Genomic DNA, 56,662 nt, shown 5'->3' on the forward strand with positions numbered 1-56,662 from the left:
ACGCCCGCAGCGCCGAGGGCCATGGCCTGGCGGGCGTCCCCGGGGTGGGTGATGCCCTTGAGCAGCACAGGCAAGCGGGTGTGTGCGATCAGCCATGGCACATCGGCCCAGGTGGGGGCTTGCGCGGCCAGACCGGCGCACAAACCGCTGTCGCCAGCGCTGTGTGTGGCTGTTGGCCAGTGCGGTGTGTGGATGCCTTCGGGCCAAGCCGTGCCGTGGCGGCGTTCGCGGTCGCGCACACCATGCACCGGGGCATCCACGGTCAGCACCAGCGCTTCGTAGCCAGCCGCTTCCACCTGGCCGAGCAGATCAAGCAGGGCCCCCCGGTCACTCAGCCCATACAGCTGGAACCACAAAGGCCCGCGGTCTTTTTCGGCAACAACCAGACGGGCCACCTCGGACAAGTCGGTGCTGGTCTGGTGCGACAAGACCATGCCGCAGCCTTGCGCGGCCGCTGCCAGCGCCATGCCCGATTCGCCATCGGTATGCGCCCAGCACTGGGTGGCCATGGGCGCGACCAGCAAGGGCATGGGCCAGGTTTGGCCCAGCAGCTGGCAGCGGGTGTGGCCGCCACGCAGGTCTTGCAGCACGCGGGGTGCCAGGCCCAGGCTTTGCCAGGCCTGCACATTGCTGCGCAGCGTGATCTCGTCGGCAGCACCGCCGCTGAAATACGCCCAGGCAGCGTCCGACATGGCCGCTTGCGCGGCGCGTTCGTGGTCGTGCAGGTTGACGATGGGCGTGCTCATGCCGCTTGGGCTCAGGTGTTGGCCCATTGGCGCAAGAGGTTGTGATAAACCCCGGTCAGCGCGGTGGTCTCTTCGGTCTCGCCCAGCTGCGCACGCAGCTTGAGCAGGTTCATGTCCAGGTCAAACAGGATGCGCCGCTGCTCGTCGCTGCGCACCATGCTCTCGATCCAGAAGAAGCTGGCCAGGCGCACGCCGCGTGTGACCGGCGTCACCTGGTGCACGCTGGTGCCGGGGTAGAGCACCGCATCGCCTGCCGCCAGCTTGACACCACGGCCGCCGTAGGTGTCTTGCACCAGCAACTCGCCCCCTTCGTAGTCGGCCGGGTCCGACAGGAACACGGTGCACGAGACATCGGTGCGCACCCATTCCTGGCTGCTGGCTGAGCGCAGCACGGCCCCATCGACGTGCGGGCCATAGAAGTTGCTCTCGCCACCGTAGCGGTTGAACAAGGGGTTGTAGATCTTGCGCGGCAGTGCCGCTGAAAAGAACAAGGGGTCACGTTGCAAGGCCGTGAGGATCAAGGCCTGCAGGCTGTGCGCGGCAGCGCTGCTTTGCAACAGCTGTTGGTTGTTCTTTTTCGTCAAGGCTTGCGTGCCCGCGCTGCTGCGCCCGTCGATCCACGGGGCATCCTCACCCAGCAAGGACTGGGCGGTTTGGAGTTCTTGTGGGGTCAACAGGTTTTTCAGGGGCAGCAGCATGGGGCTTCCTCAGAACAGGGTCTTGAGACTCAGTTCCACACGCCGTGGGGTTCCGGGGATGTAGAAGGACGAATAGACCTGGTCGATGTAAAGCTTGTTGCTCAGGTTGGAGACGTTCAGCTTGAGCACGGTGTTGTCGGTCAAGGTGTGCTCGACCATGGCATCGACGTTGGTGAAGGCTTGCGTGGTGAGGGTGGCGTTGATCAGCGGGGTTTGCTTGCCGCGGTAGTTCAGGCCCGCGCCCACGCGCCACAGGGGGGCCACGCGGTAGGTGCTCCACAAGCTGGCGCTGTGCTCGGGTGTCAGGCCCGGGCGGTCGCCTTGTTTCATGTTGCCCGTCGCGCTGCTCACGTCGATGCGAGCGTTGGGAATCCATGTGTGGTTGTAGAACATCTCCCAGGCGGCCGAGAGGCGTCCTGCAAAGTTCAACTCCAGACCTGTGGCATGGCGTTTGCCGGACAACAGGAACTGGTTGGTTGCCGAGTCCACATCGGTGTTGCGCTCGTTGTATTTTTCGGAGTGAAAGAAAGCCAGGCCCAGCAGGGCCTTGCCTTCGAACAACTCCCACTTGCCTCCGACTTCAAAGTTGCGGCTTTTCTCGGGTGGCGTGTTGAGTGTGGTCAGGTTGGGATTGGGTACGGTGTTGCTGTTTTGGATCACCGTCGGACTCAATTGGGTGCCCACGCCGTACAGGTAGGTGTCACCCGAAGTGTTGTACGACGTGCCCCAAGATGCGTAGTAGGTGGTGCTGGTGTCGGGTTGCCACAGGACACCGATGCGCGGGCTGGCCAGTGTTTTTCCCAGCTCGACGCTGTAGCCTTGGGCATCTGTGTAGGCTGCAGTGAACCGCTCGACACGCAAACCTCCTTGCAATTGGATGTCATGGCCCAGTTGCAACGTGTCTTGCACATAGGCACCCCAATTTTCAGATTTGAAACTCATGGTGGGGTTCATGGCACGGTTGTCGTTGATCCCGATGCCATTGTGGGGTGTGCCAACAAGGGTGCTGACGTAGGGTGTCTGCAGGCCCAATGTGGCGCTGTTGTTGCGACGGGCTTTTTCGTGGCTGTAATCCACACCTGCAATCAAGTTGTGTTGAAGGCCGAGCGCTTGGAACTTGTTGGTGTAATCGCTTTGTGCCTGAAGCACGTCGCTGTCACCAAACCGAGCCTTCGGATTGCGGCTCAGCTCTGTGCTGTCCTTCAGGCCAAACAGTGAGGTCAAATTTTTGAATCCCACCTGCGTGCCCAACAGGTCGCGGCTGTAGTGGCCCATGCGTACCGTGGTTTTGAGTTCGCTGTCCTGGTCAAAGCGGTGCTTGTGCGCGAGGGTGCCATGGTTCGTCTCGGTGCGCAGGTGGTCGCTGGCCATGCCATAGAAGTTTTTCGCGTCCAGAACCGGCACCAGCGTACCGCTTGAATTGGCACCGCTGTTGCGAGGTCCGGCGTTGGTCGATGTGCCGTTGTCCACCATCCAGGGGTGGCTGTACAGCGGACGGCCATCGGTTTCCAGGTGGTACAAACTGGCTGTGAACTCATCACGCTCGCCAATGCCCCAGCGGTAGCTGGCCGCAGCGCCTTTTTTGTCCACTGCCGCGCCCCAGTTGTTGGCTTTGTGCACCATGGCGTTGATGCGCAAGGCAGAGTCTTCTCCGGTCTGCTTGTTGAAGTCACCCGTCAGTCGGCGCGCATTGCCGCTGCCCAGGGTGAGGTTGACTTCGTTCTGGTCCATCAAAAAGGGTTGCTTGTTGACCTGGTTGACCACGCCGCCGGTAGAGCCTTTGCCAAACAACATGGAAGCCGACCCCTTGAGCACTTCGACGCGGTCCTGGTTGAAGGTGTCCCGCTCAATCAGAGGGGCGTCACGCAAACCATCCACGTAGATGTCACCGGCCTGCTGCAGTGAAAAGCCGCGCATGCGTACGTCTTCTTCACCGGTTTCCCCAGCCAGAAAGGTCACGCCCGAGGTGGTCTTGAGGACTTCGCGCAAGTCGTCCAGGTTGCGGTCGTTCATGAGCTTCTCGGTCATGACGGTGACGGTCTGGGGAATGTCCTTCAAAGCCTGATCACCTTTGGCAATGCCGCTTTTCTTGACGAGCAAGCTCTCTTTGGCCTGGGTGGGTGACTCCTGTTTGTCACGCACGGTCACGGTTTTGAGGGTGCCTTCTGCTGGGCCCTCTTGTGCAGCAGCTGGCTGGGGACTGGTCAATGATCCGGCCAGCATCAGAGCTGCCAGGGGCAGCAATTTGGCCTGCGGTTGGACGTTTTGGGCGTGGTGGTGTCTTCGAGTCATGGTGATGCGAGGCATTGGTGTGGCGGAAAGGACAAACGGTGTTTGTCGCTGAGTTCAATGGCTGGCTATCACCACCCGCCTGGCGCGGTGTGAATGGCTTGCTGTCTATCTGGAAGCGGCCTGCTTCAACGTGTGAAGCAGGCTTGTCAAAGAGGCTTTATTTGAAGCCCACACGGTCGAGCATTTGCTGGACCTTGATCTGGTTCATCCCCACGGCGCTGATCGGAATCAACTCGCTCTTGAAGCTGCCGCCGGTCATGGCCTTGAGGGCAGGGTTATCAAAGCTCACCCCCTTGGCTGCAGGCCACTCGTTGTTGCCGTTGGCAAAGTGGTTCTGGGCTGCAGGGCTGGCCAGATACTCCAGAAAATGTATGGCGTTGTCTGTGTTCTTGGCATGGCGCGCGACAGCGCCACCGGCCACGTTGACGTGTGTGCCCCAGCTGGTTTGGTTGGGGAACACCACGCCGACCTTTTCGGCCACAGCCTTTTCTGCGGGCACGCTGGATCGCATCATGCGGGCCAGGTAGTAGGTGTTGGTCACGGCCACGCCGCATTCACCCGAGGCCACGCCTTTGATCTGGTCGCTGTCACCACCTTTGGGGCTTCGAGCCATGTTGTCGACCAGCCCTTTGAGCCAGACTTCTGTTTTCTGTGGGCCCAGGTGCTCGGTCATGGCACCAAACAGGCTCAGGTTGTAAGGGTGTGATCCCGAACGGATGCAAAGCTGGCCTTTGAATTTTGGATCGGCCAGCTTTTCATAGCTGTCAAAGTCGGCTTTGCTGTATTTGAGTTTGTCGAAGACCACCACCCGGGCCCGGGTAGACAAGCCGAACCAAGGTGTACCGCCGTTGTCAGCAGGCTTGGCGCGCAGATTGGCGGGGATCGCTGCTTCGAGTTTTGCGGATTTGACCGGCAGGAACAAGCCATCCACTTCCGCGCGCCACAGACGCGCGGCGTCCACCAGCAAAATCACATCGGCAGGGGAGGCGGCACCTTCGGCCTTCAGCCGGGCGAGAATACCGGCATCGTCGGCGTCAACGCGGTTGATCTTGATGCCGGTGGCTTTGGTGAAATCGCTGTAAAGCGCTTCATCGGTCGGGTAGTGCCGTGCCGAATAAATGTTCAGGACTTTGTCTTGCGCCATGCCCGACGCCGTAGCCAGCATACATGCGAGGCTCAAAAAGGATTTGGAAAGTGTCATGGTCATTGCTTGCTTGGGTTGTCGATGGGTGCAGTTTAATTCAAATGCGAATCATTATCAATAAGATTTGAAAGAAAAGATGAAATCAATGAAACAGAACGTGCAAGGTCGCGCATGGATGGGCTTGGGTGCGGTGTTCGTGGCGGTGGTTCTGGCGGGTTGTGGCAGCTTGTCCAAGGGGCCCATGGGAGAGTCGGGTGCCGTGCATCGCTCGCCGGAGCACCGTGAACTCAAGCTGGGTTTGGCCCTGGGTGGCGGTGCGGCCCGTGGCTTTGCCCATTTGGGTGTGATTCAGGTGCTGGAGGAGGCCGGGTATCGCCCCAGTCATGTGGTGGGCACTTCGGCGGGCAGTTTGGTGGCCGCTTTGTATGCCAGTGGCAAAAGCACGGCAGAGCTCAACCGCTTGGCCGAAACCATGCAAGAGGCTGACATCACCGACTGGATGCTGCCGATCCTGAACCGGGGAGCATTGCGCGGCGAGGCGCTTGCCAAATACGTGAACACCCAGGTGGGCGGGCGCAGCCTGGAGCAGATGAAAATCCCCCTGGGCATTGTGGCCACCGACCTGGCCAGCGGTGAGTCCATCACCTTCAGGCGCGGCAATACCGGCGCTGCAGTGCGGGCATCGAGCGCGGTCCCGGCTGTGTTTCAGCCTGTGCGCATCGGTGAGCGTGAGTATGTGGATGGCGGCTTGGTGGCGCCTGTGCCGGTTCGTCAGGCAAGGGACATGGGGGCCAATTTCGTGATCGCAGTCGACATTTCAAGCGACCCCGAAGGCAATCCCTCGGGTGACACCTTCCAGATCCTGATGCAGACCTTTGCCATCATGGGCAAGAGCATCAACACACTGGCCTTGAAAGATGCCGACTTTGTGGTTCGCCCCGCGTTGTCAGGGGTCAAAAGTGCCGATTTTGGTGCCCGCACGCGTTCCATAGAAGCGGGCCGAGTGGCCATGCGTGCTTTGTTGCCTGCCTTGAAGTCCCGGCTGGCGGATTTCGAATCGGGTCGCTGAACAGCGCCGAGCCTGCCCGTGGCGTGGCTCCACGCATAAAAAAAGGGCTGATCTTGCGATCAGCCCTTGAAGGGATCCCTGTTTCCCAGACGAAATTCAAAGAGATCCGAGGAGACAACTTGTCAATGAAACAGTCGCAAGCATCTCAGCCCGACTGTTTTAAAAATCACTTCTTCTTGCCAGCTTTGGGCGTGGCGTTTTGTGTCACGGCAGCCAGGTTGGACTCGGCCAGATCGGTGGCTTGCTTGACGGCTTTTTGCACGGATTCAAAAGCGCTGTTGGCAGCAGTCACGGCACCCTTCATCATGGCCACAGCTTGCTCGGAACCTGCGGGAGCGTTTTGAGCAGCGGTGTCCACCAAGTTGGCGAACTGCTTTTGAGCGGCAGCAGCTTGGGCTTCGAAAGCTTTGGTGAACTCGCCACCGGTGCCAGAAGCGATGTCGTACAGGTGACGGCTGTAAGCCGCTGTTTTTTCAGCCAAAGGCTGGAACAGGTTGGCTTGCATGGCCAGCAGGTCTTGTGCGTCTTTCACGCTCAGCACAGCTTGGGTGCTGTTGGCGGAATCGTCCAGGGCGGCTTTGGCGGCGCTCAGGTTCAACTCCACCAGCTTTTCCACGCCTTCGAAGGCTTTGGCGGTCAGGCCAAACAGGGTTTCAACGTTGGCCTTGTGCGAGGCGACGATTTGTTCAGCGGTCATCATGAGGATCTCCAGATCAAAAATTAAGAGGGGTTTCAAAAAGACTGCGCCGAAACTGGCCTGGGCCGTACAACATTGTTGCAGTGCAGCATGGTTTTGATTTTAGGGTTTCCATGGGGTATTGCAAGGGGATTGGACTGCGCCGTGCTCAGTTTAGAGAGGGTTTTCTAGAATCGAGGCCCCGACACACAGACCCATGCACGCCTATTACGCCGACCACTTTGTCTTGCCCTTGCCCGAAGGTCACCGCTTTCCCATGCGCAAGTACAGCCGTCTGCGGGATCGGCTGAGCGCAGAACTGTCGGCTGTGCAAATGCGCGAAGCACCCGCCGCCAGCGATGGCGAGCTGGCCTTGGTGCACACGCCCGCCTATATACAAGGCGTTGCCACGGGCACGCTCGAGGCGGCTTTGCAGCGCGAAATCGGCTTTCCGTGGAGCCCCGCCATGGCCGAGCGGGCCCGCCGTTCGGTGGGGGCTTCGGTGGCCGCAGCCCGCGATGCCTTGCAGCAGGGGGTGGCGGGTAACCTGGCCGGCGGCACGCACCATGCCTATGCGCACAAAGGCGGCGGTTTTTGTGTGTTCAATGACATAGCCGTCACCGCCCGATTGATGCAGGCCGAAGCCTGGCGGCATCACCGTCAAAAGATGAGCGTGGCCGTGATCGACCTCGATGTGCACCAAGGCAACGGCACAGCGCACATTTTTGCCAAAGACCCAAGTGTTTTCACCTTGTCCGTGCACGGCGAAAAGAACTTCCCGTTTCGCAAGGAAGCCAGCGATCTGGACGTCGGCCTGCCCGACGGGTGCACCGATGAACCTTACCTGGAGGCCTTGCATCAGGCGCTTCAAGCCCTGCAGGACCGCTTTGATCCCCATTTGGTGGTCTATCTGGCCGGGGCCGATCCGCACGAGGGCGACCGCCTTGGGCGGCTCAAACTCACTGCCGATGGCATGCAGGCGCGAGACCGGGTGGTGATGGACTGGGCTTGGCAGCGCCGTCTGCCGGTGGTCTTGTGCATGGGCGGGGGCTATGGTCACGACATCGAGACCACGGTCCAGGTGCAAATGCAGACCTGGCAAGTGGCTTTGGACTACTGGCAACGCTGGCACAATCTCAGCCGATGAACACCACTGCCAAACCTCAAGCCGATGCGCGCAGCAGCTACAAGGCGTTTCGCGCCATCAGCACCCGCTGGATGGACAACGACGTCTACGGCCATGTGAACAATGTGGTCTATTACAGCTGGTTCGACACCGCAGTGAACGCCACGCTGATCGAAAAAGGCGTGCTCGACATCCATTCCGGCGCCACCATCGGGCTGGTGGTCGAGACCCAATGCTTTTATTTTGCCCCGTTGGCATTCCCCCAAACCATTGACGCAGGCATCCGTGTGGCCAAGTTGGGCACTTCGAGCGTGCGCTACGAAGTGGGCCTTTTTGCACAGGGCGAAGAGATGACCGCCGCCAGAGGCCACTTTGTGCACGTGTATGTGGACCGTGAAACCCGCCGCCCCGTGCCGCTGCCTGCAACACTCAAAACATTTCTGGAGACTTTGACATGAGCATTTCCCCCATCGGCCCCCAAGTCAGCACCCGCGTGAACGATCCCGCCAGCGTGGACGCCGCCATTCTGAGCCGTTTTTCGGCCCGAGCCTATCTGCCCAAGGCCGTCGAGCGCGATGTGCTGCAGGACATTCTGGAAGTTTCGGCCCGCGCACCCAGTGGAACCAACACCCAGCCCTGGAAGGTCTATGTGCTGCAAGGTGCCAAACGCGATGAGCTGGTGGCCAAAACCTGCGCCGCGCACAATGCCATCAGCGCCAACCCGGCGTTGGCTTCTGAATATGCCGAGTCCTACGACTACTACCCCGAAAAATGGGTCAGCCCCTACATCGACCGCCGCCGCGAGTGCGGTTTTGGTTTGTACGGTGTGTTGGGCATCGGCAAGGGCGACAAAGACCGCATGCACGAGCAGCACCAGAAAAACTTCCGTTTTTTCGACGCACCGGTGGGCCTGATCTTCACCATCGACAAAGTCATGGGCCGGGGCAGCTTGCTCGACTACGGCATGTTTTTGCAGTCCATCATGTTGGCCGCCCGTGCACGCGGTCTGCACACCTGCCCGCAAGCGGCCTGGAACGGCTTCTCCAAAATCATCTTGCCCCATGTGGGCGCGGGTGAGAACGAGATGGTGGTCTGCGGCATGGCGCTGGGCTATGCCGACGAATCTGCGCTGGTCAACACCTTCCAGACCACCCGCGTGAAGGCGCAAGACTTCACCCACTGGGTCGAATGAGCTGGTTGATCTGAGAAGAAAGGAACAGGTTTGGGTTTCGATGGCTTGGCGCTGCAACTGCTCAACGGACTGAGCCACGCGACCACCTTGTTCCTGATGGCCTCCGGGCTGACGCTGATTTTTGGCGTCACCCGGATCGTCAACTTTGCGCACGGCAGTTTTTTCATGCTGGGCGCTTTGTGGGCCGCGCACGCCGTCACCCGTTGGTGGCCCGCTTGGGGCGAGTCGGCTTGGGGCTACGCCGCAGCCATGGTTTTGGGTGCGGGCTTGGCGGCTTTGCTGGGCGCTCTGGTCGAGGTGGTGTTGCTCAAACGCATGCGCCACGCGCCTCAGCTGTACCAACTGGTGGCCACCTTTGGCTTGACGCTGGCGCTGCACGACGCCATGCGCTGGTTCTTCGGGCCAGAAGAGGTCTTTGCCCCGCGCTTTCCGGGGCTCAAGGGGGCCATTGAGCTGGGCGAATCGTTTTTCCCGACCTGGCAATTGTTCACGCTGGTGCTGGGGCCTCTGGTTTGGTTGGGCCTGCACTTGTTGCTCACGCGCACCCTGTGGGGCCAGCGCGTGAAAGCCGCCACGCAAGACCGTGACATGCTCGACGCCTTGGGCGTGGACCCCGCGCCGCTCATGCTGGGCGTGGTCATGCTCGGCTGCGGCTTGGCGGGTTTGGCCGGGGCCTTGCAGCTGCCACGTGAGCCTGCCAACTTGCAGATGGACGTGAATGTGGTGGTCGAAACCTTTGTGGTGGTGGTCACAGGCGGCCTGGGCAGCATTGGCGGGGCCTTTGCTGCTGCGGTGCTCATTGGTGTGATCCACGCCCTGGGCGTGAGCTTTTTCCCGCAGGCCACCTTGGTGCTGGTGTTTTTGACCATGGCGGTGGTGCTGGTCTGGCGCCCCCAAGGCCTGGCCGGGTCTGCCGCGCACGATGATCAACGCGAAAGCGTGCCGGTGTTTTCGCTCTGGCCCGCAGGCTGGGTTGGGCGGGCGGTGTTGGTGGCCGCCTTTGTGGGCTTGACGCTGTTGGCTTGGGGGCAGGGCGACTATGGGCGCAGTCTGGCCGAAGACGTGATGGTGATGATGCTGTTTGGCCTGAGCCTGCAGTGGATGATGGCTTTGGGCGGGCTGGTCAGCTTTGGCCATGCGGCGTTCTTTGCGCTGGGAGCCTATGGCGCGGCGCTGGCGCACCTGCAAGGTGGCGCGGGTTTGTTTTTGGCTTTGGCGGCGGGCATGGCGCTGGCGCTGGTCGTGGCTTTGGTGTTTGGGGCGCTGGTGGTGCGCAGCACTGGCGTTTATCTGGCCATGTTGTCTTTGGCCTTGGCACAAATGGTCTGGGCAGGGGCCACGCAATGGGTGGCGGTGACCGGGGGGGACAACGGCCTGATTGGCCTGCGCCTCATCGCACCCGAGCTGCGCGGCGTGTGGGACACGGTGCTGTGCGCCTTCATGCTGTTGGCGCTGGTGGGCATGGCACGCGTGGCCACATCGAGCCGGGGCGCAGCTTTGCAGGCTGTGCGCGATGCGCCTTTGCGCGCGGCGGCCAGCGGCTTGCCGGTGCAGGCTTTGCGCTACCAGGTGTTTGTGGGCAGCGCCACCTTGGCAGGTCTGGCGGGGGGCTTGTGGGCGGCCTTCAAAGGCGCGGTTTTCCCCTCGGTGGCCTCGGTCGCCATGTCGGTCGATGCCTTGCTGGTCATCTTGTTGGGCGGCGTCCACCAGCTGTGGGGATCGGCCGTGGGCAGTGCGCTGCTGGTTTGGGGCGGGGCCGAATTGGGCCAGGGGCTCGACTACTGGCGTGGCGTTTTGGGCCTGGTGATCATGGCCGTCATGGTGCTGGCACCCAGCGGCGTGCTGGGGGCTGTGCAGCACGCGCTTGCCCGCCGCCATTCGCAGCCCACAAGGAGCCCGGCATGAGCACAGCCGCTTTGCAAGTGCGCGGTTTGGCCAAAAATTTTGGCGGCGTGCGCGCCCTGGACGGGGTCGACTTTGAAGTGTCTGCAGGCCAATGTGTGGCCTTGATCGGCCCCAATGGCGCGGGCAAATCAACGTGTTTTGCCTGCCTGGCCGGGCAGCAATCGCCCACTGCAGGCCAGGTGTTCTGGCAGGGGCAGTCGCTGCTGGGGCAAACACCTGCCGAGCGCCAGCGCTTGGGGGTGGCCCGCACGTTTCAGGTGGCCCAGACGTTCGAAGCCTTGACCGTGCTGCAAAACATCCAGTTGGTACTGCGCGATGCCCCTCCGCTGGCTTGGTGGGACCGGCTGGACTTGCGCCAGCCTGAGCGCGCCCTGCATTTGGCCGAACAAGCGGGCCTGCAAGCGCTGGCCCAAGCCACCGTGGCCGATTTGCCTTACGGTGCCAAAAAGCGCTTGGAGTTGGCCATGGCCTTGGCGGGCTTGTCGGCTAACGGCTCATCCTTGTTGTTGCTCGACGAGCCTGCCGCTGGGCTGGCCCTGGCCGAGCGCACCGACATGATGGCGTTGGTGCGGCAAGTGGCCTCGCAGGGCGTGACGGTGCTCTACACCGAGCACAACATGGATGCCGTTTTTGGCGTGGCCGATCGGGTGCTGGTGCTCATGCAAGGCCGCCTGGTGGCCGATGGCCTGCCCGAGCTTGTCGCGCAAGACCCGCATGTGCTGCAGCATTACCTGGGCATGGATTTCAAGACCCCAGCAGCCCAAGGGGGGAACCATGACTGATGCCCGGCTCGACGTGCAGCAGCTGAACGCCTGGTACGGCCAAGCGCAGGCCTTGTTTGATGTGTCGCTGACCGTGCATGCGGGCGAATTGGTGGTTTTGCAGGGCCTGAACGGCGCTGGCAAATCGACCTTGTTGCAGTCGCTGATCGGCATTGGCCCCCGGGTGTCGGGCCAGATATCGTGGGCGGGTCAGCGCATTGACGGCTGGCCAGCACATCGGCGGGCGCAAGCCGGTTTGGGCTTCGTGGCCGAAGACCGGCGGCTGTTCACGGGCCTGTCGGTGCGCGAAAACCTGTGGATTGCGGCGCGCGGTGCGTCCAAAGCCGCCATGGGCCAGCAGCTGGAGCGCGTGCTGAGCTTGTTCCCGGTGTTGGGCCAATTGATCAACCGACCTGCCAGCCAGATGAGTGGCGGCGAACAGCAAATGCTGGCCATCGCCCGTACCCTGATGACGGGCCCACGTTTGCTGTTGCTGGACGAACCCTGTGAGGGCATTGCCCCGGTGCTGGTGCAGGCCCTGCGTGAGGCGCTTTTGCAGCTGCGCCGCGAAGGCCTGAGCTTGCTGGTGGCCGAGCAAAACAACATTTTGGCGGCGCATGCCGACCGGGTGCTGGTCATGGTGAGCGGCCGCCTGGAAGTGGCGTCGTGAGCGTCTGCATGGCCATCACTTACACTGACCCGAAAATTCGGCAGCCCGACTGCCCTGAGACAAAAACGCCATGATCATCACCAGTCTGCTCGACACCGACCTGTACAAATTCACCATGATGCAGGTCGTGCTGCACCAGTTTCCGGGTGCGCAGGTCGAATACAAGTTCAAGTGCCGCAACCCGGGCGTCGCGCTGGCCCCGTTTGTCAACGAGATCCGCGAAGAAATTCGCTCTTTGTGCAGTCTGAGCTTCAAACAAGGCGAGTTGCAGTACCTGCGCTCACTTCGCTTCATTAAAAGCGACTTTGTCGACTTCCTGGATCTGTTCAAGCTGAATGAAAAGTACATCCAGGTCATGCCATTGCCCTCTGGTGAGATCGACATCACGATCCAGGGGCCTTGGTTGCACACCATCTTGTTCGAGATTCCGGTCTTGGCCATCGTCAACGAGGTGTACTTCCGCAACACTCAAAAAGTGCCTGATCTCATGGAGGGCCGCCGTCGTCTGGATCAGAAAATTGCCCAGCTTCAAGTCAAAGGTCTCGAAACCCTCAAGATTGCCGACTACGGCACACGCCGCCGCTTTTCTCGGGCCTGGCACGAAGAGGTGTTGCGCGTCTTGTCCGCCCGCTTGGGCACCGGCCCTACTGGGCAGTTTGCGGGCACCAGCAATGTTTATTACGCATACTTGCTCGGCCTGACCCCCTTGGGCACCATGGCGCACGAATATTTACAGGCTTGCCAAGCGCTGGGGCCTCGTTTGCGTGACAGTCAGATTTTTGCCTTCGAATCGTGGGCCAAAGAGTACCGGGGCGATCTGGGCATAGCGCTTTCCGATGTGTATGGCTTCAATGCTTTCTTGCGTGACTTTGACCTGTTCTTTTGCAAACTGTTTGACGGTGCCCGACACGACAGTGGCGATCCGTTCAGCTGGGGTGAGCGCATGATTGCCCACTACCAGCAAAACAGGGTCAACCCCAAGACCAAGACACTGATCTTCAGTGACAGCTTGACCGTTCCCCGCACGATCGAGTTGTTTGAACAGTTCCGTGGGCGATGCCAATTGGCCTTTGGTGTGGGCACCAACCTGACCAACGACTTGGGCTACGAGCCCTTGCAAATCGTGATCAAAATGACGCGTTGTAACGGTCAACCGGTGGCCAAATTGTCGGATACGCCGGGCAAAGGCATGTGCGATGACGAAAAATACCTGGCCTATTTGCGTCAAGTCTTCGAAATTACACCCACGGCCTGATATCGGCCTCAAGCGCCGGTAGGATGCGTTTTCATTTCAACAACAAGAGGCAAAAGATGCAACGATCACCATCACGGTGGGGTATTCAAGGGGGCTTGCTGGGTTTGATGGCGCTGCCCGGCATGGCCGCAGCGGCTGATTTTGATGGTGCGCAACTCTCGGCGGTCTGGGGCATTCCATTCGCAGGCATCTTGTTGTCGATTGCTCTTGCACCTTTGCTTTTGCCCCATTTTTGGCACCACCATTACGGCAAAGTCGCCGCGGCTTGGTCTTTGGCTTTCCTGGTGCCTTTTGCTGCGGTGTTTGGCGCGGGCGTGGCCGGTGGCAATCTGGTGCACGCCTTGTTGGCCGAATACATTCCATTCATCGTTTTGCTCACCGCGTTGTTCACCGTGTCGGGTGGCATTTACATTCGGGGCAATCTGCATGGCAGCCCCGGGTTGAACACCAGCATCCTCGCCATTGGCGCTGTGCTGGCCAGTTTCATGGGCACAACAGGCGCGTCCATGTTGATGATTCGCCCACTGATTCGAGCCAACGACAACCGCAAACACGTGGCCCATGTGGTGGTGTTTTTCATTTTCATCGTCTCCAACGCGGGCGGTTCACTTACCCCTTTGGGCGATCCTCCACTGTTCCTGGGCTTCCTGAAGGGCGTCGATTTCTTCTGGACCGTCAAACACATTTTTCCTGAAAGCCTGTTTCTCATCGGCTCTTTGCTGGCCATCTTTTTTGCGCTCGATTCCTGGTTCTACCACCGCAAAGAAGAGGTCTTGCCAGTTGACCCCACACCCGATTCCCGCCAGATCGGCTTCGACGGTGTGGTTAACTTTGTGTTGCTGGCTGCCGTCGTCGCGTTGGTCCTGATGAGCGGCATCTGGAAATCGCCCGTCTCGTTCCACGTGGCAGGTACCGAAATCGGTTTGCCCGGCTTGGTGCGTGATGCAGGGCTGGTGCTCATCACCTTGCTTTCCCTGAAGCTGACACCCGCCAATGTGCACCACGACAACCAGTTTGGCTGGGGTCCGATGATCGAGGTGGCCAAGTTGTTTGCGGGCATTTTCCTGACCATCATCCCGGTGATCGCCATGCTCAAGGCGGGTGTCAACGGGCCTTTTGGTGCGGTGGTCTCGGCTGTGACCAAGCCCGATGGCAGTCCCGATGTGATGATGTATTTCTGGATCACGGGCTTGCTCAGCTCATTCCTGGACAACGCGCCCACTTACCTGGTGTTCTTCAATACGGCGGGTGGTGACCCACAGGTCTTGATGACCACGCTGGCCCCTACATTGGCGGCCATCTCAGCGGGTGCGGTGTTCATGGGTGCCAACAGTTACATCGGCAATGCCCCCAACCTCATGGTCAAATCCATTGCCGAAGAGCGCGGCGTCAAAATGCCCAGCTTCTTTGGCTACATGCTCTGGTCGTGTGCTGTGCTGATCCCCTTGTTCGTTTTCATGACTCTTATTTGGTTTCGTTGATGTCAAAACCTTCCATTCTGGTGGCTCGGGCCATCTTCCCCGACGTCCTGCAATCCCTGTCGCAGGTGTTTGAAGTCGAAGATAACCAGGCCGACGAGGTCTGGTCTGCCGCCGAATTGACCCGCCGCATGCAGGGCAAAGTGGGCGCTTTGACCACCGGCAGCGAGCGCATCGACACCGCACTGCTGCAGGCCAACCCGCAGCTGCGCATCGTGGCCAACATGGCCGTGGGGTACAACAACTTTGACGTGCCTGCCATGACCGCTGCCGGTGTGCAGGCCAGCAACACGCCTGATGTGTTGACCGAGACCACCGCCGATTTCGGCTTTGCGCTCTTGATGGCCACCGCAAGGCGCATCACCGAAAGCGAGCATTACCTGCGTGCGGGCCAGTGGACCAAGTGGAGCTACGACATGTTTGCCGGGGCCGAGGTGCACGGCTCGACCATCGGCATCATCGGCATGGGCCGCATCGGGCAGGGCATTGCCCGCCGCGCCGCACACGGCTTTGGCATGAACGTGATTTACCACAACCGCTCGCGCCTGAGCCCCGAGCTGGAAGCCGAATGCAAAGCCCGTTATGTCGGTAAAGAAGAACTGCTCAGAACGGCTGACCATGTGGTGTTGGTGGTGCCTTACAGCGCCGAGTCGCACCACACCATCGGCGCAGCCGAGCTGGCTTTGATGAAACCCAGCGCCACGCTGGTCAACATTGCGCGCGGCGGCATTGTGGACGATGCGGCTTTGGCCAAGGCCTTGGCTGCAGGGCAGATCGCGGCGGCAGGGCTTGACGTGTTCGAGGGTGAGCCGCAGGTTCACCCCGATTTGCTGAAAGTGCCCAATGTGGTGCTGACCCCCCACATTGCCAGCGCCACCGTCAAGACCCGCCGCGCCATGGCCCAGTTGGCCGCTGACAACCTGGTTGCCTACCTGACCCGTGGCCAGGCCCTGACCCCGCTCAACACCTTGCCAGGCGCGGCGGCATGAGTGAAATTTTGTTGTTGGCCTTGGCGGCCTTGAGTGTGTTGTTGCTCCTGGTCTTGTTGTTCAAATCCAAGTCGGCACCCGACCGCAGCGCAGAGCAGCTTGCCCGGCAAGAACAATTGTTTGAAGCACTGCAAACGCAAACCCAACGTCTAGAGCGCGAGCTGCGCACCGAAATCAGCCAGTCCGGCGTCCAAGGGCGGCAAGAGGCCATGCAGACCCTCACGCTGTTCCAGCAGTCGCTTTTGCAGCAAAGCGCCGAGGCCACCCGCACCCAAAACCAGCAAATCGACGCGCTGGCCCAGCAACTGGCCTTGCTGCAAAAAAGCCTGACCGACAGCCTGGCGCAGCAGGTCAATGCGCTGTCTGAGGCCAATGCCCGGCGCCTGACCGAGATGCGCGGCACCATGGAAACCCAGTTGGCCCAGCTGCAGCAAAGCAACGCCGCCAAACTGGACGAAATGCGCCAGACCGTGGACGAAAAGCTTCAGGCCACGCTGCAAGCCCGCCTGGGCGAGAGCTTCAAGCAAGTGGCCGACCGGCTGGAGCAAGTGCACAAAGGTCTGGGCGAAATGCACAACCTGGCCCAGGGCGTGGGCGACCTCAAGCACCTGCTGACCAACGTGAAGACGCGCGGCATGTTTGGCGAGGCGCAGCTGGCGTCCTTGCTCGAACAGGTGCTGACCCCTGAACAATATGCTGTGCAGGTGGCCACCCGCCCCGGCGACAAAAACAGGGTGGACTTTGCCATCCGCTTGCCTGGCCGATCCGACAACGGCGACCCGGTCTGGTTGCCGATCGATGCGAAATTTCCCAATGAAGACTACGAGCGGCTGCTCGAAGCCCAAGGCCGAGCCGACCCGGTGCAGGCCGAGCTGTGTGCCAAGGCGCTGGAAAACCGCATCAAGCTCGAAGCCAAATCCATCGCCGAAAAATACCTGGAGCCGCCGCACACCACCGACTTTGCGGTGATGTTCTTGCCCACCGAAGGCCTGTACGCCGAGGTGCTGCGCCGCCCCGGTCTGATGGAGACCCTGCAACGCGACCACCGCGTCACGCTGGCAGGCCCGACCAACCTGATGGCCATGCTGAATGCCCTGCAAATGGGTTTCCGGACTTTGGCGCTGGAAAAGCGTTCCAGCGAAGTCTGGCAAGTGCTGGGGGCCGTCAAGACCGAGTTTGCCAAGTTTGGCGACGTGCTGGCCAAGGTCAAATCGCAGACCCAAACTGTGCTCAACACGCTTGACCAAGCCCAAACCCGCAGCAATGTGATGAGCCGGGCCCTGCGCCAGGTAGACGCTTTGCCAGAGCCCGAAGCCCAGGCGCTGCTGCCTGGCGGTGAGGGTTGAAGTCACGATGGGACAGGGCAGAAGTGGCGTGAAGCACCAGCTGCCCAGGCTCATTGCAGGGCAAATTTTCTTGCACGCCTGCATGGCAGGCATGCGCATGGCAATCCCTTTGCTCGCTTTGCAGCAGGGCTTCAGTGCCATGGCGGTCGGTGCGCTGTTGGCCTTGTTTGCCTTGACGCAAGTTTTCCTGGCCCTGCCTGCAGGGCGTTATGCCGACCGCAAAGGCTTGAAAAAACCATTGCTGATCAGCGTGGTGGTGTCAGCCACAGGGGCGGGTGTGTCGGTGATCTGGCCCATATTCCCGGTCATGTGCATCAGCGCACTGGCCACTGGCGGTGCCACCGGCATGGCGGTCATTTCCTTGCAGCGGCATGTGGGGCGCATGGCCAAAGACCCGGCAGAACTGAAAGAGGCCTTCAGTTGGTTGTCTATCGGTCCTGCGATCTCCAACTTTTTGGGGCCTGTGCTGGCGGGTTTGCTGATCGATTACGCCGGCCCTGAGCCCGCCCATGTCACCGGTTTTCGCTGGGCGTTTTTGCTGATGGCTTTGTTGCCATTTGTTACATGGTTTTGGGTGCGCAAGGCCCCCGAACTGCACATTCCCCCCGCGTTGGAAAACGCAGCGCCCCGCCGTGCACTGGATTTGCTGGCCGACCCGATGATGCGGCGCTTGTTGGGGGTCAACTGGTTGCTCTCATCGTGCTGGGACGTGCACACCTTTGTGGTCCCCGTGCTGGGGCATGAGCGGGGTTTCAGCGCTTCGGTGGTCGGCACCATCCTGGGCGCTTTTGCAATGGCCGCGGCCTTCATTCGGGTGTGTTTGCCCTGGGTTTCTCGTCATCTGCACGAACACCAGATCATCACGGGTGCCATGGTCTGCACGGCGCTGCTGTTTGGCATGTACCCCTTCATGCCCACACCCTGGAGCATGGGGCTTTGCTCGGTGCTGTTGGGCTTGGTGCTGGGCACGGTGCAGCCGATGATCATGAGCACCTTGCACCAGATCACGCCACAGCATCGTCAAGGCGAGGCGCTGGGTTTGCGCCTGATGAGCATCAACGCATCGAGTGTGCTCATGCCCATGCTGTTCGGTGCGGCGGGTGCCATTGCCGGTGTGGCACCGGTGTTTTGGGTGGTGGGCGGTGCCGTGGGCTGGGGGGCCCGTGCAGCTTGGCATCTGAGGCCTGACAAACGTCACTGAGTGTTATGGCGCGGTTGACACTTGCCAAACGATGTGCGGTGTTTCGCAGGCTAAAGCCGCTGCTGGCGAATCTCAACCGAAGGCCGCTCAAGCATTGGGCCGCAGGGGCGGCTTCTTACACCTTGGGAATGTTCAACTGGTAGAAGTCGCAAATGACCTGCCAGGCGTCTTCGGGCGTGTCCACATAGCGGAACAGTTTCAGGTCTTCCTTGGAAATCGTGCCTTCTTCAACCAGGACCTCCATGTTGATCAGCCGCTGCCAGTAATCGGAGCCAAACAGCAAGATCGGCACAGGCCGTGCCTTGCGCGTTTGCACCAAGGTCATCACTTCAAACAGCTCGTCCAGCGTGCCAAACCCGCCCGGAAAAGCCACCAAAGCCTTGGCGCGCATCATGAAATGCATTTTGCGCAGCGCAAAGTAATGGAACTTGAAGCTCAGATCCGGCGTCACATACGCGTTGGGGTGTTGTTCGTGGGGCAGGGCAATGTTGAGCGCCACCGAGGGCGCACCGGCTTCTTTTGCGCCCCGGTTGGCCGCTTCCATGATGCCGGGGCCTCCGCCTGTGCAAATGTAGAGTTTTTCGTCATCGGGCAGGCAAGAGCACGACTGGGCCACCCGCCTGGAAAACTCCCGGGCATTCTCGTAATGCTGCGCATTACGCACCTGGGTTTGGGCTTTGGCAATATCTTGTTCGGAACCATTGAGGGTGGCGGCCTGCAGCTGCGCCTGCGCAGTGACACGGTCTGAAAACCGCGCACTTCCAAACACCACCACGGTGTGCTCAATGCCGGCTTCGGTCTGTGCCAGGTCGGGCTTGAGCATTTCCAGCTGAAAGCGGATGCCGCGTGTTTCGCGGCGCAACAAAAACTCAGGGTCGGCAAAAGCCAAGCGGTTCGCTTGCGGCTCCAGCAAGCCAGCATCGTGAAATTCGGTTTGTGTTTCGGCCCAGGCGTGGGGCAAAGAAGGGGCGTGAAGGTCTTGTATCGATTGCATGCCGTCATTGTGCATCTGCACTGCGGCAGCTTCTTTTGTCCAGCAGGCAAAGCCCCATGAAAAAAGCCCCTTGCGGGGCTTTCATCAGGGGTCGATCCAAAGATCAGACGCGCTTGCGGTATTCGCCCGTGCGTGTGTCGATTTCGATCTTGTCGCCTTGGCTCACGAACAAAGGCACAGGCACTTCCATGCCGGTGGCGATCTTGGCGGGCTTGAGCACTTTGCCGGAGGTGTCGCCTTTGACAGCGGGCTCCGTCCAGGTGATCTCGCGCACCACGCTGGTGGGCAATTCAACAGAGATGGCTTTCTCGTTGTAGAACACCACTTCGAGTTCCATGCCGTCTTCGAGGTAGTTCAGGGCGTCGCCCATGTTGGTGGCTTCGACTTCGTACTGGTTGAAATCGGTGTCCATGCAAACATACATGGGGTCAGCGAAATAAGAGTAAGTGCAGTCTTTCTTGTCCAGAATGACCTGGTCCATCTTGTCGTCAGCGCGGAACACGACTTCGGTGCCGAAGTTGGCGATCAGGCTTTTGAGCTTCATGCGCACGGTGGACGAACCGCGGCCACCGCGTTGGTATTCGGTGCGCAGGACGACCATGGGGTCTTTGCCGTGCATGATGACGTTGCCGACGCGGATTTCTTGAGCGGTTTTCATAGGAATTGAGTCTGAAATGAAAGAGGGTGGCTTGAAGCCAAGCCCATTATTCTAACCTGTGGGACCTGCTTTTTAGCCAAAGGCCCATGGGGGCGTTCAGTCTCGCGCCGTCAAGCCGTGGGCCAAGCCGCCCAAGACAATGCCGCCCAAGGCCCAAAGGATGTCGGTGTTGCCCGTGCCCAAGGCCGCAATCGCGGGGCCGGGGCACACGCCGGACAATCCCCAACCCACGCCAAAAATTGCAGAGCCGATCACGGTTTGGCGATTCCAGCTGGCCGGTTGCGTCAGGAACTGCCCGCCCAGCAGGGGGCGACCGAACCAGCGCGGAAAACCTTTGTAAGCCAGCATGGCCAAGCCCGCTGCGCCGCCCATGACCAGCATCAAGCCCCAGTCCTGAAAGCGCAAAAAGCTCAAGACCACGTCAGGCTGCACCATGGTGGCCAGCGACAGGCCAAAGCCAAACAAGGCCCCGGCGACCAGGGTGACGAGCGCCTTGGGCAGGGACAGTGTGTGAGGATTCAGATGGTTCATGCGAGGCCTTTCGTGGTGATGGCCATCAGGTTGGCGGTCATGAAAGCGGTGGCCATGAAGGTCAGCACCGCGCCCAGCGAAGGCAGCTGCAACGAGCCCAGGCCACAAATGCCGTGACCGGACGTGCAGCCGTTGCCCAAACGCGCACCGTAGCCGACCAAAAAGCCGCCCACCAGCAGCTGCCAAGCGGGCACGCTGGTGTGCTGCGCTTCACCGCCCGCCAGCGTGAACCGCCAAACCAGTGCCCCCAGCACCACACCCAGCGCGTAAACCAGCCGCCAGTTGCGGGTGCTGACAAAGCGCTCTTGCTGGAAGAACGCCCGTTTAGACACGAACGACCAACTGCTGGAAAAGACGGAACTCATGCCGCCGACCCAGCCGTTGAACAAATACAGCAGCGCCACGCCAGCGCCAATGGTGAGGCCGCCCAGCAGGTAGTGCTGCCAGCCGAGGGGGAAGAGGGTGTCAATCAGAGTCATGGGTCGGGATTATCGGGGATGAGGGTGCTCAAGCTAAGACCGTCTAGGTAGTGATTGGATGTACTTGGGCGCTGAGGTACTCAGCAGTTTTTCACTTTAAAGTGGGTCGAGTAGATAAAATGAGTCAAATATGGTTATATTTATAAGCTCGGGTCCACTGATAGCCTTGATCAAGCAGACAGCGAATTGCAATCATGTAACGTCGAGCTTGCTCTGAATTCTCATTAACTCCGTGGGCTTTCTAGCCATTTCAACATCACGATGTATCAATCGGAGTTTTCGTTTTACATCACCTTGAGGATTTCACTATGACCAATGATCCAGATGAACTGCGGTACGAACACTCCATCGGAGATAAGGATCTGGCGGTATCTATCGCTGCTTTGCAAGAGATAGAGGTGCACCTTCGTTATGGAATTTCAAGTATCAAATTATTAGCATGCTTTATCATAGTTTTGCTTACTCTTATTCTCTGGCGTATCTGGTAACTGCAAAGAGAGCTAAGCAATGAATATGAAAGAGGAGCTAGAAGGAATAATCCCAACAAAAGCAGCTTACTTGACATTGGTCATGACCTTTATGCTGCTGCCTGCAGGATTTTATGCCCCGGATTTTCTACAGCCTCTCCTTTTATCCGGAGCAACAGCTGGAGAGATAGTCCTTGTAAAACTTTTGCTGCCTACTTTTATAGGTTTGGCCGGCTCATTGCTAAGTCTAATTATTGTTATCCGTTCCCTTCGTGCTCAAGCCGAGGCACATAAATTAGCTTTAGCGGCACTTGAACGCAAACATAGAGAATATGTCGCCATTTTGTGTAAACCCAAAAAAGTAAAAACCAGTAAGCGCATTTAGTAGCCGCACCGGGCTAGTTAATTTATTTGCTTCGTTATTTTTGATAAAGTGTAGTAATGCCGTTTTGTAAACTTTAGAGATGCGCGGCGTATTCCAATAATTGCTGTACTAATGTTTTATGGCGTAGTAATTGTGCCTTGGCAGCCTGACCCGATTGCATCCAATTGATATGTGAGTTGCCCGTCAGCGACGGCAGCCGCCCTTCTTCCACCCCATTCCAAACCCGATGCACCTTGCGCAAGATTTCCGGCGCCTCCATCCAATCCAAAAACGCCTCCAGCTTGTCGTGGTGGGCGTTGTCATCTTGTGGGTAGATGTGCCAGATGAAGGCTTGGCCTGCCCATAGCGCCCGGACCAGCGAGTCTTCGCCACGCACAAAATTCAAGTCGCAGGCCCAGAGCATCTCGTCAAAGCCGTTTTGGTCGGTGTAGGGCAGGGCGCTCCAGCTGGGGTGCTCGGGCATGCCCGCCAGAGCTTGCAGCACCGCCGCCAGCGGGCGGCCGGGGGGCACTAGCAGGTGATGGGGTGTGCCCACCAGTTGGGCCAGCAGCTGGGGAAGGGCGGCGGGTTCGTAGCAGAAGAGGCTGATCAGCAGACCATTCGGGAGCAGGTTGGGGGCGTGTTGTTGGCGCCAGGCCGAACGTTTTAAAAGGTCAAAGTTTTGCTGGCGCTCCAGCAGGTCGGTTTCGCGCAGCAGGCCGCCCGTGTCTGGGGTGAAGCCGGGGTAAAAGAAGGTCTTGGTCCAGCCCTTGGCCGGGCCGCTCATGATGGGCGAGGGCAGCTGGTGCATGCGGGGCACCCAGTCTTCGGCGCTCAGGTATTCGAGGTTGATCCACCTAGGTTGTTGCGCTCGGGTGGCCACGCCGTGCGCGACAAAGGCTTCGGGCAAGGTGCAGCCAAAGGCCTCGACCCAGACATCCGCCGGGGGCAGCGCTTGAAGGGTGCTGGCTTGGCTGGCATCGGCCCACGGCCGCACTTCAATGCCAGGCTCTTGGTGGGCGGTGGTGGCCATCCAGGCCAGGGCCGAGGCGTCGTCTACCCACAGGCGCACGCGCTGGCCCGCGTCGCGCAACTGGCGCGTCAGGCGCCAGCACACGCCCAGGTCGCCGTGGTTGTCGATCACGGTGCAGAAGATGTCCCAGAGTTGGCCAGTTTGCATGCGGCGATTGTCGCTGGAGATTTCACACACAGCTTTTCACAGACAATAGCCGCCATGTCGCACACCCATGATGAAGCCCTGCTCGCGCAAGTTGCCGCGCTGCCCGCCTTGCCGGGGGTTTACCGCTACTTTGATGCGCAGGACCAGCTGCTGTATGTGGGCAAGGCGCTGAACCTCAAGCGCCGGGTGTCGAGTTATTTCCAGAAGGACCACGGCGGCACCCGCATTGGCCACATGGTCAGCAAGATCACGCGCATGGAGACCACCGTGGTGCGCTCCGAGGCCGAGGCGCTGCTGCTGGAAAACAACCTCATCAAGACGCTGCACCCGCGCTTCAACATCCTGTTTCGGGACGACAAGAGTTACCCCTACCTCAAGCTCACGGGCAACGGCCGCGTGGCGCTGCCCGCGCTGGTCAAGACGCCCGAGGCGCAGCATTACCCGCGAGTGGCCTATTACCGGGGCGCGGTGGAAAAGAAGCACCGTTACTTCGGGCCGTTCCCCAGTGCGTGGGCGGTCAAGGAGTCGATTCAGCTGATCCAGAAGGTGTTCAGACTCCGTACTTGTGAGGACACGGTCTTTGCCAACCGCACCCGGCCTTGCCTGCTGTTTCAGATCAAGCGTTGCTCTGGCCCGTGCGTGAACCTGATCAGCCCCGAGGACTACAAAGCCGATGTGCATCACGCCGAACAGTTTTTGCACGGCGAGACGCAGGCGCTGATGCGCGAGATGGAAGCGCGGATGATGCAGCATGCCGACAAGCTCGAATTTGAGCTGGCGGCCGAGGTGCGCAACCAACTGACGGCGCTGTCGCGGGTCTTGCACCAGCAGTCGGTGGACACGGCGGTCGACACCGATGCCGACATCTTGGTGGCCAAAGTGCAGGGCGGCCGTGCCTGCGTGAACCTGGCCATGGTGCGCGGTGGACGGCATCTGGGCGACCGGCCTTACTTTCCGGTGCATGTGCAAGACGCGCAGGACCTGTTGGGCCTGGTGGAGAGCGAGGAAGAGGGTGAAGGGCAGGGAGAGAGTGAACCCAAACGCCCGGTCGAGGTGCAGGTGCTCGAAGCCTTTTTGGCGCAGCACTACATTGGCGTGCCCGTGCCGCCGCTGCTGATCTTGAGCGCGGCGGTGGACAAAGCACTGATCGCGGCTTTGTCGGCGCAGTCGGGCGTGAAGATCAGCACGGTGACGAATCCGCGCGAGCACCGCCGCGTGTGGCTGGAGATGGCCGAGAAAAACGCCGAGCTGCAACTGGCCCGTTTGCTGGCCGAAGAAGGCTCGCAGCAGGCCCGCACTCGGGCGCTGGCCGAAGCGCTGGATTTGGCTCCGGATGATTTGGATCAGCTGCACATCGAGTGTTTCGACATCTCGCACACTGCGGGCGAGAACACGCAGGCGTCTTGTGTGGTGTTTCGCCAGCACAAGATGCAAAGCAGCGACTACCGCCGCTACAACATCGAGGGCATCACCCCGGGCGACGATTACGCGGCCATGCGCCAGGTGCTGATGCGCCGCTACGGCAAGCTGGCCGAAGCTTTGCGCTCGGGCGAAGGCACGGCCAAGTTGCCCGACCTCGTGCTGATCGACGGCGGCAAAGGCCAGGTGAGCATGGCGCGTGAGGTGTTCACCGATTTGGGTCTGGACCTGTCGCGCATCGTGGGTGTGGAAAAAGGCGAGGGCCGCAAGGTGGGCCTGGAAGAGCTGGTGTTTGCCGATGGCCGCGAAAAGGTCTATTTGGGCAAGGACTCGGCCGCGCTCATGTTGGTTGCCCAGATTCGCGACGAGGCCCACCGCTTTGCCATCACGGGCATGCGGGCACAGCGGGCCAAGGTGCGCATGGGCGGCAGCAAAATCGAGGAAATACCGGGCATTGGCCCACGCAAACGGGCCAAACTGCTGCAGCGGTTTGGGGGCGTGCGTGGTGTGGAGAGTGCCAGTGTGGAAGACTTGTTGGGTGTGGAAGGCATTTCACGTGAGCTGGCCGAGTCCATTTACAACGCATTGCATTGAGGTCTTGTTCATGCCGTGCGTGAAACGCCTGTTTGGCATGCCACAATGAAGCCCATGTTTTTCACGATTCCCACCATCATGACTTGGACGCGCATTGTCGCGATCCCTTTGATCATTGGCGTGTATTACTGGCCAAGCCTGACGGTGGAAACACAGAATTTGATCGCCACGGTCATGTTTGTGCTCTTCGCCATCACCGATTGGCTGGATGGCTATTTGGCGCGCAAGCTCAACCAGACCTCGGCTTTTGGTGCATTTCTGGACCCGGTAGCCGATAAATTTTTGGTCTGCGCGGCCTTGCTGATTCTGGTGCACATGAACCGGGTCAATGTGTTGATTGCCCTGGTCATCATCGGCCGCGAGATCGCCATTTCATCGCTGCGCGAGTGGATGGCCCAAATTGGTGCCGGTAAGAGCGTGGCGGTGCACATGGTGGGCAAGCTCAAAACCACGGTGCAGATGGTGGCGATTCCTTTTCTTCTTTATGACGGCATGCTGTTCGGTGTGATCGACACCCGCATCTGGGGTGCAGTGTTGATCCTGATCGCAGCGGTGCTGACCATCTGGTCCATGGTTTATTACATGCAAAAGGCCCTGCCTGAAATCCGGGCACGGGTGAAATGACCGAGACCCAGGATTCAACGGCCTGGATCAAGGCCATGCCTGTCGTGTTTGTGCTGATCTGGAGCACCGGCTTCATCGTCGCCCGCTACGGCATGCCGCATGCACCCCCTTTCAGTTTTTTGCTGGTGCGTTACCTGCTTTCGATTCTGTGCTTCTTGCCCTGGATATGGCTGGCCCGCGTCAAGTGGCCGCAAAACCGGATGCAGTTGTTGCACTTGGCGGTCACTGGCATCTTGATGCATGCGGGCTACCTTGGTGGCGTGTGGGCGGCGGTCAAGGCGGGCATGGGTTCGGGTTTGTCTTCCCTGATCGTGGGCTTTCAGCCGGTGCTCACCGCCATTTGGTTGTCTTACAGCTTGCGCGGCTCTGAGCAGCCTGGCGTTTCACGCCGCCAGTGGTTGGGTTTGTTGTTGGGTTTCGCGGGCTTGCTCATGGTGGTTTGGCGCAAGCTGACGTTGGACTCACCCATGGATCACGTGAGCCCCATCAACATGGCTTTTGCCATTGGGGCTTTGCTGAGTATCACCATCGGTACGCTTTACCAAAAGCGCTTTGTGCAGCCTTGCGATGTGCGCTCGGCCAACACGGTGCAATTGATGGCCGCTTTTGTGGTCACCTTGCCCTTGGCGCTGGCCGAGCCTGAGGCCATGCGCTGGAACGCCGAACTGGCGGGGGCCATGGCCTGGTCGGTGCTGGGCCTGACTCTGGGCGGAAGTTCACTGCTTTACATGCTGATCCAGCGCGGTGCAGCGGCGTCAGTGACCAGCTTGATGTACATGGTGCCTCCCACTACGGCCATCATTGCCTGGCTGTTGTTCGGTGAGACCATCACGGCAGCCACATTGGCAGGTACCGCACTCACGGCATTGGGCGTGAGCTTGGTGGTTCGGCCGTCACGTAAGTGAAAGACCCACAGGGCCTTCGTCGCTAAGCTGATGGTTTGACAAGGCACAGCCTTTTTTATTTTTTGATCCTGAAAGTTTTTCTATGACCAAGCATCGCATCGCCGTGATTCCAGGAGATGGCATTGGCAAGGAAGTCATGCCTGAGGGGCTGCGTGTGATGGACGCTGCAGCCCGGAAGTTTGGCATCGACTTGCAGTTTGACCACTTTGATTTTTCGAGCTGGGACTATTGTGAAAAGCATGGCCAGATGCTGCCCGACGATTGGAAAGACCAAATTGGTGGCCACGATGCACTCTACTTTGGTGCGGTGGGATGGCCGGACAAGATTGCCGACCACGTTTCGCTCTGGGGGTCTCTGCTGTTGTTCCGTCGTGAGTTTGATCAGTACATCAACCTGCGCCCGGCCCGATTGATGCCTGGCATCATCGCGCCCGTGGTGCGCCGCGACGGCAGCGCACGCCAGCCCGGCGAGATCGACATGTACATCGTGCGTGAAAACACCGAAGGCGAATACTCCAGCGTGGGCGGGCGCATGTTCCCGGGGACCGAGCGCGAGATCGTGATGCAAGAGTCGATCATGACCCGCATCGGTGTGGACCGCGTGCTCAAGTTTGCGTTTGAATTGGCCCAGTCGCGCCCCAAAAAGCACCTGACCAGCGCCACCAAGTCCAACGGCATCGCCATCACCATGCCCTATTGGGATGAGCGCGTGGCCGAGATGGCCAAGGCTTACCCGGGCATTAACGTGGACAAGTTCCACATCGACATCCTGACCGCGCACTTTGTGCAGCGCCCCGACTTTTTTGACGTGGTGGTGGCCAGCAATTTGTTTGGCGACATCCTGAGCGATTTGGGCCCCGCTTGCACCGGCACCATCGGCATTGCGCCCAGCGCCAACCTCAACCCTGACCGCAAGTTCCCATCGCTGTTTGAGCCGGTGCACGGCTCGGCGCCGGACATTGCGGGCAAAGGCATTGCCAACCCCATTGGTCAAATCTGGTGTGGCGCGATGATGCTGGAATTTTTGGGGCACAAAGACGCACACGATGCCGTTTTGGCGGCCATCGAGAAAGTATTGGCTGCTGGTGCCGATGCACCACGAACCCCGGATTTGGGCGGCAAGGCCACAACAGCCGATGTGGGCCGTGCCATTGCCGATGCGCTTTGATGGTGCGTTTCCCCGGTTGCGGTGGGCTGGTTTCTGGGCTTTAAAAAACTGATGTTCGCGCCATGCATTCCGCATTTTCAACGCTAGAATTCACAGCTCACAGTCGTGACTGTGGATTTCATGTCCAGTCCACAGCCGGTTGTACCGGTTTGTAACTTGAAGAGGTTTCTTGTGAACAAAACAGAACTGATCGAACACATTGCAAAACAGGCTGACTTGTCCAAAGCAGCTGCAGGTCGCGCATTGGAAGCCACAATGGGCGCTGTTCGCGCCACCTTGAAAAAAGGCGGCACGGTTTCTTTGGTCGGTTTTGGTACCTTTGCCGTGGGCAAACGTGCAGCCCGAACCGGTCGCAATCCACGCACTGGCGCAGCGATTAAAATCAAGTCAGCCAAAGTTCCAAAGTTCCGCCCAGGTAAAGCCCTGAAGGACGCTTTGAACTGACAACACTTTTTCAGGTGGGGCGCTTAGCTCAGTTGGTAGAGCGGCTCCTTTACACGGAGTAGGTCGGCGGTTCGAGACCGTCAGCGCCCACCACCACAAAAGTAAAGGCGAACCCTGTGTTCGCCTTTTTTCTTGATAACCCGAGACTTCGATCATGTTTGATTCCATTCGCAACAACTCAAAAATCTGGATGGGGTTGTTGTTCTTGTTGGTGATTCCGTCTTTTGTGCTGTTTGGTCTCGACAGCTACAGCCGGTTTGAGGACAAAGGTGCGGTAGTCGCCCGGGTGGATGGTCAAAAGATCACCAAAACCGAGTGGGACTCAGCCCATCAGGCCGAAGTGGATCGCATTCGGGTGTCCATGCCCAATCTGGATCCCAAATTGCTGGACTCGGCTGAAGCCCGTTATGCCACTTTGGACCGCATGGTCAATGAACGCTTGATTGCGATTGCGTCAGAAAAACAGCTGCTGGTGACCAGTGATCAGCGTTTGGCGCGTTATCTGCAGCAAGACCCGTCGATCGCAGGACTCCGTGGTGCAGACGGCAAACTGGACATGGAGCGCTATCGCCAGCTGGCCGCCAGCCAAGGCATGACCCCTGAAATGCTGGAAGCCCGCGTTCGCCGTGATCTGTCCAATCAACAAGTGCTTGCAGGTTTGCAGGGCTCGGTGTTTGCCACGCAGCGCCAAGCCGACATGGCACTGGATGCTTATTTGCAGCGCCGTGAAATTCAGGTTCAGCGATGGGTGTCAGCCGAGTTTGCTGCCAAGGTTCAGGTGACCAATGCAGATCTGGAGCGGTATTACCAAGAGCAATCCGAACGCTTCCGCTCGGTCGAAAATGTCGATCTGGAGTTTTTGGTGCTGGATGTCGCCGCCTTGCAGGCCAAGATCGAGTTGCCTGAGCAAGACCTGAAGACCTACTACGAGCAAAATTTGGAGCGTTTGGGTGGCCAAGAGCAACGCCGCGCAAGCCATATTCTGGTCAATGCGGCCAAGGACCTGCCCGCGGCCGACAAGCAAAAAGCCCGTGCCAAGGCTGAAAGCCTGTTGGCAGCCGTGCGCAAAGCCCCTAAAACTTTTGCCGAAGTGGCGCGCAAAAATTCGGATGACACAGGCTCTGCCAGCCGTGGCGGTGATCTCGACTTTTTTGCACGCGGCGCCATGGTCAAGCCTTTTGAAGATGCCGCATTCGCGCTTCAAAAAGGCGACATCAGCGACATCGTTGAATCAGATTTCGGGTTCCACATCATTCAGCTGACCGATGTCAAACTGCCGCAGGCACCTTCTTTTGAGTCGATGCGCCCACAGCTGGAAGCCGATCTGCGCAAGCAGCAAGCCCAGCGTCAGTTCGCTGAGTTGGCTGAGACTTTCAGCAACAGTGTTTACGAACAGTCAGACAGTTTGTCGCCCGTGGCAGAACGTTTGAAGTTGACGGTTCAAAAAGCGCAAGGCTTAACCCGTACGGCCACCCCAGGCGCTCAGGGGGTGATGAACAACCCCAAAGTGCTGCAAGCGGTCTTCTCAGAGGATGCGCTTGTCAAACGCCGCAACACTGCGGCTGTTGAGGTGGCGCCCAATACATTGGTTTCTGCCCGGGTTGTCAATCACCGCCCGGCAGCTGTGCGTCCGTTTGATGAAGTCAAGGCCGATGTGCGACAGCTTTTGATTCAGTCCAAATCTGCTGAATTGGCCAAAGCAGAGGGCCAGGCCCGATTGGCCGCCTGGAAGGGCGAGCCTGCGCAAGCTAATTTGGGCAGTGCTGTGACCGTGTCAAGAGAACAAGCTCAAGAGCAGCCTCAAGCAGTGGTGCAGGCCGCTTTGCGTGCCGACCCTGCAAAGCTGCCTGCTTTGACAGGTGTCGACCTGGGCGCCCAAGGTTATGCCGTTGTTCGTGTGAACAAAATTGTGCCTCGCCCAGAGATGACTGCGCAGCAAGCAGACCAAAGCCGCCAGCAATTTGCCCGCTTGTGGGGTCAGGCTGAATCGCAAGCTTATTTGGCCAGTTTGAAGTCTCAGTTCAAGGTTGAAATCCTGGCTGAAAAACCTCAAAAGATGATGGCATCCGCAGCAGTAAAGCCATGAGCTTCAGGCTATAATATCGACCTACGGTGGCTGTAGCTCAGTTGGTAGAGTCCAGGATTGTGATTCCTGTTGTCGTGGGTTCGAGCCCCATCAGCCACCCCAAAAATCAAAAGGCCCTTTCGAGATCGGAAGGGCCTTTTCATTTGTGCATCACTTTGTTTGTGAAGCCAACTTGTCCCCCGTTGATCACCGGATACCCCATGCTTATCCACAGGGTTGTCCCGTGACGCCACCGGCTGCCGGGGCTAACATGGCCTTTTGATTTTTCGGTTCTCAATGTCTGCTGTTTTCTCCCCCCATTTGAGTGAATTTCCCTCAGACCTGTCTTCAGACAGTCAAATTGCCAAACTGCGTGTTCCGCCGCATTCCATCGAGGCCGAGTCGAGTGTGTTGGGTGGTTTGCTGCTCGACAACGGGGCATGGGACCGTGTTGGCGATTTGCTGGTGGATTCGGATTTTTACCGGCATGAGCACAAGTTGATTTATGCAGCGATTGGTGCGTTGATCAACGCCTCCAAGCCTGCCGATGTGATCACCGTCAGTGAGCAGTTGCAAAACCAGGGCAAAACCGCAGAAATGGGCGGCTTGGGTTATTTGAATTCGCTGGCGCAATATGTGCCAAGCGCCAGCAACATTCGTCGTTACGCAGAAATCGTGCGTGAGCGCTCCATCTTGCGAAAGCTGGTCTCTGCCAGCGACGAGATCGCCACCAACGCCTTCAACCCGCAGGGCAAGGCGATTGACCGGATTCTGGACGAGGCCGAGCAAAAGATCTTCAACATTGGTGAAGAAGGCTCACGCATGAAGCAGGGCTTTCAGTCGATGGACACGCTGGTGGTCGAGCTGCTGGACCGCGTGCAGGAGATGGCTGACAACCCCAACGACATCACGGGCGTGCCCACCGGTTTTTATGATCTGGATCGCATGACCTCAGGCCTGCAGCCAGGTGACATGGTCGTTTTGGCCGCGCGTCCTTCGATGGGTAAAACGGCTTTTGCCATCAACATCGCAGAGCATGTGGCCTTGAACGAGGGCTTGCCGGTGGCGGTGTTCTCGATGGAAATGGGCGCATCCCAGTTGGCGGTTCGTGTGGTCGGCTCGATTGGCCGCATCGACCAGGGGCATTTGCGGACAGGCAAGCTCAGTGACGACGAATGGCCACGCTTGACCGAAGCCATCGAAAAGCTGCGCACGGTGTCTTTGCACATCGACGAAACGCCTGGCCTGACACCATCCGAGCTGCGTGCCAACGCCCGCCGCTTGGCACGTCAGTGCGGCAAGCTGGGCTTGATTGTGGTGGACTATTTGCAGCTCATGAGCGGTTCGGGCAGTTCCGGGGGCGACAACCGCGCGACCGAGTTGGGCGAAATTTCGCGTGGTCTGAAAATGCTGGCCAAAGAACTGCAGTGCCCGGTGATTGCGCTGTCGCAGCTGAACCGAAGCGTCGAGCAGCGCACCGACAAGCGCCCCATGATGAGCGACTTGCGAGAGTCCGGCGCCATCGAGCAGGATGCCGACATCATCATGTTCATTTACCGTGATGACTATTACAACAAGGATTCCAAAGATCCTGGCGTGGCAGAAATCATCATCGGCAAGCAACGTAACGGCCCGACAGGCACGGTCCGCTTGACCTTCCTGAAGAACCTGACGCGTTTTGAAAGTCTGGCGTCGGGTCTGAGCGACGATTACTGAGACCCGACGACAGCTTGATCTTTACAGTGCTTCGCTGGCAAAGTCTGCCAGTCTGGAGCGCTCACCGCGTGCCAGCGTGATGTGGCCGCCATGTGCCCAGCCTTTGAAGCGGTCGACCGCATAGGTCAGGCCGGATGAGCCTTCGGTCAGGTAGGGCGTATCGATCTGGGCCAGGTTGCCCATGCAGATGATCTTGGTGCCCGGGCCTGCCCGTGTGATGAGTGTTTTCATCTGCTTGGGCGTCAGGTTTTGGGCCTCGTCGATGATCACGTACTTGTTCATGAAGGTGCGACCCCGCATGAAGTTCATGCTCTTGATCTTGATGCGGCTCTTGATCAACTCGTTGGTGGCGGCGCGGCCCCATTCACCGGCATTGCCGCCATCGCCTTTGGCCAAAAACTCCAGGTTGTCATCGAGTGCGCCCATCCAGGGGCCCATTTTTTCTTCTTCGGTGCCGGGCAAGAAACCGATGTCTTCGCCCACGCTGACAGTGGCGCGGGTCATGATGATTTCGGTGTAGCGGCGGTCATCCAGCACTTGTGTCAAACCTGCGGCCAATGCCATCAAGGTTTTGCCGGTGCCCGCAGTTCCAGCCAGAGTGACAAAGTCAACGTCTGGATCGGTGAGCAAGTTCATCGCAAAATTTTGCTCACGGTTGCGGGTGGTCACGCCCCAGACCGCATTTTTCTGGTGGTTGAAGTCTTTGAGTGTGCGCAGTACAGCCGTTTTGCCGCGAATTTCGGTGACGCGGGCATACAAGCTGGGCTCGCCCGGAGCCTCAAAGTAGACAAACTGATTCATGAACAGGCTGGGCACGATGGGGCCGCTGATGCGGTAAAAGGTGTGCGTGCCTTGTTGCCAGCTCTCCACGGTTTTGCCATGGCGTATCCAGAAATCAGCGGGCAAAGCCAATGAGCCGGGGTACAGCAGGTCACCGTCTTCGAGCGTCTTGTCGTTTTGGTAGTCCTCGGCTTGAAGACCCAAAGCCCGCGCCTTGACCCGCATGTTGATGTCCTTGGACACCAACACCACTTCGCGTGGGGCTTGCAACTGGCCCAGCGCTTTCACAACGCCCAAAATCTGGTTGTCGGCTTTGCCTTGTGGCAGGGCCAAAGGCAAGCTCAAATCCAGTGCCTGGGTCTGGAAAAACAACAGGCCCATCGCATCGGTGTGGCCCGTTGCGCTCAAGGGCGAGCCTTTGCCCAGGTCAGCACCTTGCGCACTGGCCAGGGCATCGAGTGAGCGGCTGGCTTGACGCGCATTGCGCGCCACTTCGGTCATGCCTTTTTTGTGGCCATCCAGCTCTTCGAGCACGATCATCGGCAAGAAGACATCGTGTTCTTCAAAGCGGAACAGGCTCATCGGGTCGTGCATGAGCACGTTGGTGTCGAGCACAAAGAGTTTGCTCGGTCCGGTTCGGCGTTTAGGTCGGCTCACGGGCGCAAAGCTGGGCATTGAGGCAGCGGGCACAGGGGCTGCGGGTGGCGTCGCTGCCGCCGTTGGCGCTTTGCGGCCGCGGGGAACCCGTTTGGGCTCCGTGGCAGCGGGTGCCTGAGCAGGGGCCGCTGGCACCTTGGTTTCAACTTGCACCATCACGGGCGACTTTTCTTCGTCAGCGCTTGATGCCTCGAAAGCTGTGTGGGTCAAGCGGCTGGCGCGTTGGGTGGGAGCGGGTGGCAGTGGCATGAGCGAAGGCCTCTTGAGAAGTGAAAAATTCTGTCGCTGAAAAATAAAAAGCCGCCTGGAGGCCAAGGCGGCTTTTTACGAAGGAGAAGAGGGGGCTGAATTTCAGCGGCATGAATTCATTATGCACGAGCTCAAAGACAATTCCCTCGCGCTTCGGTCAGGCGACCGCAGCGGCTTTCTTCAGGTCTTTGACGGCTTTGAGCACTTCTTCCACATGGCCTGGAACTTTCAGACCGCGCCACTCTTGCTTGAGTGTGCCGTCGGCACCCACCAAAAATGTGCTGCGCTCAATGCCTTTGACTTTTTTGCCGTACATGATTTTGTTTTTGACCACACCGAACATGTGGCACATTTTTTCTTCTGTGTCGGCAATCAACTCAAAAGGCAATTCCAGCTTGGCTTTGAAGTCATCGTGCGATTTCATGTTGTCACGCGAGACACCCAGAACCAGGGCGCCGGCTTTGACAAAATCTTTGTACTTGTCGCGGAACTGCATGGCTTCGGTCGTGCAGCCTGGGGTGTTGTCTTTGGGGTAGAAAAACAAAACCACGGGTTGGCCGAGGTGGGAGATGTTCGAAACTTTCAGACCGCTGGTCGCGTTCGCTTCAAATTCGGGGAGGGGTTTGTTAAGAACGATCGCCATAAAACTTTGATCTCGCTTGACAGGTTGAGCGCTTGACGCCATCAAATGGTGTCAAATTCGCTAAAGGCCGTGGGCCTTGGCAACCTTCGATTTTACTCTGAATGCAAGCCCTCAATCGCCCAAACCTTTGGAAACCATCGATTGTGAAATGCATGCTTTAAGCTTCTTGCAGCAAAGCGACCACCACTTTGCGTCCTTCGCTGGCCAGAATGTTGTAGGTGCGGCAGGCGGCGGGTGTGTCCATGGTTTCAAGGCCAATGCCGCGCTCAATCAAGGGCCGGAGCCAGGCTGGCTGCGGAAATCGCAAGCGGGGGCCACTGCCAAAGATCACCAGCTCTGCGTCGCTCAGTGCCAATGCCTCGAAATTTTCTGGCTTGAGTTCTTCAAAACGTCGAACTTCCCATTCCTTGGGCACAGCGCCCGGCAGGCTACTGACCATCAGGGAATGGTCGAATTTTTGACCATTGACCTCTATCCATCCTTCGCCGTAGGCATTGATGGTGAGACTGTTGGATTTGTCGGGTTGTAGTTTCATGGGGTGATCTGGGCTGGCTGGGCGTATTCAGTCCAACATTAGAGGCGTTGCTCTGGGTTGTAGGGCCGAAATGGCCTTGAAATGTGGTCAAATTATAGGTTTTCCCCTCTCGCAACCGCCTTTGGAGGCACTTTGAAGCCCATTCAAAAATCTGCCAAGCTCGCCAACGTTTGTTATGACATCCGTGGCCCGATCATGGACCGCGCTCGTCAAATGGAAGAGGACGGGCAAAAGATCATCAAATTGAACATCGGAAACCTGGCAGTTTTCGGCTTTGATGCGCCTGAAGAAATTCAGCAAGACATGATTCGCAACTTGCCCAACTCGGCAGGTTACTCCGACAGCAAAGGCATTTTTGCAGCGCGTAAAGCCGTCATGCATGAAACCCAAAAGCAGGGCATCCTGGGCGTCACGCTTGACGACATTTACTTGGGCAACGGTGCCAGCGAATTGATCGTGATGGCCACCAACGGTTTGCTGGACAACGGCGACGAAGTGCTTTTGCCATCCCCCGATTACCCGCTGTGGACGGCGGCGGCCAGTTTGTCTGGCGGCACGCCCATTCACTACCACTGCGAAGAAGCCAATGGCTGGATGCCGGATTTGGCGGACATCCGCGCCAAAATCACACCCCGCACCAAAGGCATTGTGGTGATCAACCCCAACAACCCGACGGGCGCGCTGTATTCGGATGAGTTGCTGATTGGCATTGTGGCCATTGCCCGTGAACACGGCTTGGTGATTTTTGCCGATGAGGTGTATGACAAAGTTTTGTACGACGGCGTCAAACACACTCCCTTGGCCAGCTTGTCGCAAGATGTGTTGACCTTGACCTTCAACTCCCTGTCTAAAAGCTACCGCTCGTGCGGATACCGGGCAGGCTGGATGGTAATTTCTGGCGACAAAAAGAACGCCCGCGATTACATCGAGGGTTTGAACATGCTCTCCAACATGCGCTTGTGTGCCAACGTGCCCGGCCAGTGGGCCATTCAGACTGCCTTGGGTGGGCACCAGAGCATCAACGAGTTGGTGAACGAGGGTGGGCGCTTGCGCAAGCAGCGGGATCTGGCGTATGCGTTGATCACCGCCATTCCGGGTGTCAGCTGCGTCAAGCCACAAGCGGCGCTTTACATGTTCCCCAAGCTCGATCCTCAGATTTATCCAGTCAAGGATGATCAGGACTTCTTCTTGCAACTGCTCGAAGAAACCAAGGTGATGCTGGTTCAGGGAACGGGCTTCAATTGGCCTGACACCGATCATTTCCGGATTGTATTTTTGCCACATGAAGACGATTTGCGTGAAGCCATTGCACGCGTTGCCCGTTTTCTGGAGGGTGCCCGCAAACGCTTCGGCACTGAGGCCTTGGCAGGCTGAATTCAAATATCCCAGCCCGATTTTTTCGGGCGCACTGTAGTAAAGAAGTAGAAAATGAAACCGATCAAAGTAGGCCTCTTGGGCGTGGGCACTGTGGGCAGCGGCACATTCAATGTGCTCAAGCGTAACCAGGGTGAAATTCAGCGACGGGCTGGCCGCGGTATCGAAATCACCATGGTGGCCGACCTCGATGTGGCGCGTGCCAAAGCGTTGGTGGGCGAGGGTGTTCAAGTGGTGGCCGATGGCCGTGAGGTGATTGCCAATCCCGAGATCGACATCGTCATTGAATTGATTGGTGGTTACGGCATCGCCAAAACTTTGGTGATGGAGGCGATTGCCGCAGGCAAGCATGTGGTCACGGCTAACAAAGCCTTGCTGGCCGTGCATGGCACTGAAATTTTTGCCGCTGCGCAAGCCAAAGGCGTCATGGTGGCCTTTGAGGCCGCTGTGGCGGGTGGTATTCCGATCATCAAGGCGCTGCGCGAAGGCCTGACCGCCAACAGCATCCAGTGGGTGGCAGGCATCATTAATGGCACCACCAACTTCATCTTGTCCGAAATGCGCGACAAGGGCCTGGACTTTGGCGTGGTGCTGAAAGAAGCCCAGCGGCTGGGTTATGCCGAAGCCGATCCGACATTTGACATTGAAGGTGTGGATGCCGCCCACAAAGTGACGCTCATGAGCGCGATCGCTTTCGGCATTCCAGTCCAGTTTGACAAGGCGTATGTGGAAGGCATCACCCAACTGGGGGCTGCCGATATCAAGTATGCCGAGCAATTGGGCTACCGCATCAAGCTCTTGGGTATCACCAAGCGTACAGCAAACGGTGTGGAGTTGCGTGTGCACCCCAGCCTGGTGCCAACCCAGCGCTTGATCGCCAACGTAGAAGGTGCGATGAATGCGGTGATGGTGCAGGGCGATGCCGTAGGCACCACTTTGTATTACGGCAAGGGCGCAGGCTCTGAGCCAACGGCCAGCGCTGTGATTGCCGATTTGGTGGACATCACCCGTTTGCACACCGCAGATCCACTCAACCGTGTGCCGCACTTGGCGTTCCAGCCGAATGCCATGAGCAACTTGTCGGTGTTGCCGATGTCCGAAGTGGTGACCAGTTATTACCTGCGTTTGCGCGTGGCCGATCAAGCTGGTGTTTTGGCCAAGTTGACGGGTCTCTTGGCGCAAGCCGATATCAGCATCGATGCCGTGTTGCAACGCGAGGCCGATCAGGTCAGCCAAGCAGGCGAGAACCAAACCGATGTGATCATCTTGACGCACGACACGCGTGAAGGCACCCTGAGCGCCGTCTTGGCCGAAATGCAGGCACTGCCCACCGTGATGGCACCGATTGTGCGCATTCGCAAGGAAGAGTTGAACTGATGCGCTACCTGTCGACCCGCGGTCACGCCGACCGCAAACAATTTTGTGAAATTTTGCTCGAAGGTCTGGCGCCTGATGGCGGTTTGTACTTGCCAGAGAGCTATCCCAAACTCGATGCGGCTGCGCTGACACATTTGCGTCAGGTTTGGCAAAGCCAGGGCTATGCCGCTTTGGCGTTCGAGGTCTTGTCGCTCTACATCGACGACATTCCGCGCGAAGATTTGCAAGCCTTGTGCCGCAAGACCTACACGAAAGAGGTGTTCGGTACCCCGGAAATCGTGCCCCTCAAACCTCTGCAAACTGCAGGCCAAAGTCAGCCGGATCTGTATCTGGAAGCTTTGTCCAACGGCCCGACACTGGCCTTCAAGGACATGGCCATGCAGTTGCTGGGCAACTTGTTTGAATACGAGTTGGCGCGGCGCGGCGAAGAGCTCAACATTTTGGGCGCGACCTCGGGCGACACCGGCAGCGCGGCCGAATACGCCATGCGCGGCAAAAAAGGTGTTCGTGTCTTCATGACCAGCCCGCACGGCCGCATGAGCCCGTTTCAGCAAGCCCAGATGTTCAGCTTGCTCGACGAGAACATCCACAACATCGCCGTGGAAGGCGTGTTTGACGATTGTCAGGACATCGTCAAAGCGGTCTCCAACGATCTGGATTTCAAGCGTCGCTACAAGATTGGCACCGTGAATTCGATCAACTGGGCACGGTTGCTGGCTCAGGTGGTGTATTACTTTGCAGGCTACTTTCAGGCGACGACCAGCAACAATCAGAAAGTCAGCTTCACCGTGCCCAGTGGCAACTTTGGCAACGTGTGCGCAGGGCATGTGGCTCGCATGATGGGCTTGCCGATTGACCGTTTGGTGGTGGCGACCAACGAAAACGATGTGCTCGACGAGTTTTTCCGTACCGGCATCTACCGCGTGCGCGGCACTGCCGATACGCACGAAACGTCCAGCCCATCGATGGACATTTCCAAAGCCAGCAATTTCGAACGCTTTGTGTTTGACCTGCTGGAGCGCGATGGCGCCAAAGTCAAGGCCATTTTTGGTGAGGGCCTCAGCCGTCAAGGGTTTTTTGACCTGTCTGGCGATGCGCGCTTTGCCAAGGCGGCTGGTTTTTATGGTTTTGAAAGTGGCCGCAGCACCCACGCAGACCGTCTCAAGACGATTCAGCAGGTGTTTGCTTCCTACGGCGTGATGATCGACACCCACACCGCAGATGGCGTGAAAGTGGCCAAAGAGCATGTGAAGCGCGCCGTGCCCATGGTCGTTCTGGAAACGGCATTGCCCATCAAATTTGCCTCGACCATTGTGGAGGCCTTGGGTCGCCAACCTGATCGCCCAGCCAAGTTTGAAGGCATCGAGCTGTTGCCCAAGCGGGTGCAAGTCATGCCTGCCGATGTGGATTTGATCAAGACTTACATCACACAACACTGCGATTGAGCCCCATGACCACAGCCCCACGCGCACCTTTGATGTCACTCGATGAAGCGCTGAAAACGCTGTTGGCGCAAATCAGCCCCTTGGTGGACGTGGAGTCGGTGGCGACACTGGATGCCGATGGGCGCATCCTGGCGCAAGACCTGGTTTCTGCTTTGCAGGTGCCTGCTTTTGACAACTCGTCCATGGATGGTTATGCGGTGCGCAGCGCCGATGTGCAGCAAGCCGGCGCAGAGTTGACCGTGACCCAGCGCATTGCCGCGGGCCACCACGGTCAGCCTTTGTTGCCGGGGCAAGCGGCCCGCATTTTCACGGGGGCACCTGTGCCGCCAGGCGCCGATGCCATCGTCATGCAGGAGCAAGCCGAGTTGCTGTCAGCTGACACGCCTGATCGGGTCCGTTTTTTGACGGCTGCCCAGCCAGGGCAGTGGGTGCGTCGCAGCGGAGAAGATGTACGCCAGGGCGATACTGTGCTCAAGTGTGGCCAAAAACTGGGGCCCGCTGAAATGGGTCTGGCCGCCAGCCTGGGCTTGGCACACCTGAAGGTCATGCGCCGCCCCAAAGTGGCCTTGTTTTCGACGGGCGATGAGTTGGTCATGCCTGGTGAAGTGGCACCGGCCGACATGCCGCCCGGTGCCATTTACAACTCCAACCGTTTTTTCTTGCGGGCTTTGCTGCACCGCTTTGGTTGTGAGGTGAGCGATTTGGGCATTGTTCCGGACCGCCGTGAAGCCACGGTGGCTGCGCTCAAAACAGCGGCGGATCACCATGACCTGATTGTGACCAGTGGCGGGGTGTCGGTCGGCGAAGAAGACCATGTGAAACCCGCCGTGCAATCTTTGGGGGATTTGGCGCTTTGGCAAATTGCCATGAAGCCCGGCAAGCCTTTCGCGTATGGCCATGTCCGACGCGAAACGGCACAGGGCATGGCGCATTTTGTGGGTTTACCCGGAAATCCCGTGTCCAGTTTCATGACCTTCTTGCTGCTGGTCAAACCCCTGATTTTGGCGCTGCAAGGTGCCGAGCAGGTGGCACCCGTCTGCTTGCCATTGCCTGCCCATTTTGATGTGCCCAAAGCGGATAAGCGGCGTGAGTTTTTGCGTGTCCGCCGCAACGCACAAGGTGGACTCGACTTGTTCCCGAACCAAAGTTCGGGGGTTCTGACCTCGGTGGTTTGGGGCGATGGTGTGGTGGACAACCCGGCTGGGCACTGCATCGCCAAAGGCGATACGGTCAACTTTTGGCCTTTTGCGGAATGGCTGTCATGAAAATTCAGGTGCGTTACTTTGCTTCTTTGCGTGAAACCATTGGTGTGGCCAGTGAGGTCGTGGACACAGCGTGCGAAGACGTGGCGGGTCTGCGACAGCAACTGATGGCACGTGGTGAGGCCCATGCCGAGTGCTTGGCTGCAGGTCGCCCCGTGCGCGTGGCGGTCAATCAAGTCATGGCCAACGACGCCACGCTGCTGTCTGGCGACTGCGAAGTGGCGTTTTTCCCGCCTGTCACAGGAGGTTGAGGCCATGTCGTCGCGTGTCACGATTCAGACGGAGGACTTCGACGTCTCCCAGGAGCTCAAGGCTTTGAGAGCGCAAGATTTGCGCGTTGGGGCGGTGTGCAGCTTTGTGGGCACGGTGCGAGATACCCGTGCTTTGACGGGGGTGGCCCAAGACGAAGTGCAGGCCATGGAGCTTGAGCATTACCCTGGTATGACCGAAAAATCGATCGAAGGCATGATCGAAGAAGCGCACAAGCGCTTTGATTTTTACGCCGCGCGTGTGGTGCACCGAGTGGGGCGGCTTTTGCCCGCTGACCAGATTGTGTTTGTTGCGGTCACTTCTGCGCACCGCGGGGAAAGCTTCAAAGCGTGTGAATTCCTGATGGACTATCTGAAGACCCAGGCACCCTTCTGGAAAAAAGAGCAAACACCTCAAGGTGCGCAATGGGTTGATGCCCGTGTGTCGGACGATGCCGCGCTGGCCCGCTGGGGCATTGAAGGCCAAAACGCCTGAGGGCGTCAGTTTCAGTGTTTGTAGACCTGCGCCGTCAAGGGCGTGTCTGCGGCTGCTTCGGGGTGTTGCGCCGTGCTTGGGGGCGCAAGAGCCCACTCGGCTTTGCCCATGCATTGGTGTATCAGATGGATCATGCCGTGGACCAACGGTGCTTGTAAGTTCAGTTGGCAAGACTGGGTGACTTCGGCTGTTTTCTTTTGAAAAATGATCTGCAGGGCGCCATGGGGCTGAAGACTCAGCTGTGCATCGGTGATCAAAAGGGGCTCATCACCCAAAGGCAACTGCTGGGGTTGCGCCGAATACGGCGTTGAAAAATCAGCGGTTTGCAAAAAAGCATCCCGTTTGATTTCGGTCAACATGTGTTGCGTTGAGGCATCTGTGGCGGTCATGTCCGGTTGCGCCGCCTCCAGCCTGACAATGGATTGCTCCATGGCCGGCATCAGCCGAATGGCCATGCGACGCGTCAGCCAAAAACGGAACTCCTGACCGTCTTGGGTGTTGAGTTTGAGCTGCAGACGATCCTGGCGTTCGTCGTAGCTGACGGACAGCTGGTGAATGTTCATCTCTTGATTTTAGGCAACATGCCAGCGCACTCCAAGCCTTGAAAATGGGCAATGACCCCCAAGATAGCGGTTATTGGAGAATATTCATGCGCCTTGACAAATTGACCACCAAATTCCACGAAGCCCTGTCCGATGCCCAGTCGCTGGCATTGGGACGTGACCACGCATACATTGAGCCATCGCATGTTTTGGTGGCCATGCTCAAGCAGGATGAAGGCCCCAAAGCCTTGCTGTTGCGTGCAGGGGTGCAGGTGCAAGGCTTGCTGATGGCGGCGGAAGCTGCGGTCGGCCGCTTGCCACAAGTCACAGGCCAAGAGCAGGTGCAAGTGGGCCCTGAACTGGCCAAACTGCTTCAAGCGGCTGAAAAAGAGTCGATCAAGCGGGGCGATGCCTTCATTGCCAGTGAACTTTTTTTGCTGGCGGTCGCGGATAACAAGGGTGATGCCGGACGCATGGCCAAAGAGCATGGCCTGAGTCGCAAGAGCCTGGAGTCGGCCATTGATGCCGTGCGTGGTGGCCAGACGGTTGGCAATGCCGATGCGGAAGGCCAGCGCGAAGCCCTTAAAAAATACTGCATTGACCTGACCGAGCGCGCACGGATTGGCAAACTGGATCCGGTGATCGGTCGCGATGACGAAATTCGCCGGGCCATTCAGGTTCTGCAGCGCCGCACCAAAAACAACCCGGTGTTGATTGGTGAGCCAGGGGTTGGCAAAACGGCCATTGTGGAGGGCTTGGCCCAGCGCATTGTGGCGGGCGAGGTGCCTGATTCGCTCAAGGGCAAGCGGGTGTTGTCGCTCGACATGGCCGCTTTGTTGGCCGGTGCCAAGTTCCGGGGCGAATTTGAAGAGCGCCTGAAAACCGTGCTGAGTGAGCTTGCCAAAGACGAAGGCCAAACGATTGTGTTCATTGACGAACTGCACACCATGGTCGGTGCGGGCAAGGCCGAAGGCGCGATGGACGCCGGCAACATGCTCAAGCCCGCATTGGCCAGGGGTGAGTTGCACTGTGTGGGGGCGACAACGCTGGACGAGTACCGCAAGTACATCGAAAAAGATGCCGCCTTGGAGCGTCGATTTCAGAAAATCCTGGTCAACGAGCCCACGGTGGAGGCCACCATTGCGATCTTGCGCGGCCTGCAGGAAAAATACGAAATTCACCATGGTGTGGACATCACCGACCCGGCCATCGTGGCTGCTGCCGAGTTGAGCCACCGTTACATCACCGACCGTTTCTTGCCCGATAAGGCGATTGATCTGATCGACGAGGCAGCGGCCAAGATCAAGATTGAAATCGACTCCAAGCCGGAGGTGATGGACAAGCTGGACCGCCGTTTGATTCAGTTGCAGATTGAACGTGAAGCCGTCCGCAAAGAACACGACGAAGCCTCTCAAAAGCGCTTTGCCTTGATCGAGGAAGAGATCGTCAAGCTCAAAAAAGAAGCTTCCGATCTGGAGGAAATCTGGCATGCCGAAAAGGCCCAGGCCCAAGGCGGCCAGCAGGTGCGTGAGCAAATTGACCAGTTGCGTCAACAAATTGAAGACCTGACCCGCAAGGGCGACTTCAACAAAGTGGCCGAGCTGCAATATGGCAAGTTGCCTGCGCTGGAAAAAACACTCAAGGAAGTGCAGGCCAAAGAGGCTGCTCCCGGAGATAAACCAGTGCATCGCTTGCTGCGCACCCAGGTGGGAGCCGAAGAGATTGCCGAGGTGGTGTCGCGCGCCACGGGGATTCCGGTTTCCAAAATGATGCAGGGTGAGCGTGAGAAGTTGTTGCAAATGGAAGACAAGCTTCACCAGCGCGTGGTGGGGCAGGACGAAGCCATTTCTGCGGTGTCCAACGCCATTCGCCGTTCGCGTTCAGGCTTGTCTGACCCCAACCGCCCGACAGGTTCTTTCTTGTTTTTGGGACCCACGGGGGTGGGCAAGACCGAGCTGTGCAAAGCTTTGGCGGGCTTTTTGTTCGACAGCGAAGACCACCTGATCCGTGTCGACATGAGCGAGTTCATGGAAAAGCATTCGGTGGCGCGCTTGATCGGTGCGCCTCCGGGCTATGTGGGCTACGAGGAGGGCGGTTACCTGACCGAGGCCGTGCGCCGCAAGCCCTACAGCGTGTTGTTGCTCGATGAGGTCGAAAAAGCCCATCCGGATGTTTTCAACATCTTGCTGCAGGTGCTCGACGATGGCCGTTTGACCGATGGCCAAGGCCGGACTGTGGACTTCAAGAACACCGTGATCGTGATGACCTCCAATTTGGGTTCGCACCTGATTCAGTCGATGGTGGGGCAACCTGCCGAAGACATCAAGGATGCGGTCTGGGATGAGCTGAAGACCCATTTCCGACCCGAGTTCTTAAATCGCATCGACGAGACGGTGGTGTTCCACGGCTTGGATGCGGACCACATCGCTTCGATTGCGTCGATTCAATTGCAGGTTCTCAAGGACCGTTTGATGCGCATGGACTTGAACCTGGAAGTCAGCCCAGCGGCTTTGTCCGAATTGGCCAAAGTGGGTTTTGATCCGGTGTTTGGCGCTCGTCCGCTCAAAAGGGCCATTCAGCAACGACTGGAGAACCCTTTGTCCCGTTTGTTGCTGGAAGGTCGCTTTCCGCCCAAGTGCCACATCGAGGTCTCGGTGGACCCGGTGCGACACCCCGGGCAGTTCGATTTCAAGGTGATCGAACCCAAGGCCTGAATGGGGCTCATTTGAAACAAGGGGGCTGCTATCAGCCCCCTTCGTCTTTCAAGGCTAAACTTCATTCAGGGCAACGGGTTGCGTGCGTTCAGTTCCGGAACGGGCATGCCGATGACCTGCAATGGATGTGACACTTATGCAATTGGCTTCTTCGGGCGTTGTCGCCACCCCTTGGCGTGACGATGCCAAAGTGATGGGATTGGTGGGCATGGCGCACGCCAGCTCCCATTTCTCCCATCTTTTGTTGCCCTTGATGTTTCCTGTTTTCATGCGGGATTTCGGCTGGAGCTTCTCCGAGTTGGGTTTGCTCAGCACCTTGTTTTTTGTGGTTTCGGGCACCGGGCAGGCGTGCGCTGGTTTTGTGGTTGACCGTGTCGGCGCCCGGCCTGTGTTGTTCATCTCGCAACTGCTCTTCATGGCGGCCTGTTCGCTGGCGTTCATGGCCGAAAGCTATGCCGCTCTGATGGGGGTCGCAGTCTTGGCGGGCCTGGGCAATGCGCCGTTTCATCCGGTTGACTTCACCATCCTGAATCAGCGTGTTTCTTCGCCTCGATTGGGTTATGCCTTCAGTGTGCACGGATTGACCGGCAACTTGGGGTGGGCTCTGGCCCCGGTGTTTTTCACATTGACCACAGCCCTTTGGGGTTGGCGTCATGCATTTCTGGCCTCAGCCTGTGTGTATGCCTTGGTCCTTTTGGTGCTGGTGTGGAACCGGGCGCACTTGCTGACCACGACGGCTCAGAGACTGCCTGCATCGGGTGCTGTGCCAAGTGACTTGGCGTTCATGAGGCTGCCCGTGGTTTGGTGGTGCTTTGGCTTTTTCCTGTTGTCCACGGTCACTTTGGCGGTGGTCCAAAACTTTGCTGTACCCATCCTGAAAGAACTGCACGGGGTGAGCCTGGAGCTGGCCTCCATGACCTTGACCGCGTACATGCTGTTCGGGGCTTTTGGCATGTTGGTGGGTGGTTTTGTGGCCGCCCGTTTTCCTGCCATGAGCGACCGTGTGGTGGCCATTTGCATGAGCTGCGCTGCCGTTCTGATGGCTTTGTGCGCCAGTGGTTTGTTTGGTCACCTCGGGACTTTGTGGGTTTTGGCAGCCACCGGTTTTGCGGTCGGCGTCGGCGGTCCCAGTCGCGATTTGATGATCAAAAAGGCAACCCCCAAGGGGGCTACGGGGCGTGTGTATGGCTTGGTCTATTCCGGGCTTGATGTGGGTTTTGCATTGTCACCCTTGGTGTTCGGGTTTTTCATGGACAAGGGCTGGTACAGCGCAACGCTGCTGGGTGCCGCTTTGGTCCTTTTGTTGAGTGTGGGGGCCGCGCTCGGGGTGGGGCGACGGACCGCAGTGCAGACATGATCGAGCCCTAACGCCGGTGACAGTTGACTGTGTGCGGCTTGTGCACAATGCGCGCATGAAGACAAAAATAGCTGGCCATCTGCTCGTTGAATGCCTCCTGGCCCAGGGCGTCACCCATGCGTTTGGCGTCCCCGGAGAAAGCTACCTGGCGGTGCTGGATGGTTTTCATTTGCACCGCGATGCCATCCGGTTTGTGACTTGCAGGCAAGAGGGCGGGGCGGCGTTCATGGCCGAAGCCCAGGGCAAACTCACGGGTCGTCCGGGCATCTGCTTTGTGACGCGTGGCCCAGGCGCCACCAATGCCTCCATTGGTGTGCACACGGCGTTTCAAGACTCCACCCCCATGGTGCTCTTTGTGGGCGATGTGGCCAGCGACACCCGCGATCGCGAAGCCTTTCAGGAAATGGATTACACCCATTTTTTCGGTCCATCGACCAAAGGCATGGCCAAACGTGTCGAGCGGGTGGACGACCCTGAGCGCTTGCCCGAATACATTGTGCGCGCTTTTGCCACGGCCATGAACGGTCGCCCAGGGCCCGTGGTTTTGGTACTGCCCGAAGACATGCTGACGAAACCGATTCAAACGGCACAGGCCTTGCCTCGCGTGGAGCCCGTGCAAGCCTGGAGCGACCCAGGCGCGTTGCGTGATTTACGAGACCTCTTGTTGGCGGCCAAAAAGCCGCTGGTCATTTGTGGCGGTGGCGGGTGGACGGTGCAGGCCGCACAGGCTTTGCAGCGGTTTGCTGAAAATTGGCAATTGCCTGTGGCCAATGCCTTTCGATTTCAGGACACCTTTGACAACCACCACGCGCAGTATGCCGGTGATGTGGGCATTGGCATCAGCCCGGTTTTGGCTCAGTGTGTGCGGGAATCCGATCTGATTTTGGCCATTGGCCCCCGTCTTGGCGAAATGACCACGGGGGGCTACACCTTGCTCCAGGCCCCCAAGCCTGTCCAAAAGTTGGTCCACATCCACGGCAGTGCCGAAGAGCTGAACCGTGTTTACCAAGCTGACTTGGCTATTTTGTCCACCATGAACGCAGCGGCACGCAGCCTGGAAGTGCTCAACGCGCCACCTGAATTGCCTTGGTCCGAATGGACAAGCGCGGCGCACCAGGGCTATCTGAACAACCTGAAGCCACAGGCCTTGCCGGGCGATGTCGACATGCCCGAGATTGTTGCCACACTCCAAAAACATTTGCCTGCAGACGCGGTACTGACGAACGGTGCTGGCAATTTTGCAAGCTGGATGCACCGTTTCTTCAAACACCATGGCTTGGTCAAAGGGCACAAAACACAGTTGGCCCCAACCGTGGGTGCCATGGGTTATGGCGTGCCAGCAGGCATTGCCGCCAATTTGTTGACCGGACGCACCGCATTCACCATCGCAGGCGATGGTGATTTTTTAATGAATGGGCAAGAGCTGGCGACCGCTGTGCAACATGGCGGCAAAAGCATCATTTTGGTTTTGAACAACGGCATGTACGGCACGATCCGCATGCACCAGGAGCGTGAGTACCCCACACACGTCACAGGTTCACAGCTGAAGAATCCGGATTTCGCGGCCTTGGCACAAGCCTACGGTTATGTCGGGGTTCGCATTCAGAAAACAGATCAATTTGAAGAGGCGCTGCTGGCGGCGATGACGCGGCCTGAAGGCACCTTGATTGAGGTGATGCTGGACCCCGAAGTGATCACCACCCGTGGAACCTTGCAAGCCATCACCCAAGCGGCACTGGCCAAGCAAACGGGCTGATTCGGTTATTCCGTTGGCGTGTGGCGTTGGCCCCATAAAAAAACCCGCCGAAGCGGGTTTTTTTATGGGAAACGTCTGAATTACTTCAGGTGCTTGCCGATCAGGCCAGCCATTTCGAACATGGTGACTTGAGCTTTGCCAAACACAGCTTTGAGTTTGTCGTCGGCGTTGATGGCGCGACGGTTCACGCTGTCTTGCAGGTTGTGCTTCTTGATGTAAACCCACATCTTGCTGACCACTTCAGTGCGTGGCAGTGGGGTAGCGCCCACAACAGCAGCCAAAGCCGCGCTGGGTGTCAAGGCCTTCATGAAGGCTGGATTGGGTGTGCGCTTCTTCGCAGGTGCCGCCTTTTTGGCGGGCGCTTTGGCCGCTACTTTTTTAGCGGGTGCTGCAGCTTTTTTAGCTGGAGCGGCTTTCGTTGCCGGAGCTGCTTTTTTAGCGGGTGCAGCTTTTTTTGCCGGGGTTTTTGTCGCAGTTGCCATGGTGAAATTCCTTTGATCGGAAGTTGGTTCGTCGCTGAGTAACAGTTTGTTTCAGCTAACCGCATGCTACTGGAGAAACAGGCACATTCCAAGTTAAAAAATCATTTTTATATAGGGGTTGTTGCGGATTTGTGCCTTGTTTGAGGCTTTTGTCCATTCGCTGGTCGCATGCGCACCGTCTCAGTGCGTATGCGCTGTGTAAGTCAATTCATCTCAACTGCTCGGGTTCTTGTTTTTGGATGAAACGATATGACGACCAACACCCGCGCTGTTTTTTCGACTTGTGATTTTTGCGATGCCCACAAGTCAGACTCCTCCGGCCAATTTCGAGTGCTTGCACCGCTGTTCAAAGACTATGGAGGTCACCTCGCTTTTCATGGCCAAGTGTTGACGGTGAAATGCTACGAAGACAACAGCCATGTCAAATTGGCCGTGGAGTCTGCTGGGCATGGTCGGGTCTTGGTGGTCGATGGTGCAGGCTCATTGCAGCGTGCGCTGTTAGGTGGCAATTTGGCAGCCGCTGCAGCGCGCAATGGCTGGGCAGGCGTGGTGGTGTACGGGTGTGTTCGTGACCTGGGCGAAATTTCGGTTTTGCCCATCGGTATCCGCGCATTGGCCTTGAATCCGATGCCGACATTGCGTTCTGATCAAGGCCTGACAGGTGTACCTGCCTTGATTCAGTCGACACCCGTTCACACCGGTGATTGGCTGTATGCAGACGCCGATGGCATGGTCGTGAGCAGCGAAGCACTCCATTTTTCATGAAGCGTTTTTGTATTTCATGATTTGAAATATTTCAATGCTGCGCCGCCGCAAATTTTCTCAATATGGAAAAATGAAAATCATATGGCGAAATTGCGTTTGCAAGCCTTTGATTTAAAACAAATAAAAATATGTCTTGTATAAGACATAAGAATAAAAATAGGTCTTGTAGAAGAGTTAAGATGATGCCAACGATAAAGCAGAATTCGCTGCCCACATCGCCCGATTTCAACTTGACTTCAGGAGTACCAACATGCCAGCCAACCTCACTCAACAACTGAGCCGTGAACAGCAAATCGCAGCCCTCGAAAAAGACTGGGCGACCAACCCACGCTGGAAAGGCGTGAAGCGCGGTTATTCCGCAGCCGACGTCGTACGTCTGCGCGGCAGCATGCCCATTGAGCACACACTGGCCAAGCGCGGTGCTGAAAAGCTCTGGGAAAAAATCAATGGTGGTGCCAAGAAAGGTTACGTCAATGCCTTCGGAGCGATCAGCGCTGGCCAGGCCATGCAACAAGCCAAAGCCGGTCTGGAGGCCGTTTACCTGTCGGGCTGGCAAGTCGCTGCAGACGGCAACACATCCGAAACCATGTACCCCGACCAGTCGCTCTACGCCTATGACTCGGTGCCCACCATGGTTCGCCGCATCAACAACACGTTCAAGCGCGCTGACGAAATCCAGTGGGGCCGTGGCATCGAGCCAGGCTCCAAGGAATTCATCGACTACTTCCTGCCCATCGTTGCCGACGCAGAAGCTGGTTTCGGTGGCGTGTTGAACGCTTTCGAGCTGATGAAAAACATGATCGCTTCGGGCGCTGCTGGTGTTCACTTCGAAGACCAATTGGCTGCTGTGAAGAAATGCGGTCACATGGGCGGCAAAGTGTTGGTCCCAACACAAGAAGCTTGCGAGAAGTTGATCTCTGCACGTTTCGCCGCTGACGTCATGGGCGTGTCCACCATCGTGTTGGCCCGTACCGATGCCGAAGCCGCCAACCTGATCACATCAGACCACGATGCCAACGACAAGCCGTTCCTGACTGGCGAGCGCACGCAAGAAGGCTTCTACCGCGTCAAGAACGGTCTGGAGCAAGCCATCAGCCGCGGCGTGGCTTACGCCCCCTACGCCGACTTGGTGTGGTGCGAAACCGGCGTGCCAGACATTGGCTTTGCCCGTGAATTTGCCCAAGCTGTGCACGCTGCCTGCCCTGGCAAGCTGCTGTCGTACAACTGCTCGCCATCGTTCAACTGGAAGAAAAACCTCAACGACAGCCAGATCGCTTCCTTCCAGGACGACCTGTCGGCACTGGGTTACAAGTATCAGTTCATCACACTGGCCGGTATCCACATCAACTGGTTCAACACCTTCCAGTTTGCCCACGCTTACGCTCGCGGCGAAGGCATGAAGCACTACACAGAAATGGTGCAAGAGCCTGAATTCGCAGCCCGCGACAAGGGTTACACCTTTGTGTCGCACCAGCAAGAAGTCGGTGCAGGCTACTTCGACGACGTGACCACCGTGATCCAAGGCGGTTCGTCTTCGGTGAAAGCCCTGACCGGTTCTACTGAAGAAGAGCAGTTCCACTGATCGACTTCCCAAGAGGCTGAAGGCGAGGGCGGCTAAAATCTGCCCTCAGCGTTTAGACACTTCTTTCAAGCGCGGCCTTTGCCGCGCTTTTTTACTTGTACACACATGGTTCAGATCACTCTTCCCGACGGTTCATTGCGCGAGTTTCCAGACCCGGTCACGGTGGCCGAGGTGGCCGCTTCGATTGGCGCAGGCTTGGCCAAGGCCGCTTTGGGTGGCAAGGTCAACGGTCAATTGGTCGACACCAGCTTCAGCATGGCTGCCAATTCGAACCTGGCCATCGTGACCGCCAAGGACCCGGAAGGTCTGGAGCTGATCCGTCACTCGACAGCCCATTTGTTGGCTTACGCGGTCAAGGCCTTGTTTCCTGATGCACAGGTGACGATCGGGCCGGTGATCGAAAACGGGTTTTATTACGACTTTTCGTACAGCCGCCCGTTCACGCCCGAAGATTTGGTCGCGATTGAAAAACGCATGACCGAGTTGGCCACCAAAGACGAACCCGTGCTGCGCCGAGTGCTGCCACGCGACGAAGCCGTTGCGCATTTCAAGGCCATTGGCGAGAACTACAAGGCCGAGATCATTGGCAGCATCCCGACCGACCAAGAGGTCAGCTTGTACCGTGAAGGTGATTTTGAAGACCTCTGCCGTGGCCCGCACGTGCCCAGCACCGGCAAACTCAAGCACTTCAAACTCATGAAGGTGGCAGGTGCTTACTGGCGCGGTGACAGCAAGAATGAGATGCTGCAACGCGTTTATGGCACCGCCTGGGCCAGCAAGGAAGACTTGCAGTTGTATTTGACTCGCCTGGAAGAGGCCGAAAAGCGCGACCACCGCAAATTGGGCCGCGAGCTGGATTTGTTCCACATTGACGAACACGCCCCGGGTCTGGTGTTTTGGCACCCCAAGGGCTGGACTGTCTGGCAAACCGTGGAGCAGTACATGCGTCAGGTTTACCGCGACAGTGGTTACCAGGAGGTCAAGGGGCCGCAAATCCTGGACAAATCCCTCTGGGAGAAAACCGGTCACTGGGACAAGTACCGCGACAACATGTTCACCACCGAGTCGGAAAAGCGCGACTACGCTTTGAAGCCGATGAACTGCCCGGGCCACATCCTGATTTTCAAGCAAGGCATCAAGAGCTACCGTGACCTGCCGCTGCGCTACGGCGAGTTTGGCCAGTGTCACCGCAACGAACCCTCGGGTGGCTTGCACGGCATCATGCGCGTGCGTGGCTTCACGCAGGATGACGGGCACATTTTCTGTACCGAAAACCAGATCTTGCCCGAGTGCGACACCTTCACCAAGGTGCTTAAAAAGGTTTATGCCGATTTTGGCTTCACCAACATCCTTTACAAAGTGTCCACGCGCCCGGCCGCCCGCATTGGCTCCGATGAGCTGTGGGACAAAGCCGAAAAAGCCTTGATGGACAGCTTGCGTGACTCCGGTTGTGAGTTTGTGATCTCGGAGGGCGATGGCGCTTTCTATGGCCCCAAGATCGAATACACCCTGAAAGATGCCATCGGCCGTGAATGGCAGTGCGGCACGATTCAGGTCGATTTCAACTTGTCCGAGCGCCTGGATGCTGAATATGTGGCCGAAGATGGCAGCCGCCAGCGTCCTGTGATCTTGCACCGCGCTATCGTCGGCAGCATGGAGCGTTTCATCGGAATTCTGGTCGAGCAGCATGCCGGGGCGCTGCCAACCTGGCTGGCGCCCATCCAGGTGTCTGTGCTCAACATCACCGATGCCCAGTCCGATTACTGTCGTGAAATCGCTGCAAAACTGCAAAAATCGGTGTCAAATCAAGGCCTTAGGGTCGATTTGGACCTGCGTAACGAGAAAATCACGTATAAAATACGCGAGCATTCGTTGCAAAAGCTGCCCTACATCCTTGTCGCTGGCGACAAGGAAAAGGCAGCAGGTACCGTCGCAGTGCGCGCCCGAGGCAACAAAGACCTCGGTGTGATGTCGATCGATGCGTTCATTGAACTCATTGCAGCCGACATTGCTTCTAAAGCCTGAAGGTGATTTTCGCCACATGCTTTGGCCCGTGGGCACAAAGATGGATGAGCTGCATGTCGCAGTTTTGTTCCGTAAAGGATTGAGTCATCGCTACCGAATTTCGTGATCGTCGCCACCGCGAAGAACGTAAACACCGTTTGAACCGTGAAATCATGGCCCCTGAGGTCCGTGTTTCCGGCCCTGAAAACGAGCCATTGGGCATTTTGTCCTTGGCCGAAGCCCTCCGCATGGCGGGTGAGATGGATGTGGATCTGGTTGAAATTGCCGCCACGGCCAACCCACCCGTTTGTCGTTTGATGGACTACGGCAAGTTCAAGTACCAAGAGCAAAAGCGTGCGGCGGAAGCCAAAGCCAAGCAAACGGTCATTGACATCAAGGAAGTCAAGTTCCGTCCCGGTACCGACGATGGTGACTACAACATCAAGATGCGCAACATTCGCCGATTTTTGGCGGATGGCGACAAGTGCAAGATCACACTGCGTTTCCGCGGTCGCGAGATCACCCACCAAGAGTTGGGCATGGCCTTGTTGAACCGGATTCGCGACGAATTGGCCGATTCCATCATCGTTGAGCAGTTTCCAAAATTGGAAGGCCGCCAGATGATCATGATGATCGCGCCAGGACGTAAAAAGCCGGCCGCAGGTGGCAAAGCAGCAGATGCTGCAGCTCCGGCAGATCCGGTGTAAAAGAGTTTGACCTGCCCTCGGGCGGGTCGAATCAAAAGCTGCTTCAGGGCAGCTTTTGTTAAAAGTGGCTCGGGGCCAACAAGGCTGCAAAGATTTTGCAGACGCCTCACGAGCACAATTAAAGGAGCATTGACATGCCCAAGATGAAGACCAAAAGCAGCGCAAAAAAGCGCTTCCGTGTTCGTCCCGGTGGAACCGTTAAACGCGGTCAAGCCTTCAAACGTCACATCCTGACCAAGAAGACCACCAAAAACAAGCGCCACCTTCGCGGTGCAGTGGCTGTGCATGAGACCAATATGGGTCACATCGCTCAGATGCTGCCCATGGCTGGCCTGTAATTACTGACGAACAAGGAGAATAAATATGCCTCGCGTTAAACGTGGTGTAACGGCACGCGCCCGTCACAAGAAAGTTTTGGCCCTTGCAAAAGGTTTCCGCGGTCGCCGCGGCAATGTCTTCCGCATCGCCAAACAGGCGGTGATGAAGGCTGGTCAATACGCCTACCGTGACCGCCGCACCAAAAAGCGTGTGTTCCGTCAGTTGTGGATTGCCCGTATCAACGCCGCTGCGCGTGAATGCGGTCTGACCTACAGCCAGTTCGCCAACGGCCTGAAAAAGGCTGCCATCGAAATCGACCGTAAGATGCTGGCGGACATCGCCGTGCACGACAAGGCCGCTTTTGCTGGCATCGTGAACCAAGTCAAAGCCAAATTGGCCGCAGCTTGAGTTCATGAGTGACACGGGCCCTCGGGTCTGTGCCACGCACTCGATCAAAGGGATTGAGGCTCGCAACAGCTTCAGTCCCTTTTTTATTCCCCCATTCAACGATCTTCCACCGATCCCCACACCATGAACGAGCTGGACACCCTGGTCGAATCCGCACGCCAGAGTTTTGCGCAGGCACTGACACCTGCTGACCTCGAAAACGCCAAAGCCCTGTTTCTGGGCAAAGCCGGTCGCATCACCGAGCTGATGAAGGGCATGGCCGCTCTGAGCGTGGAAGACAAGAAAACCCGTGGCGCAGCCATCAATATCGCCAAACAGGCGATCGAGGCCGCGCTGAACGACCGCCGGCAGGCGCTGGCCGATGCCGAGTTGCAAGCGCAACTCAAGGCCGAAGCGCTGGATGTGACGCTGCCGGGTCGCAGCGCCAACGTGGGTGGATTGCACCCTGTCTCGCTCACGCTCGAGCGGGTCGAAAACATTTTTGGATCCATGGGCTTCGAAGTCGCACAGGGCCCCGAGATCGAGACCGACTGGTTCAACTTCACCGCGCTCAACACGCCCGAAGACCACCCAGCCCGCTCCATGCACGACACCTTCTATGTCGAAGGCGGTCATTTGCTGCGCACGCACACCAGCCCCATGCAGGTGCGCCATGCCGTGCAGCACGTCAAGCGCTACCGCAACCAGATCGATGCCGGTCAGGCCATGCCCGAGATCCGCGTCATCGCCCCGGGCCGTACTTACCGCGTGGACAGCGATGCCACCCATTCGCCGATGTTCCACCAGTGCGAAGGCCTGTGGATTGGCGAGAACGTGAGCTTCAAGGACCTCAAGGTCGTGGTCACCGATTTTTGCCGCACCTTCTTCGAGAGCGACGACCTGGTGCTGCGTTTCCGCCCCAGCTTTTTCCCCTTCACCGAACCTAGCGCCGAGATCGATATCCAGTTCCAGGGTGGCCCCTTGGCGGGTCGCTGGCTCGAAGTGGGCGGTTCCGGCCAGGTGCACCCGAACGTGGTGCGCAACATGGGCCTGGACCCCGAACGCTTCATTGGTTTCGCTTTTGGCATGGGCATGGACCGTTTCACCATGCTGCGCTACGGCGTGAACGACCTGCGCCTGTTCTTTGACGGCGATGTGCGTTTCCTGAACCAGTTCCAGTAATTTCTGAATGCCTGCTGCACCGCGTGCGCTGTGCAGCAAACCCAAGTGAGCCCTGCGTATGCAATTTCCTGAATCCTGGTTGCGCGAGTTCTGCAACCCGTCTCTGACCACCCAGCAACTGGCCGACACCCTGACCATGGCCGGTCTTGAAGTCGAAGAATTGGAGCCCGTGGCCCCGCCATTCACGAAGATCGTGATCGGTGAGATCAAGGAAGCCGTGCAGCACCCCAACGCCGACCGCCTGCGCGTGTGCCAGGTGGACGTGGGGCAGGGCAGTTTGCTCAACATCGTCTGTGGTGCGCCCAATGCCCGCGTGGGCATCCGCGTGCCTTGCGCCATGGTGGGTGCCGAGTTGCCGCCCGGTGAAGACGGCAAGCCTTTTGTGATCAAGGTCGGCAAGCTGCGCGGCGTGGAAAGCCAGGGCATGCTGTGCTCGGCCAAGGAACTGCAGATTGCCGACGACCACGGCGGCCTGCTGGAGTTGCCCGCTGACGCACCTTTGGGACAAGACATTCGTCAGTACCTGAATCTGGACGACACCCTGATGACGCTCAAGCTCACGCCCAATCTGGCGCATTGCCTGAGCGTGTACGGCATCGCCCGAGAAGTGTCGGCCTTGACTGGTGCGCCACTTAAGGCGCCATCGTTCCCGGCTGTGGCCACCCAGATCACCGACAAGCTGGCGGTGAAGGTGCAGGCCACCGACCTGTGCGGTCGCTTCAGCGGTCGCGTAGTCAAAGGCGTGAACACCAAGGCGCAAACGCCCCAGTGGATGGTGGACCGCCTGGCCCGTTGTGGCCAGCGCAGTGTGAGTCCATTGGTGGACATCTCCAACTACGTGATGTTCGAGTTCGGTCGTCCCTCGCACATCTTTGACCTCGACAAAATCCACGGTGGCTTGCAGGTGCGCTGGGGTCAAGCGGGCGAGTCGCTCAAGCTGCTCAACGGCAACACCGTGACCGTGGACGACAAGGTCGGCGTGATCGCCGATGACAGCCAAGTCGAATCGCTGGCCGGCATCATGGGTGGCGACGCCACCGCCGTGTCCGACGACACGCAAAACATCTACATCGAAGCTGCCTTCTGGTGGCCCACGTCCATCGCTGGCCGTTCGCGCCGTTACAACTTCTCGACCGATGCGGGTCACCGCTTCGAGCGCGGTGTCGACCCACAGCTGACGGTGGAGCACATCGAGCGCATCACCCAGCTGGTGCTGGACATTTGCGGCACGCCCGACACCCAGGTTGGCCCCATCGACGACCAGACCCTGAACGTGCCAGCGATCACTCCCGTCACGCTGCGGGTGGCGCGTGCGGTCAAGGTGATTGGCATGCCGCTGACCCAGCAGCAATGCGTCGACGCTTTGCGTGGCCTGGGTTTGCAAGTGACGGAAGGCGAGGGCACTGTCACCGTGACGCCGCCCAGCTTCCGTTTTGACCTGCAGATCGAAGAAGACCTGATCGAAGAAGTCGCCCGTATGGTGGGCTACAACAACCTGCCCACCAATCCACCGCTGGCCCCGATCACGGCGAAAGTGCGTCGTGAGACCGAGCGCAGACCGTCTGCTGTGCGCCGCGCCATTGCGGCGCTGGGTTACCAAGAAACCATCAACTACAGCTTTGTGGAAGAAAGCTGGGAGCGCGA

General features: G+C 58.3%; 53 protein-coding genes and 2 tRNA genes (2 of these 55 only partly in view). 40 read left to right on the forward strand and 15 right to left on the reverse strand.

The features are described 5' to 3' along the window. From B9Z33_RS09690 to B9Z33_RS09705, 4 genes are all read right to left on the reverse strand, one after another. Window positions 1–746, reverse strand: partial view of an alpha-hydroxy acid oxidase gene (locus B9Z33_RS09690; RefSeq protein WP_233252784.1) — the 5' portion only. Its footprint begins 349 nt before the window's first position; only the first 746 of its 1,095 coding nucleotides appear in the window; it begins with the start codon at window positions 744–746; its stop codon lies beyond the left edge, outside the window. Between the two features lie 11 nt (window positions 747–757). Further along, window positions 758–1,444 carry a Fe2+-dependent dioxygenase gene (locus B9Z33_RS09695; protein ID WP_108286779.1) on the reverse strand — a complete coding sequence of 229 codons (687 nt, stop codon included), beginning with the start codon at window positions 1,442–1,444 and terminating at the stop codon, window positions 758–760. Between the two features lie 9 nt (window positions 1,445–1,453). Further along, window positions 1,454–3,736: a TonB-dependent siderophore receptor gene (locus B9Z33_RS09700; protein ID WP_108287089.1), complete on the reverse strand. Its 2,283-nt coding sequence runs from the start codon at window positions 3,734–3,736 to the stop codon at window positions 1,454–1,456. Window positions 3,737–3,893: 157 nt separating this feature from the next. Then, a complete protein-coding gene (locus B9Z33_RS09705) occupies window positions 3,894–4,937 on the reverse strand; it encodes an extracellular solute-binding protein (protein ID WP_369916727.1) in 1,044 nt (347 codons plus the stop codon). Window positions 4,938–5,025: 88 nt separating this feature from the next. Between B9Z33_RS09705 and B9Z33_RS09710 the strand changes: the two genes are divergently transcribed. Then, window positions 5,026–5,949 (forward strand): patatin-like phospholipase family protein, encoded by a 924-nt coding sequence (locus tag B9Z33_RS09710; protein WP_108286781.1) that lies wholly within the window; start codon window positions 5,026–5,028, stop codon window positions 5,947–5,949. Between the two features lie 166 nt (window positions 5,950–6,115). On the opposite strand, the gene B9Z33_RS09715 is transcribed toward B9Z33_RS09710, so the two are convergent. Next, window positions 6,116–6,649, reverse strand: coding sequence for a phasin family protein (locus B9Z33_RS09715; RefSeq protein WP_108286782.1), 534 nt, complete (start codon window positions 6,647–6,649; stop codon window positions 6,116–6,118). A 193-nt stretch (window positions 6,650–6,842) separates the two neighbouring features. Between B9Z33_RS09715 and B9Z33_RS09720 the strand changes: the two genes are divergently transcribed. From B9Z33_RS09720 to B9Z33_RS09770, 11 genes are all read left to right on the forward strand, one after another. Beyond that, entirely contained in the window at window positions 6,843–7,772 is a 930-nt protein-coding gene (locus tag B9Z33_RS09720) for a histone deacetylase (RefSeq protein ID WP_108286783.1), read from the forward strand. After that, complete coding sequence (locus tag B9Z33_RS09725; RefSeq protein WP_108286784.1) at window positions 7,769–8,209, forward strand: thioesterase family protein; 441 nt, start codon at window positions 7,769–7,771, stop codon at window positions 8,207–8,209. Before B9Z33_RS09720 ends, B9Z33_RS09725 begins: the two co-directional genes overlap by 4 nt. Then, a complete protein-coding gene (locus tag B9Z33_RS09730; protein ID WP_108286785.1) occupies window positions 8,206–8,943 on the forward strand; it encodes a nitroreductase in 738 nt (245 codons plus the stop codon). Before B9Z33_RS09725 ends, B9Z33_RS09730 begins: the two co-directional genes overlap by 4 nt. Window positions 8,944–8,973: 30 nt before the next feature. After that, the gene (locus B9Z33_RS09735; RefSeq protein WP_108286786.1) at window positions 8,974–10,848 is read left to right on the forward strand and encodes an ABC transporter permease; all 1,875 of its coding nucleotides are present in this window, start codon (window positions 8,974–8,976) and stop codon (window positions 10,846–10,848) included. Beyond that, complete coding sequence (locus tag B9Z33_RS09740) at window positions 10,845–11,630, forward strand: ABC transporter ATP-binding protein (RefSeq protein WP_108286787.1); 786 nt, start codon at window positions 10,845–10,847, stop codon at window positions 11,628–11,630. Before B9Z33_RS09735 ends, B9Z33_RS09740 begins: the two co-directional genes overlap by 4 nt. Continuing rightward, window positions 11,623–12,279, forward strand: coding sequence for an ABC transporter ATP-binding protein (locus tag B9Z33_RS09745; protein WP_108286788.1), 657 nt, complete (start codon window positions 11,623–11,625; stop codon window positions 12,277–12,279). The genes B9Z33_RS09740 and B9Z33_RS09745 overlap by 8 nt, the downstream gene beginning before the upstream one ends. A 70-nt stretch (window positions 12,280–12,349) precedes the next feature. Next, on the forward strand, window positions 12,350–13,534 hold the full coding sequence (gene pncB / locus B9Z33_RS09750; RefSeq protein ID WP_108286789.1) for a nicotinate phosphoribosyltransferase: 1,185 nt from the start codon (window positions 12,350–12,352) through the stop codon (window positions 13,532–13,534). Window positions 13,535–13,590: 56 nt separating this feature from the next. After that, window positions 13,591–15,015, forward strand: a complete 1,425-nt coding sequence (locus B9Z33_RS09755) for a sodium:proton antiporter (protein ID WP_108286790.1) — start codon at window positions 13,591–13,593, stop codon at window positions 15,013–15,015. After that, window positions 15,015–16,001, forward strand: coding sequence for a D-glycerate dehydrogenase (locus B9Z33_RS09760; protein WP_108286791.1), 987 nt, complete (start codon window positions 15,015–15,017; stop codon window positions 15,999–16,001). Before B9Z33_RS09755 ends, B9Z33_RS09760 begins: the two co-directional genes overlap by 1 nt. Continuing rightward, window positions 15,998–17,347 carry a DNA recombination protein RmuC gene (locus B9Z33_RS09765; protein WP_108286792.1) on the forward strand — a complete coding sequence of 450 codons (1,350 nt, stop codon included), beginning with the start codon at window positions 15,998–16,000 and terminating at the stop codon, window positions 17,345–17,347. The genes B9Z33_RS09760 and B9Z33_RS09765 overlap by 4 nt, the downstream gene beginning before the upstream one ends. Before the next feature lie 28 nt (window positions 17,348–17,375). Then, window positions 17,376–18,548, forward strand: a complete 1,173-nt coding sequence (locus tag B9Z33_RS09770; protein ID WP_369916737.1) for an MFS transporter — start codon at window positions 17,376–17,378, stop codon at window positions 18,546–18,548. 115 nt (window positions 18,549–18,663) lie between these two features. On the opposite strand, the gene B9Z33_RS09775 is transcribed toward B9Z33_RS09770, so the two are convergent. The 4 genes from B9Z33_RS09775 to B9Z33_RS09790 form a co-directional block, all read right to left on the reverse strand. Then, entirely contained in the window at window positions 18,664–19,542 is an 879-nt protein-coding gene (locus B9Z33_RS09775; RefSeq protein ID WP_108287090.1) for a TIGR00730 family Rossman fold protein, read from the reverse strand. 103 nt (window positions 19,543–19,645) lie between these two features. Continuing rightward, window positions 19,646–20,200 (reverse strand): elongation factor P, encoded by a 555-nt coding sequence (gene efp, locus B9Z33_RS09780; protein WP_019428318.1) that lies wholly within the window; start codon window positions 20,198–20,200, stop codon window positions 19,646–19,648. Between the two features lie 96 nt (window positions 20,201–20,296). Continuing rightward, window positions 20,297–20,731, reverse strand: a complete 435-nt coding sequence (locus B9Z33_RS09785; RefSeq protein WP_108286794.1) for a DUF6691 family protein — start codon at window positions 20,729–20,731, stop codon at window positions 20,297–20,299. Continuing rightward, the gene (locus tag B9Z33_RS09790; protein ID WP_108286795.1) at window positions 20,728–21,210 is read right to left on the reverse strand and encodes a YeeE/YedE family protein; all 483 of its coding nucleotides are present in this window, start codon (window positions 21,208–21,210) and stop codon (window positions 20,728–20,730) included. The genes B9Z33_RS09785 and B9Z33_RS09790 overlap by 4 nt, the downstream gene beginning before the upstream one ends. Before the next feature lie 308 nt (window positions 21,211–21,518). Between B9Z33_RS09790 and B9Z33_RS15435 the strand changes: the two genes are divergently transcribed. Both B9Z33_RS15435 and B9Z33_RS15440 read left to right on the forward strand, forming a co-directional pair. Continuing rightward, window positions 21,519–21,698 (forward strand): hypothetical protein, encoded by a 180-nt coding sequence (locus B9Z33_RS15435; protein WP_146183851.1) that lies wholly within the window; start codon window positions 21,519–21,521, stop codon window positions 21,696–21,698. 19 nt (window positions 21,699–21,717) lie between these two features. Next, on the forward strand, window positions 21,718–22,062 hold the full coding sequence (locus B9Z33_RS15440) for a hypothetical protein (RefSeq protein ID WP_146183852.1): 345 nt from the start codon (window positions 21,718–21,720) through the stop codon (window positions 22,060–22,062). Window positions 22,063–22,135: 73 nt separating this feature from the next. Here the strand turns inward: B9Z33_RS15440 and earP are convergent, their stop codons facing one another. Next, window positions 22,136–23,221 carry an elongation factor P maturation arginine rhamnosyltransferase EarP gene (gene earP, locus B9Z33_RS09795; RefSeq protein ID WP_108287091.1) on the reverse strand — a complete coding sequence of 362 codons (1,086 nt, stop codon included), beginning with the start codon at window positions 23,219–23,221 and terminating at the stop codon, window positions 22,136–22,138. 54 nt (window positions 23,222–23,275) lie between these two features. On the opposite strand from earP, the gene uvrC reads away from it, so the two are divergent. From uvrC to dnaB, 9 genes are all read left to right on the forward strand, one after another. After that, window positions 23,276–25,234: an excinuclease ABC subunit UvrC gene (gene uvrC, locus B9Z33_RS09800; protein ID WP_108286796.1), complete on the forward strand. Its 1,959-nt coding sequence runs from the start codon at window positions 23,276–23,278 to the stop codon at window positions 25,232–25,234. A 54-nt stretch (window positions 25,235–25,288) separates the two neighbouring features. Next, window positions 25,289–25,858: a CDP-diacylglycerol--glycerol-3-phosphate 3-phosphatidyltransferase gene (pgsA, locus tag B9Z33_RS09805; RefSeq protein ID WP_108287092.1), complete on the forward strand. Its 570-nt coding sequence runs from the start codon at window positions 25,289–25,291 to the stop codon at window positions 25,856–25,858. Beyond that, window positions 25,855–26,763, forward strand: coding sequence for a DMT family transporter (locus tag B9Z33_RS09810; protein ID WP_108286797.1), 909 nt, complete (start codon window positions 25,855–25,857; stop codon window positions 26,761–26,763). The genes pgsA and B9Z33_RS09810 overlap by 4 nt, the downstream gene beginning before the upstream one ends. Window positions 26,764–26,845: 82 nt before the next feature. Then, window positions 26,846–27,931, forward strand: a complete 1,086-nt coding sequence (locus B9Z33_RS09815; protein WP_108286798.1) for a tartrate dehydrogenase — start codon at window positions 26,846–26,848, stop codon at window positions 27,929–27,931. A 171-nt stretch (window positions 27,932–28,102) separates the two neighbouring features. Then, window positions 28,103–28,375 carry an HU family DNA-binding protein gene (locus B9Z33_RS09820; protein ID WP_108286799.1) on the forward strand — a complete coding sequence of 91 codons (273 nt, stop codon included), beginning with the start codon at window positions 28,103–28,105 and terminating at the stop codon, window positions 28,373–28,375. A 17-nt stretch (window positions 28,376–28,392) separates the two neighbouring features. Further along, window positions 28,393–28,468: transfer RNA gene (locus B9Z33_RS09825), tRNA-Val, on the forward strand. 61 nt (window positions 28,469–28,529) lie between these two features. After that, on the forward strand, window positions 28,530–30,461 hold the full coding sequence (locus tag B9Z33_RS09830) for a SurA N-terminal domain-containing protein (protein ID WP_108286800.1): 1,932 nt from the start codon (window positions 28,530–28,532) through the stop codon (window positions 30,459–30,461). 26 nt (window positions 30,462–30,487) lie between these two features. Beyond that, a tRNA-His gene (locus B9Z33_RS09835) sits at window positions 30,488–30,563 on the forward strand. Between the two features lie 174 nt (window positions 30,564–30,737). Further along, window positions 30,738–32,156: a replicative DNA helicase gene (dnaB, locus tag B9Z33_RS09840; RefSeq protein WP_108286801.1), complete on the forward strand. Its 1,419-nt coding sequence runs from the start codon at window positions 30,738–30,740 to the stop codon at window positions 32,154–32,156. Between the two features lie 21 nt (window positions 32,157–32,177). Here the strand turns inward: dnaB and B9Z33_RS09845 are convergent, their stop codons facing one another. The 3 genes from B9Z33_RS09845 to B9Z33_RS09855 form a co-directional block, all read right to left on the reverse strand. Beyond that, window positions 32,178–33,842 carry a PhoH family protein gene (locus B9Z33_RS09845; RefSeq protein ID WP_108286802.1) on the reverse strand — a complete coding sequence of 555 codons (1,665 nt, stop codon included), beginning with the start codon at window positions 33,840–33,842 and terminating at the stop codon, window positions 32,178–32,180. Window positions 33,843–33,999: 157 nt separating this feature from the next. Further along, a complete protein-coding gene (locus B9Z33_RS09850; RefSeq protein WP_108287093.1) occupies window positions 34,000–34,485 on the reverse strand; it encodes a peroxiredoxin in 486 nt (161 codons plus the stop codon). Window positions 34,486–34,642: 157 nt separating this feature from the next. Next, window positions 34,643–35,020 (reverse strand): Mth938-like domain-containing protein, encoded by a 378-nt coding sequence (locus B9Z33_RS09855; RefSeq protein ID WP_108286803.1) that lies wholly within the window; start codon window positions 35,018–35,020, stop codon window positions 34,643–34,645. A 132-nt stretch (window positions 35,021–35,152) separates the two neighbouring features. Between B9Z33_RS09855 and B9Z33_RS09860 the strand changes: the two genes are divergently transcribed. From B9Z33_RS09860 to B9Z33_RS09885, 6 genes are read left to right on the forward strand one after another with little or no spacing between them, the layout of a single operon-like run. Next, window positions 35,153–36,394 carry a pyridoxal phosphate-dependent aminotransferase gene (locus tag B9Z33_RS09860; RefSeq protein WP_108286804.1) on the forward strand — a complete coding sequence of 414 codons (1,242 nt, stop codon included), beginning with the start codon at window positions 35,153–35,155 and terminating at the stop codon, window positions 36,392–36,394. A gap of 54 nt (window positions 36,395–36,448) precedes the next feature. Beyond that, the gene (locus B9Z33_RS09865; protein WP_108286805.1) at window positions 36,449–37,771 is read left to right on the forward strand and encodes a homoserine dehydrogenase; all 1,323 of its coding nucleotides are present in this window, start codon (window positions 36,449–36,451) and stop codon (window positions 37,769–37,771) included. Next, a complete protein-coding gene (gene thrC, locus B9Z33_RS09870) occupies window positions 37,771–39,216 on the forward strand; it encodes a threonine synthase (protein WP_108286806.1) in 1,446 nt (481 codons plus the stop codon). Before B9Z33_RS09865 ends, thrC begins: the two co-directional genes overlap by 1 nt. Window positions 39,217–39,221: 5 nt before the next feature. Next, on the forward strand, window positions 39,222–40,481 hold the full coding sequence (gene glp, locus B9Z33_RS09875; RefSeq protein ID WP_108287094.1) for a gephyrin-like molybdotransferase Glp: 1,260 nt from the start codon (window positions 39,222–39,224) through the stop codon (window positions 40,479–40,481). Beyond that, window positions 40,478–40,729 carry a molybdopterin converting factor subunit 1 gene (moaD, locus tag B9Z33_RS09880; protein ID WP_108286807.1) on the forward strand — a complete coding sequence of 84 codons (252 nt, stop codon included), beginning with the start codon at window positions 40,478–40,480 and terminating at the stop codon, window positions 40,727–40,729. Before glp ends, moaD begins: the two co-directional genes overlap by 4 nt. A gap of 4 nt (window positions 40,730–40,733) precedes the next feature. Beyond that, complete coding sequence (locus B9Z33_RS09885; RefSeq protein WP_108286808.1) at window positions 40,734–41,222, forward strand: molybdenum cofactor biosynthesis protein MoaE; 489 nt, start codon at window positions 40,734–40,736, stop codon at window positions 41,220–41,222. Between the two features lie 11 nt (window positions 41,223–41,233). On the opposite strand, the gene B9Z33_RS09890 is transcribed toward B9Z33_RS09885, so the two are convergent. Next, the gene (locus B9Z33_RS09890; RefSeq protein ID WP_199220322.1) at window positions 41,234–41,785 is read right to left on the reverse strand and encodes a hypothetical protein; all 552 of its coding nucleotides are present in this window, start codon (window positions 41,783–41,785) and stop codon (window positions 41,234–41,236) included. Window positions 41,786–41,871: 86 nt separating this feature from the next. On the opposite strand from B9Z33_RS09890, the gene clpB reads away from it, so the two are divergent. From clpB to B9Z33_RS09905, 3 genes are all read left to right on the forward strand, one after another. Then, entirely contained in the window at window positions 41,872–44,478 is a 2,607-nt protein-coding gene (clpB, locus tag B9Z33_RS09895; protein ID WP_108286809.1) for an ATP-dependent chaperone ClpB, read from the forward strand. Window positions 44,479–44,614: 136 nt separating this feature from the next. Next, window positions 44,615–45,835 carry an MFS transporter gene (locus B9Z33_RS09900; protein ID WP_233252785.1) on the forward strand — a complete coding sequence of 407 codons (1,221 nt, stop codon included), beginning with the start codon at window positions 44,615–44,617 and terminating at the stop codon, window positions 45,833–45,835. A gap of 55 nt (window positions 45,836–45,890) precedes the next feature. Then, window positions 45,891–47,591, forward strand: coding sequence for a thiamine pyrophosphate-binding protein (locus B9Z33_RS09905; protein WP_108286810.1), 1,701 nt, complete (start codon window positions 45,891–45,893; stop codon window positions 47,589–47,591). Window positions 47,592–47,671: 80 nt separating this feature from the next. Here the strand turns inward: B9Z33_RS09905 and B9Z33_RS09910 are convergent, their stop codons facing one another. Continuing rightward, on the reverse strand, window positions 47,672–48,073 hold the full coding sequence (locus B9Z33_RS09910) for an SWIB/MDM2 domain-containing protein (RefSeq protein ID WP_108286811.1): 402 nt from the start codon (window positions 48,071–48,073) through the stop codon (window positions 47,672–47,674). Window positions 48,074–48,322: 249 nt separating this feature from the next. Between B9Z33_RS09910 and rraA the strand changes: the two genes are divergently transcribed. The 8 genes from rraA to pheT form a co-directional block, all read left to right on the forward strand. After that, window positions 48,323–48,838 carry a ribonuclease E activity regulator RraA gene (gene rraA, locus B9Z33_RS09915; protein ID WP_108286812.1) on the forward strand — a complete coding sequence of 172 codons (516 nt, stop codon included), beginning with the start codon at window positions 48,323–48,325 and terminating at the stop codon, window positions 48,836–48,838. A gap of 250 nt (window positions 48,839–49,088) precedes the next feature. After that, on the forward strand, window positions 49,089–50,420 hold the full coding sequence (gene aceA / locus B9Z33_RS09920) for an isocitrate lyase (protein WP_019428891.1): 1,332 nt from the start codon (window positions 49,089–49,091) through the stop codon (window positions 50,418–50,420). Between the two features lie 105 nt (window positions 50,421–50,525). Further along, the gene (gene thrS / locus B9Z33_RS09925; protein WP_108286813.1) at window positions 50,526–52,445 is read left to right on the forward strand and encodes a threonine--tRNA ligase; all 1,920 of its coding nucleotides are present in this window, start codon (window positions 50,526–50,528) and stop codon (window positions 52,443–52,445) included. Between the two features lie 86 nt (window positions 52,446–52,531). Next, a complete protein-coding gene (infC, locus tag B9Z33_RS09930; RefSeq protein WP_108286814.1) occupies window positions 52,532–53,131 on the forward strand; it encodes a translation initiation factor IF-3 in 600 nt (199 codons plus the stop codon). Window positions 53,132–53,265: 134 nt separating this feature from the next. Then, complete coding sequence (gene rpmI, locus B9Z33_RS09935; protein WP_019428895.1) at window positions 53,266–53,469, forward strand: 50S ribosomal protein L35; 204 nt, start codon at window positions 53,266–53,268, stop codon at window positions 53,467–53,469. 25 nt (window positions 53,470–53,494) lie between these two features. Continuing rightward, the gene (gene rplT, locus B9Z33_RS09940; protein ID WP_026036460.1) at window positions 53,495–53,857 is read left to right on the forward strand and encodes a 50S ribosomal protein L20; all 363 of its coding nucleotides are present in this window, start codon (window positions 53,495–53,497) and stop codon (window positions 53,855–53,857) included. 123 nt (window positions 53,858–53,980) lie between these two features. Further along, window positions 53,981–55,018, forward strand: coding sequence for a phenylalanine--tRNA ligase subunit alpha (gene pheS / locus B9Z33_RS09945; protein ID WP_108286815.1), 1,038 nt, complete (start codon window positions 53,981–53,983; stop codon window positions 55,016–55,018). Window positions 55,019–55,076: 58 nt separating this feature from the next. After that, window positions 55,077–56,662, forward strand: partial view of a phenylalanine--tRNA ligase subunit beta gene (gene pheT / locus B9Z33_RS09950; protein WP_108286816.1) — the 5' portion only. 844 nt of this gene lie beyond the right edge of the window; the window shows 1,586 of its 2,430 coding nt (coding positions 1–1,586); the start codon lies at window positions 55,077–55,079; the stop codon falls past the right edge of the window.

Origin of the sequence: Limnohabitans sp. T6-20, assembly GCF_003063505.1 — a bacterium.
Classification (GTDB): domain Bacteria; phylum Pseudomonadota; class Gammaproteobacteria; order Burkholderiales; family Burkholderiaceae_C; genus Limnohabitans_A.

Coding starts and splice junctions, on each gene's coding strand:
- efp (WP_019428318.1), bottom strand. CDS start 20,200: ATGAAAACCGCTCAAGAAATCCGCGTCGGCAACGTCATCATGCACGGC.
- earP (WP_108287091.1), bottom strand. CDS start 23,221: ATGCAAACTGGCCAACTCTGGGACATCTTCTGCACCGTGATCGACAAC.
- rplT (WP_026036460.1), top strand. CDS start 53,495: ATGCCTCGCGTTAAACGTGGTGTAACGGCACGCGCCCGTCACAAGAAA.
- B9Z33_RS09725 (WP_108286784.1), top strand. CDS start 7,769: ATGAACACCACTGCCAAACCTCAAGCCGATGCGCGCAGCAGCTACAAG.
- B9Z33_RS09865 (WP_108286805.1), top strand. CDS start 36,449: ATGAAACCGATCAAAGTAGGCCTCTTGGGCGTGGGCACTGTGGGCAGC.
- rraA (WP_108286812.1), top strand. CDS start 48,323: ATGACGACCAACACCCGCGCTGTTTTTTCGACTTGTGATTTTTGCGAT.
- B9Z33_RS09885 (WP_108286808.1), top strand. CDS start 40,734: ATGTCGTCGCGTGTCACGATTCAGACGGAGGACTTCGACGTCTCCCAG.
- B9Z33_RS09905 (WP_108286810.1), top strand. CDS start 45,891: ATGAAGACAAAAATAGCTGGCCATCTGCTCGTTGAATGCCTCCTGGCC.
- B9Z33_RS15440 (WP_146183852.1), top strand. CDS start 21,718: ATGAATATGAAAGAGGAGCTAGAAGGAATAATCCCAACAAAAGCAGCT.
- B9Z33_RS09755 (WP_108286790.1), top strand. CDS start 13,591: ATGCAACGATCACCATCACGGTGGGGTATTCAAGGGGGCTTGCTGGGT.
- B9Z33_RS09745 (WP_108286788.1), top strand. CDS start 11,623: ATGACTGATGCCCGGCTCGACGTGCAGCAGCTGAACGCCTGGTACGGC.
- B9Z33_RS09890 (WP_199220322.1), bottom strand. CDS start 41,785: ATGAACATTCACCAGCTGTCCGTCAGCTACGACGAACGCCAGGATCGT.
- thrS (WP_108286813.1), top strand. CDS start 50,526: ATGGTTCAGATCACTCTTCCCGACGGTTCATTGCGCGAGTTTCCAGAC.
- B9Z33_RS09700 (WP_108287089.1), bottom strand. CDS start 3,736: ATGACTCGAAGACACCACCACGCCCAAAACGTCCAACCGCAGGCCAAA.
- B9Z33_RS09910 (WP_108286811.1), bottom strand. CDS start 48,073: ATGGCAACTGCGACAAAAACCCCGGCAAAAAAAGCTGCACCCGCTAAA.
- clpB (WP_108286809.1), top strand. CDS start 41,872: ATGCGCCTTGACAAATTGACCACCAAATTCCACGAAGCCCTGTCCGAT.
- B9Z33_RS09760 (WP_108286791.1), top strand. CDS start 15,015: ATGTCAAAACCTTCCATTCTGGTGGCTCGGGCCATCTTCCCCGACGTC.
- B9Z33_RS09855 (WP_108286803.1), bottom strand. CDS start 35,020: ATGAAACTACAACCCGACAAATCCAACAGTCTCACCATCAATGCCTAC.
- glp (WP_108287094.1), top strand. CDS start 39,222: ATGACCACAGCCCCACGCGCACCTTTGATGTCACTCGATGAAGCGCTG.
- B9Z33_RS09695 (WP_108286779.1), bottom strand. CDS start 1,444: ATGCTGCTGCCCCTGAAAAACCTGTTGACCCCACAAGAACTCCAAACC.
- dnaB (WP_108286801.1), top strand. CDS start 30,738: ATGTCTGCTGTTTTCTCCCCCCATTTGAGTGAATTTCCCTCAGACCTG.
- B9Z33_RS09815 (WP_108286798.1), top strand. CDS start 26,846: ATGACCAAGCATCGCATCGCCGTGATTCCAGGAGATGGCATTGGCAAG.
- B9Z33_RS09900 (WP_233252785.1), top strand. CDS start 44,615: ATGCAATTGGCTTCTTCGGGCGTTGTCGCCACCCCTTGGCGTGACGAT.
- B9Z33_RS09785 (WP_108286794.1), bottom strand. CDS start 20,731: ATGAACCATCTGAATCCTCACACACTGTCCCTGCCCAAGGCGCTCGTC.
- B9Z33_RS09705 (WP_369916727.1), bottom strand. CDS start 4,937: ATGACACTTTCCAAATCCTTTTTGAGCCTCGCATGTATGCTGGCTACG.
- B9Z33_RS09845 (WP_108286802.1), bottom strand. CDS start 33,842: ATGCCACTGCCACCCGCTCCCACCCAACGCGCCAGCCGCTTGACCCAC.
- B9Z33_RS09720 (WP_108286783.1), top strand. CDS start 6,843: ATGCACGCCTATTACGCCGACCACTTTGTCTTGCCCTTGCCCGAAGGT.
- B9Z33_RS09790 (WP_108286795.1), bottom strand. CDS start 21,210: ATGACTCTGATTGACACCCTCTTCCCCCTCGGCTGGCAGCACTACCTG.
- aceA (WP_019428891.1), top strand. CDS start 49,089: ATGCCAGCCAACCTCACTCAACAACTGAGCCGTGAACAGCAAATCGCA.
- moaD (WP_108286807.1), top strand. CDS start 40,478: ATGAAAATTCAGGTGCGTTACTTTGCTTCTTTGCGTGAAACCATTGGT.
- B9Z33_RS09765 (WP_108286792.1), top strand. CDS start 15,998: ATGAGTGAAATTTTGTTGTTGGCCTTGGCGGCCTTGAGTGTGTTGTTG.
- B9Z33_RS09775 (WP_108287090.1), bottom strand. CDS start 19,542: ATGCAATCGATACAAGACCTTCACGCCCCTTCTTTGCCCCACGCCTGG.
- pheS (WP_108286815.1), top strand. CDS start 53,981: ATGAACGAGCTGGACACCCTGGTCGAATCCGCACGCCAGAGTTTTGCG.
- pncB (WP_108286789.1), top strand. CDS start 12,350: ATGATCATCACCAGTCTGCTCGACACCGACCTGTACAAATTCACCATG.
- uvrC (WP_108286796.1), top strand. CDS start 23,276: ATGTCGCACACCCATGATGAAGCCCTGCTCGCGCAAGTTGCCGCGCTG.
- B9Z33_RS09730 (WP_108286785.1), top strand. CDS start 8,206: ATGAGCATTTCCCCCATCGGCCCCCAAGTCAGCACCCGCGTGAACGAT.
- pgsA (WP_108287092.1), top strand. CDS start 25,289: ATGTTTTTCACGATTCCCACCATCATGACTTGGACGCGCATTGTCGCG.
- thrC (WP_108286806.1), top strand. CDS start 37,771: ATGCGCTACCTGTCGACCCGCGGTCACGCCGACCGCAAACAATTTTGT.
- rpmI (WP_019428895.1), top strand. CDS start 53,266: ATGCCCAAGATGAAGACCAAAAGCAGCGCAAAAAAGCGCTTCCGTGTT.
- B9Z33_RS09830 (WP_108286800.1), top strand. CDS start 28,530: ATGTTTGATTCCATTCGCAACAACTCAAAAATCTGGATGGGGTTGTTG.
- B9Z33_RS09810 (WP_108286797.1), top strand. CDS start 25,855: ATGACCGAGACCCAGGATTCAACGGCCTGGATCAAGGCCATGCCTGTC.
- B9Z33_RS09850 (WP_108287093.1), bottom strand. CDS start 34,485: ATGGCGATCGTTCTTAACAAACCCCTCCCCGAATTTGAAGCGAACGCG.
- B9Z33_RS09715 (WP_108286782.1), bottom strand. CDS start 6,649: ATGATGACCGCTGAACAAATCGTCGCCTCGCACAAGGCCAACGTTGAA.
- B9Z33_RS15435 (WP_146183851.1), top strand. CDS start 21,519: ATGACCAATGATCCAGATGAACTGCGGTACGAACACTCCATCGGAGAT.
- B9Z33_RS09740 (WP_108286787.1), top strand. CDS start 10,845: ATGAGCACAGCCGCTTTGCAAGTGCGCGGTTTGGCCAAAAATTTTGGC.
- B9Z33_RS09710 (WP_108286781.1), top strand. CDS start 5,026: ATGAAACAGAACGTGCAAGGTCGCGCATGGATGGGCTTGGGTGCGGTG.